Below are 57671 nucleotides of genomic sequence, written 5' to 3' on the forward strand. Positions count from 1 at the left end.
CGCCCGGTTACATTCCGAACCCGGAAGCTAAGCCTCACAGCGCCGATGGTACTGCAGGGGGGACCCTGTGGGAGAGTAGGACGCCGCCGAACAATTCTTCTAAAAAGGTCGGATCCTGAACTTCGGTTCGGGGTCCGACCTTTTTACGTTTTGCTTAACGTGTCGTTCACCCGGCCCGCCCAGCATCCAGCACATGGGTACTGCTGCAATGCTCAGGGCCGCCGGTGTCGGAGTCGGTGACGAGGTCGTCGTACCGGCCTTCGGGAACGTCGAGGTCGCCGAGGCCGTGACCCTGGCCGGTGCGCTCCCGGTGTTCGCCGACATAGACCCGGTGACCTACTGCCTCGACCCCGACGCTGTCGAGGCAGCCCTAACTCCCCGTACGGCAGCGGTCGTTGTCGTACACCGCTTCGGACGGTGGGCCGATCTCGGCCGGTTGCGCGCGCTCGGGCAGCGGCATGAGCTGCTGGTGCTGGAGCAGGGCGAGTCCGAGGCGCCGTACGACGAGATAGCGCAGCGCAGGGAGCGGGCCGCGTATCTCGACTCCAAGCTCAAGGGCGTGCGGACGCCGGACGGCGGGGACGGGCACACCTATCAGCAGTACGTCGTGCGGGTGCCGGGCAACGGCCGGCCCGACCGGGACGCCTTCGCGATGGCCTTGCGGGCCAAGGGAGTTGAGTGCCGGGTGCCGGTCAAGACGCCCGTGCACCGGCTGCCGGAGTACCGGCGGTGTGTGTCCCTGCCGGAGACCGAGGTCGCCGCCGACGAGACGCTGACGCTGCCCGTGGACGCCTCGCTCACCAAGCGGGAGATGCAGCGGATCGTCTCCGCGTGCAACGCGCTCGGAGGATTGCTGCAGCCCGCCTACTGAGCGGGCTCCGAACGAATTTGGGAACTCGGACCTGCTCGGGGTACAGTTCCTTTGTCGCCGCGAGGGAAACCTCGAAAACGACAGGCCCCTATAGCTCAGTCGGTAGAGCGTCTCCATGGTAAGGAGAAGGTCAACGGTTCGATTCCGTTTGGGGGCTCCAGCAAAAAGGCCTCACCCTTTCGGGTGAGGCCTTTCGCCTGTCTTACGCCTCCTTGTGGATTCCCGGGACGCGCATCGCCAGGATCGCCATGTCGTCCGACGGGGCGTCCGACGCGAAGCGTTCCACGGCGCGCATGATGCGCGCGGCGACCGCGCCCGCCGTCAGCCCCGTGCAGGTGGTGAGGACGTCGGCGAGGCCGTCGTCGCCCAGCATGCGCGAGCCCTCGCGGCGTTCGGTGACGCCGTCCGTGACGCACAGCAGCACGTCACCGGGGTCGAGGGTCACCGTCTCCTCGTGCAGTTCCAGGTCCTCGATCACGCCCAGCAGCGGCTGTGGTTCGGCGGCGGGCGTCACCGTGCCGTCCTGGCGCAGGCGCAGTGGGAGCGGATGGCCGGCGCAGACCACCTTCAGCTCGGCGCTGCCGTCCTCCTGTGGGCGCATCTCGCCGTAGAGGAGGGTCAGGAAGCGGCTGCGGTCGCCCTCGTCGAGGATCGCCGAGTTCAGGCGCTGCAGGACCGCCGGTCCGGACAGGCCCTCGCGGGCCAGCAGGCGCAGGGCGTGCCGGGCGAGGCCGGTGACCGCGGCCGCGTTGGGGCCCGTACCGCAGACGTCGCCGATGGCGAAGCCGTAGGCGCCGTTGCCGATGGGGAAGAGGTCGTAGAAGTCACCGCCGACCTCGTTGCCCTCGCCGGCCGCGCGGTAGATGACCTCGACCTCGACGCCGTCGATGTGTGGGGTGCCGGGCGGGAGCAGGCTGCGCTGGAGGGCCTGGCTGATGGCCGTGCGCTCCGAGTAGAGGCGGGCGTTGTCCAGGGCGAGGGCGGCCCGGCGGGACAGGTCCTCGGCCAGTTCCAGGATTTCCTGGCGGAAGTGTTCGTCGGTGGGCTTGCCGAGGACGAGCATGCCGATGACGCGGTTGCGGGCGACGAGCGGCAGGACGACCGTCTCGCCGCCGACCGCGGAGGCCGTGGCGAGGGTCGGGCCGATGCTCGAGCTGACCCGGTGCGTGGGGCCGCCGGAGAGGCCGAGGCTGCGCATGGAGGTGCGCAGGGCGGCCTGGTGTGCGACCTCGCCGGGGACGGTCCACACGCGGGCGCCGGGGGTCGGTACCGGGTCCGGCGGGGCGATCTTCGACAGCAGTGACTTGATGCCGTCGATGAGTTCCTCGTCCTCGTGCAGGACGTACGACAGATACGGCTCCGAGGCCTGGTCGGCGATGGTGTAGACGGCGCACCAGGTCGCCAGGGTGGGGACCGTCATCTGGGCCATCAGAGCCAGTGTCTGGTCCCGGTCCAGGGTGCCGGCCAGCAGGTCGGAGGCCTCGACCAGGAAGCTCAGGGAGCCGCGGCGCAGCCGCTCCAGCTCGCCCAGGCGGGCCGACTCGACGGCGAGCGCGATGCGGTCGGCGGCGAACTGGAGGCGCAGCGCCTCCTCGTTGGAGTACCGGCAGGGTGCCTCGGCCGCGACGCCCAGGGAGCCGGTGAGCCGGCCCTCGACCTTCAGCGGGACCGTGACGACCGAGCGCATACCGGTGCCGGACAGCAGCGGTACGGCTCCGGGTACGGCGGTGAGGTCGTCGTGGACGGCGGGCATGCGTGCGGAGCCGTAGCGGCCGGGGCCCGCCTCGACGGGCACGCGCGCGAAGCGCTGGCGGGCCGAGGGCAGGCCGGTGGAGGCACGGACCTCCAGCTCGGTCTCGTCGTCGGTGGCCAGCAGCAGGAACGCGGAGTCGCCGTCGAGCATGTCGCGGGCGCGCTCGACCGTGCGCTGCAGCAGTCCGTCGAGGTCGTCCGGGGCGGGGGAGCCGATGAAGACCTCGAAGGGGTCGGTGCTCTGCCCGTCGGCGGGCTGGGGCTGGTCACCGGCCGGGACGCGCGGCGGTGTCTGCAGGACGGCGCGCTCGTGCTCGCGGACCAGGAGGCAGACGGTGGAGGGTTCGCCGCCGGTGTCGCGGACTCTGAGGTGGGAGGCGTAGACCGGGGCGACCCGGCCGTCGGCGCCGCGGATGCCGTAGCTGCCCTCCCAGCGGGAGAGCTGGAGGGCCTCGGCGACGCCGGTGCTGGTGCCCGGGGTGTGCGGCCAGGCCGCCAGTTCGGTGAGGGGCCGGCCGACGACCTCGCCGGTCGCGTAGCCGAAGAGTTCCTCGGCGTCCTCGTTCCAGGAGGTGATGGCGCCCTTCCGGTCGACCTGCAGCACCGCGACGCGGACCCGGCCGTCGGCCAGCGGGAGCAGGTCGGCGGGGAGGGACGGGCCGGCTGTGCGAGTGCCGACCGGGCGTTCGGGGAGGTTGAGCTGGAACCAGACGTTCTTGTGGGTGGGGGTGTAGTCCACGCCCCAGCGGCCGGCCAGTGCCGCGCACAGCTGCAGGCCGCGGCCGCCCTCGCGGTCGGGGCTGCCCATCGTGGCCGTCGCGTTCTGGAGGGGGACCTCGCGCTCGGGGTAGCGGTCGGCGACCTCGATACGCACTCCGTCCTCGGTGCGCAGGCACAGTACGTCCGCGTGCGTGCCCGCGTGGACGACCGCGTTGGTCACCAGTTCGCTGGTGAGGACGACGGCGTCGTCGACGATGTCGGCGAAGCCCCACCCCTGGAGGGTGTCGCGGACGAAGGACCGGGCGGTCGCGACCGACCGCCCCACGGGCTCGAAGGTGGCGGCCGCGCGCGCGGTGATCACAGAACTCCTCGGCCGGTTGTCGACGTGCAGGGCTGCATGGCCGGCCGGCTCGCTGCGCTGCTGCGGCATCAGCTCGCCCGTCGGCTGTGGCTCCGGGGGCTGTCCCCCGGGGATGACTCCGGTGGTCATGGTCTGCGGCCGCCCCTCCGATGCCCGCTCGTTCTCGTGCCACCGCCCAGGCCGGTCGGACCGGTGCGGCTGGACAGCCGCATGCAAGGTTACTTACCTTCGCCGTCCGAGCGGATGCCGGTCGCCGGTGTTTACCCCCGAGGGTGTGCGGACGATGTGCGAAGCTGCCGAACTGTTATGGCCTGGTTCGGGCAGGGTGAAACACTGGGCAAGCTTCTGATGAAGGTCGGGTCGGGCTGCGTGTGTTCCGTGTACGGCGGGCAGCAGCCCCTGGTGTGGCCGGATCTCGTCTGGCAGAAATACGCAGCAGTAACGGGTACGCGGAAGTATCCGGTATGCCGATGACGGGCAGGCCGGGTCGAAGCGGCCGAGCACAGCAGTAACGGTCTACCCCTCCGGGAGGGACACAGTGGAGTCTGGCGCGGCGACGCGTGGCACGAAGACGCGCGCGAAAGGCGGACCGTCCCTGGGCAGGCGCGGCAGTACGACTGCCGTGGACACGGCCGCCCTGAACCGGCTGCTGGCGGCTCTTGTCGCGATGCGTGACGGGAACTTCCGCAAGCGGCTGACGGTCTCCGGGGACGGAGTGATGTCCGAGATCGCGGCCGTCTTCAACGAGGTGGCCGACCGGAATCTCCATCTGACCGGTGAGCTGTCCCGGGTGCGTCGCATGGTGGGGCGTGAGGGAAAGCTCACGGAACGGCTGGAGGCGGGGGCCTGCGAGGGTTCCTGGGCGTCCGCGATCGACGCCTCCAACGCGCTTGTCGACGATCTCGTCTGGCCGGTCTCGGAGGTCGGCCGGGTACTTACGGCGGTCGCGGAGGGTGATCTGTCGCCGCGCATGGAGCTGCGCACGCAGGCGCCGGACGACGGCACCGGGCATCCGCTGCGGGGTGAGTTCCTGAAGGTCGGCCGTACCGTCAACAACCTGGTCGACCAGCTGTCGACGTTCACGGACGAGGTCACGCGCGTGGCCAGCGAGGTCGGCACCGAGGGCAAGCTCGGCGGGCAGGCCCAGGTGCGCGGTATGTCGGGTTCGTGGAAGGACCTGACCGAGTCCGTCAACACGATGGCGAACCGGCTGACCGCGCAGGTGCGCGACATCGCGCTGGTGACGACGGCGGTCGCGCGCGGTGATCTGTCACGCAAGGTGACCGTGCATGTGGCCGGCGAGATGCTGGAGCTGAAGAACACCGTCAACACGATGGTGGAGCAGTTGTCGTCCTTCTCCGTCGAGGTGACGCGGGTCGCCCGTGAGGTGGGCACCGAGGGCATTCTGGGCGGCCAGGCGCAGGTGCCGGGCGTGGCCGGTGTGTGGAAGGAGCTGACCGACTCCGTCAACACGATGGCGGGCAACCTGACCGCACAGGTGCGGGGGATCTCGCAGGTCACGACGGCTGTCGCCAATGGTGACCTGTCGCAGAAGGTGACGGTTCCGGCGCGCGGCGAGGTGGCGCAGCTGGCCGAGACGATCAACCAGATGACCGAGACGCTGCGGATCTTCGCGGACGAGGTCACGCGCGTCGCGAACGAGGTCGGCGCGGAGGGGCGGCTCGGCGGTCAGGCGAACGTGCCGGGCGCCGCCGGTACGTGGAAGGACCTGACGGACTCCGTCAACACGGTCTTCCGGAACCTGACCACTCAGGTGCGCGACATCGCCACCGTGACGACGGCCGTGGCCAGCGGTGATCTGTCGCAGAAGGTCACGGTGGACGTGGCGGGCGAGATGCTGGAGCTGAAGAACACCGTCAACGGGATGGTGGACCAGCTGTCCGCGTTCGGTGCCGAGGTGACGCGGGTCGCGCGGGAGATCGGTGTCGAGGGTGAGCTTGGCGGTCAGGCGCAGGTGCCGGGGGCGGCCGGTGCCTGGAAGGACCTGACCGACTCCGTCAACACGGCGTTCCGCAATCTCACCGGTCAGGTGCGCAACATCGCCCAGGTGACGACGGCGGTGGCCAACGGCGACCTCTCCCAGAAGGTCACCGTGGACGTCTCCGGCGAGATGCTCCAGTTGAAGAACACCGTGAACACGATGGTGGACCAGCTGTCGAGCTTCGCCGACCAGGTCACGCGGATGGCCAGGGACGTGGGTACGGAGGGCCGGCTGGGCGGTCAGGCCCGGGTGGACGGCGTGTCGGGCACCTGGAAGGAGTTGACGGACTCCGTCAACTTCATGGCCGGCAACCTGACGTCCCAGGTGCGGCAGATCGCCCAGGTGACGACGGCCGTGGCGCGCGGTGACCTGTCGCAGAAGATCGACGTCGACGCCCGCGGCGAGATTCTTGAGCTGAAGAACACGATCAACACGATGGTTGATCAGCTGTCCGCTTTCGCCGACCAGGTGACCCGGGTCGCGCGTGACGTGGGTACGGAAGGCCGGCTCGGCGGTCAGGCGCAGGTGCCCGGTGTGGCCGGTGTGTGGCGCGATCTGACCGACTCCGTGAACGGCATGGCCGGCAACCTCACGGCCCAGGTGCGCAACATCGCGCAGGTCGCGACCGCGGTGGCGCGCGGTGACCTCTCCCAGAAGATCACCGTGGACGCGCGCGGCGAGATCCTGGAGCTGAAGAACACGCTGAACACGATGGTGGACCAGCTGTCGTCGTTCGCCCAGGAGGTCACGCGCGTGGCCCGTGAGGTGGGTACGGAGGGCATCCTCGGCGGTCAGGCCGAGGTGCAGGGTGTCTCCGGCACCTGGAAGGACCTCACGCAGTCCGTGAACTTCATGGCGAACAACCTGACCATCCAGGTGCGCAACATCGCCGAGGTCACGACGGCGGTCGCCAAGGGCGATCTGTCGAAGAAGATCACTGTTGACGCCAAGGGCGAGATTCTTGAGCTGGTCACGACGGTCAACACCATGGTTGATCAACTGTCCAGCTTCGCCGAGCAGGTGACCCGGGTGGCCCGTGAGGTGGGCACCGAGGGCATCCTGGGCGGCCAGGCGCACGTACCGGGCGTCACCGGTATCTGGAAGGACCTCAGCAACAACGTCAACCTGATGGCCAACAACCTGACCATGCAGGTGCGGAACATCTCCCAGGTGGCCTCGGCGGTCGCCAACGGTGACCTGACGCGTCAGGTGACGATCGAGGCGCGCGGTGAGGTCGCGCAGCTCGCCGACACCATCAACATCATGGTGAAGACGCTGAGTTCGTTCGCCGACCAGGTCACCAAGGTGGCCCGTGAGGTGGGCACGGACGGCATCCTGGGCGGTCAGGCGCACGTGCCGGGTGTGGCCGGCACCTGGAAGGACCTCACCGAGTCCGTGAACCAGATGGCGTCCAACCTGACCGGTCAGGTGCGCAACATCGCCATGGTCACCACGGCCATCGCCAAGGGTGACCTGACGAAGAAGATCGACATTGACGCGCGCGGCGAGATTCTTGAGCTGAAGACGACGATCAACACGATGGTTGATCAGCTGTCCAGCTTCGCCGAGGAGGTCACGCGCGTGGCCCGCGAAGTGGGCACGGAGGGACAGCTCGGCGGGCAGGCACGCGTGCGTGACGTCGACGGCACCTGGCGGGACCTCACCGAGTCCGTGAACGAGATGGCCGGGAACCTCACCCGGCAGGTGCGCGCCATCGCGCGCGTGGCGACCGCGGTGACCCGTGGCGACCTGAACCTGAAGATCGACGTCGACGCGTCCGGCGAGATCCAGGAACTGCAGGACTACATCAACAAGATGATCGCCAACCTGCGCGACACCACGATCGCCAACAAGGAGCAGGACTGGCTCAAGGGCAATCTGGCCCGCATCTCCGCCCTCATGCAGGGCCGCCGCGACCTGGAGGACGTGGCCTCGCTGATCATGAGCGAGCTGACGCCGGTGGTGTCCGCGCAGCACGGCGCGTTCTTCCTGGCGCTGCCGCTCATGGAGGGCAAGGACGCCGGTGACGGCGAGGACAACTACGAGCTGCGGATGCTGGGTTCGTACGGCTACTCGATGGGCTCCATGCCGACGTCGTTCCGGCCCGGTGAGGCGCTGGTCGGCACGGCCGCCGAGGAGAAGCGCACGATCCTGGTGGAGAACGCGCCCAGCGGCTATCTGAAGATCTCCTCGGGGCTCGGCGAGGCCCCGCCGGCGCAGGTGATCGTGCTGCCGGTGTTGTTCGAGGGCAATGTGCTCGGTGTGATCGAGCTGGCCTCGTTCACTCCGTTCACGCAGATCCAGAAGGACTTCCTCAACCAGATCGCCGAGATGATCGCGACCAGCGTCAACACCATCTCGGTCAATACCAAGACCGAGCAGCTGCTGAAGCAGTCGCAGGAGCTGACCGAACAACTCCGTGAGCGCTCGGCGGAGTTGGAGAACCGCCAGAAGGCGCTGCAGGCCTCCAACGCCGAGCTGGAGGAGAAGGCCGAGCTGCTGGCCCGGCAGAACCGCGACATCGAGGTGAAGAACACCGAGATCGAGGAGGCCCGGCAGGTCCTGGAGGAGCGCGCCGAGCAGCTGGCGGTGTCGATGCGCTACAAGAGCGAGTTCCTCGCCAACATGTCGCACGAGCTGCGTACGCCGCTCAACTCGCTGCTGATCCTGGCGAAGTTGCTCGCCGACAACGCCGAGGGCAATCTCTCGCCGAAGCAGGTGGAGTTCGCCGAGACCATCCACGGCGCCGGTTCCGATCTGCTGCAGCTGATCAACGACATCCTCGACCTGTCGAAGGTCGAGGCGGGCAAGATGGACGTCTCGCCGACGCGTATCGCGCTCGTGCAGCTCGTGGACTATGTGGAGGCCACCTTCCGGCCGCTGACCGCGGAGAAGGGCCTGGATCTGTCCGTACGGGTCTCTCCGGAGCTGCCCGCGACCCTGCACACCGACGAGCAGCGGCTGCTGCAGGTGCTGCGCAACCTGCTGTCGAACGCGGTGAAGTTCACCGACTCCGGGTCGGTGGAGCTGGTGATCAGGCCGGCCGGCGCGGACGTGCCGGTGGGCATCCGGGAGCAGTTGCTGGAGGCCGGCTCGCTGACCGATCCGGGCGGGCCGCTGATCGCGTTCTCGGTGACGGACACCGGCATCGGTATCGCGGCCAGCAAGATGCGGGTGATCTTCGAGGCGTTCAAGCAGGCGGACGGCACGACCAGCCGCAAGTACGGCGGCACCGGTCTCGGTCTGTCGATCTCCCGGGAGATCGCGCAGCTGCTCGGCGGTGAGATCCACGCGCAGAGCGAACCGGGCCGCGGCTCGACGTTCACGCTGTACCTGCCGCAGCACCCGACCGAACTGCCGCCGCAGGGCTACCAGCAGTCGGTGCCCGCGCTGGAGGCCGGCGAGCTGCTGGCCTCGGAGGCGGAGGAGTCCTCGGAGCTGTCCGCCGTGGAGATCGAGACCCCGGCCGAGGTGAAGTCGTACCGGGAGACGCAGAACGGCCCCGCCGCGCTCTTCCGGCGCCGTCGGCGGGGTCTGCCCCAGGGCGAGCAGCGCTCCGAGCACTGGGCGTCGGTCCCCGAGCAGGACGGCGCGCCGCAGTCCGCGCGCGCGGTACGGTTCGGCGGCGAGAAGGTGCTGATCGTCGACGACGACATCCGTAACGTGTTCGCGCTGACCAGCGTTCTGGAGCAGCACGGTCTCTCGGTGCTGTACGCCGAGAACGGCCGCGAGGGCATCGAGGTGCTGGAGCAGCACGACGACGTGGCGGTCGTGCTGATGGACATCATGATGCCGGAGATGGACGGGTACGCGACGACCACGGCGATCCGCAGGATGCCGCAGTTCGCCGGGCTGCCGATCATCGCGCTGACCGCGAAGGCGATGAAGGGCGACCGGGAGAAGGCGATCGAGTCCGGTGCCTCCGACTACGTGACCAAGCCGGTCGACCCGGATCATCTGCTGGCCGTGATGCAGCAGTGGATGGGCGGGAAGTGACGAGATCGGCGCGGTGCGATGTGAACACCGGGGGAACCCTCGGCGTGTGTCGGGAGTTGCCCACTTGAGGTGAGTGCGAACGTACGGCTTAAGGTGGCTGCGCACGTATGGGAATGCGAGATTCCGGGAACCATTCCGGCCTCCGCCGCGTTTCCGGTACGTGCACAGTGACATCGCGGTGACAGGGTGTGGCGACAGGCGGGGTGCGGCTACGATGACCGGCACAAGGACGGGCGGCGAAAGGGAGTCGTCCCCTGGGGCGGCGCCCGGTGTACCGCCGGGGCGAGGAGGGCGGGCCATGGTGCAGAAGGCCAAGATCCTCCTGGTCGATGACCGGCCGGAGAATCTGCTGGCGCTGGAGGCGATCCTCTCTGCGCTCGATCAGACGCTGGTGCGGGCATCGTCCGGGGAGGAAGCACTCAAGGCACTGCTCACGGACGATTTCGCGGTCATTCTGCTGGATGTCCAGATGCCGGGCATGGACGGCTTCGAGACCGCCGCGCACATCAAGCGGCGCGAGCGGACCCGGGACATCCCGATCATCTTCCTGACGGCGATCAACCACGGCCCGCACCACACCTTCCGGGGCTACGCGGCGGGCGCGGTCGACTACATCTCCAAGCCGTTCGACCCGTGGGTGCTGCGCGCGAAGGTCTCGGTCTTCGTCGAGCTGTACATGAAGAACTGCCAGCTGCGGGAGCAGGCGGCGCTGCTGCGGCTGCAGTTGGAGGGCGGCGGCAAGGGCGGGGTCGGCGGCAAGGAGTCGGCCGGGCTGCTCGCCGAGCTGTCCGCGCGGCTCGCGGCCGTCGAGGAGCAGGCCGAGGCGCTGTCCAAGCAGCTGGACGACGATTCGGCGGACGCGGCCGCGGTGGCCACGGCGGCCCATCTGGAGCGCAAACTCACCGGGTTGCGGCGCGCGCTGGACGCCCTGGAGCCGGGCTCCGGCCCCGGCGGCGCATCCGTGCCGGCACAGAACTGACGTATGTCCAGGCGGCGGTTGCCCATGAGCGTGCGTCAGCTCCGGTCCCCGGCAAGGGCGACACGAACGGGTGAAGCTGTGGGCACACGTGTCCGCTGTCGTCTCCCCCGGTAACCTCACACCCATGGCCTCACGTCCCTCCGCAGCCAAGAAGCAGCCCGCGAAGAAGGCGGCCGCTCCCGCGAAGGCTCCGGCGAAGAAGGCCGCAGCGAAGAAGGCGGCGGCCAAGAAGGCACCCGCCAAGAAGGCACCCGCCAAGAAGGCTCCGGCCAAGAAGGCCGCGCCGAAGCCGGCGCCCAGCCCCACCGGGGGCGTGTACCGGCTCGTGCGCGCCCTCTGGCTCGGCCTCGCGCACGCCGTCGGCGCCGTCTTCCGCGGCATAGGGCAGGGCGCGAAGAACCTCGACCCGGCCCACCGCAAGGACGGCATCGCGCTGCTGCTGTTCGGCATCGCGCTGATCGTCGCCGCCGGTACCTGGGCCGACCTGAAGGGCCCTGTCGGCGACCTCGTGGAGATCCTCGTCACCGGAGCCTTCGGCCGGCTCGACCTCCTGGTCCCGATACTGCTCGCGGTGATCGCCGTACGGTTCATCCGGCACCCGGAGAGGCCGGAGGCCAACGGCCGGATCGTGATCGGCCTGTCCGCGCTCGTCGTCGGCGTGCTCGGGCAGGTCCACATCGCCTGCGGCTCGCCCGCACGCAGCGACGGCATGCAGGCGATAAGGGACGCCGGCGGCCTCATCGGCTGGGCGGCGGCCAGCCCGCTGACGTACACCATGACCGAAGTGCTCGCGGTACCTCTGCTGGTGCTGCTGACGATCTTCGGTCTGCTCGTGGTGACCGCCACTCCGGTCAACGCCATTCCGCAGCGGCTGCGCGCGCTCGGCGTACGCCTGGGCGTGCTGCACGACCACGAGGCGGAGGAGTTCACCGAGGACGACGCGCGCTACGACGAGCAGTGGCGCGAGGCGCTGCCCGCGCGCCCCCGTAAGCGCTCGTCCGCCCCCCGGGCGTACGACCCCGACGGAGCCGAGGAGGAGGCCCTCTCGCAGCGCCGCGGGCGCCCGAGGCGCTCCGCGGTGCCCCAGCCGGATCCGCAGCGCCACATGGACGCCGTGGACGTCGCGGCGGCCGCCGCCGCGGCGCTCGACGGCGCGGTGCTGCACGGCATGCCGCCCTCCCCGCTGGTCGCCGACCTCACCCAGGGCGTCAGCATCGGCGACCGCGAGGAGACGACCCCGGTACCGGGCCCGGCGCCCGGGCCGGTGCCCGCGCCCTCCGCGGTCCCGGCCGCGCGCCCCCAGCAGGAGAAACTCAAGGCCGGAGTCGTCCCCGACCTGACCAAGAAGGCCCCCGACGAGCCCCGCGACCTGCCCCCGCGCGCGGAGCAGCTCCAGCTCTCCGGGGACATCACCTACTCACTGCCCTCGCTGGACCTCCTCACCCGCGGCGGCCCCGGCAAGGCGCGCAGCGAGGCCAACGACGTGGTCGTCGCCTCGCTCACCCAGGTCTTCACCGAGTTCAAGGTCGACGCCGCCGTCACCGGCTTCACGCGCGGCCCGACGGTCACCCGCTACGAGGTCGAACTCGGCCCCGCCGTCAAGGTCGAGCGGATCACCGCGCTGACCAAGAACATCGCGTACGCCGTCGCCAGCCCGGACGTGCGGATCATCAGCCCCATCCCCGGCAAGTCCGCGGTCGGCATCGAGATCCCGAACACCGACCGGGAGATGGTCAACCTCGGCGACGTGCTGCGGCTCGCGGAGTCCGCCGAGGACGACGACCCGATGCTGGTCGCCTTCGGCAAGGACGTCGAGGGCGGGTATGTGATGCACTCGCTGGCGAAGATGCCGCACATGCTGGTGGCCGGTGCGACCGGTTCGGGCAAGTCGTCCTGCATCAACTGCCTGATCACCTCGGTCATGATGCGGGCGACCCCGGAGGACGTCCGGTTGATCCTGGTCGACCCCAAGCGCGTCGAACTGACCGCGTACGAGGGCATCCCGCATCTGATCACGCCGATCATCACCAACCCCAAGCGGGCCGCCGAGGCGCTGCAGTGGGTCGTCCGCGAGATGGACCTGCGCTACGACGACCTCGCGGCCTACGGCTACCGGCACATCGACGACTTCAACCAGGCCGTGCGCGAAGGCAAGGTCAAGCCGCCGGAGGGCAGCGGGCGGGAACTGCAGCCGTACCCGTATCTGCTGGTGATCGTCGACGAGCTGGCCGACCTGATGATGGTCGCGCCGCGCGACGTCGAGGACTCGATCGTGCGCATCACCCAGCTCGCGCGCGCGGCCGGCATCCACCTGGTGCTCGCCACCCAGCGCCCCTCGGTCGACGTGGTCACCGGCCTGATCAAGGCCAACGTGCCCTCCCGGCTGGCCTTCGCCACCTCCTCGCTCGCCGACTCCCGGGTCATCCTCGACCAGCCGGGCGCCGAGAAGCTGATCGGCAAGGGCGACGGCCTGTTCCTGCCGATGGGCGCGAACAAGCCCACCCGTATGCAGGGCGCGTTCGTCACCGAGGCCGAGGTCGCGGCCGTCGTACAGCACTGCAAGGACCAGATGGCGCCGGTCTTCCGGGACGACGTCACGGTCGGCACCAAGCAGAAGAAGGAGATCGACGAGGACATCGGCGACGACCTGGACCTGCTGTGCCAGGCGGCCGAGCTGGTCGTCTCCACCCAGTTCGGGTCGACCTCCATGCTGCAGCGCAAGCTGCGTGTCGGCTTCGCCAAGGCCGGGCGGCTCATGGACCTCATGGAGTCCCGCGGCATCGTGGGACCGAGCGAGGGCTCCAAAGCACGTGACGTTCTTGTGAAACCTGATGAGCTGGACGGCGTGCTCGCCCTGATTCGCGGGGAGTCTGAGGAGTAGGGCGACGAGCCGTCCGGCGGATGCCGGTTACGCCGGGTGGCGTCATCGTCGTGATCCACTCGTTAGAGATCGGCGGGCAACCGTTTCCCTTTCCCGTACGTCAAGTTGAGCGAGAGGACAGACAGGCATCTCATCCTGAGGTACCTCCTGTCCAGCCCTCGGCATGCCCGGCCATTCCGATGGCGTACAAAGTCCCACCGCCCGGTTGCCCCACCCTTTCGTACCACCCCTAGACTGAGCATTCAGCACAGGTGGCTACACGCTCGAAAGGCGCCCCCGTGTCCATCGGCAACTCCCCTGAAGACGAGCGTCCGTTCGAAGACGAGTCCCAGGAAGCCCGCGTCCCCGTGGGCCGCGCCCTGCGGCAGGCGCGGATCGCGGCCGGGCTCACCGTGGACGAGGTCAGCAGTGCCACTCGTGTCCGCATCGCCATCGTGCACGCCATCGAGGCGGACGACTTCGCTCCGTGCGGCGGCGACGTGTACGCCCGCGGGCACATCCGTACGCTGGCCAAGGTAGTCCACCTGGATCCCGCACCCCTGATCGCCCAGTTCGACGAGGAGCACGGCGGCCGTCCCGCCCCCACCCCCGCGGCACCGCTGTTCGAGGCCGAGCGGATCCGGCCCGAGCGCCGCGGGCCGAACTGGACCGCGGCCATGGTCGCCGCCATCGTCGTCGTGATCGGTTTCGTCGGGTTCACCATGGTGAAGGGCGGCGACTCCGGAAGCGACGCGAAGTCGCAGGTCGCCGAGGGCAGCACACCCGCCGCGAGCAAGTCCGCCCCAGCCACGCCGAAGAAGGACAAGCCGGCCCCGCCGAGCACCGAGCCCTCCGACAGCGCCATCGCGGCCGCGCCCCAGGACAAGGTGACCGTCCAGGTCAGCGCGCCGAACGGACGCAGCTGGATCTCGGCCAAGGACCACAACGGCCGGATGCTCTTCGACGGGCTGCTGAAGAAGGGCGAGTCCAAGACCTTCCAGGACAGCTCCAAGATCAACCTGATTCTCGGCGACGCCGGCGCGATCGAGCTGTACGTCAACGGCAAGAAGATCGACGACAACTTCCAGCCGGGCGCGGTGGAGCGCCTGACGTACACCAAGGGCGACCCGGTGGCGGGCTGACCGGGCGCCTGCTGCGGGACGGGGTCGGCCGTGATCGGCGGGCGGCCCTGACCCCGTCGACGTGGGCTGTCAGTGAGACGAAGTAGTCTTGAGCCCATGCCTGAACGCCGTACCGTCGCACTCGTCACTCTCGGCTGCGCCCGCAACGAGGTGGACTCGGAGGAGCTCGCAGGCCGTTTGGAGGCGGACGGCTGGCAGCTCGTCGAGGACGCCGCGGACGCCGACGTCGCCGTGGTCAACACCTGTGGCTTCGTGGAGGCCGCGAAGAAGGACTCCGTCGACGCCCTCCTCGAGGCCAATGATCTCAAGGACCACGGGAGAACCCAGGCCGTCGTGGCGGTGGGCTGCATGGCCGAGCGGTACGGCAAGGAGCTGGCCGAGGCGCTGCCCGAGGCCGACGGCGTGCTCGGCTTCGACGACTACGCGGACATCTCCGACCGCCTCCAGACCATCCTGTCCGGCGGCATCCACGCCGCCCACACCCCGCGCGACCGGCGCAAGCTGCTCCCGATCAGCCCGGCCGAGCGGCAGGAGTCCGCCGCGTCCGTCGCCCTGCCCGGACACGGCCCGGCCGACCTCCCGGAGGGCGTGGCGCCCGTCTCCGGCCCGCGCGCGCCGCTGCGCCGCCGCCTGGACGGCGCCCCGGTCGCCTCGGTCAAGCTGGCCTCGGGGTGCGACCGGCGCTGCTCCTTCTGCGCCATCCCGTCCTTCCGCGGCTCCTTCATCTCCCGCCGCCCCAGCGATGTGCTGAACGAGACCCGCTGGCTGGCCGAGCAGGGTGTGAAGGAGATCATGCTCGTCTCCGAGAACAACACCTCCTACGGCAAGGACCTGGGCGACATCCGCCTGCTGGAGTCCCTGCTGCCGGAGCTGGCCGAGGTCGACGGCATCGAGCGGGTGCGGGTGAGCTACCTGCAGCCGGCCGAGATGCGCCCGGGGCTCATCGACGTACTGACCTCGACCCCCAAGGTCGTCCCGTACTTCGACCTGTCCTTCCAGCACTCCGCGCCCGACGTGCTGCGCTCCATGCGCCGCTTCGGGGACACCGACCGGTTCCTGGAGCTGCTCGACACGATCCGCTCCAAGGCCCCCGAGGCCGGCGTGCGCTCCAACTTCATCGTCGGCTTCCCCGGCGAGAGCGAGGCGGACCTGGCCGAGCTGGAGCGCTTCCTGACCGGCGCCCGGCTGGACGCCATCGGTGTCTTCGGCTACTCCGACGAGGAGGGCACGGAGGCCGCGACGTACGAGAACAAGCTGGACGAGGACGTCGTGGCCGAGCGTCTCGCGCGGGTGTCCCGGCTGGCCGAGGAACTCGTCTCGCAGCGCGCCGAGGAGCGCGTCGGCGAAACCGTCCATGTGCTGGTCGAGTCCGTCGACGAGGAAGAGGGCGTGTACGGCCGCGCCGCGCACCAGGCGCCCGAGACCGACGGACAGGTGCTGCTCACGAGCGGCGCGGGCCTCGGCGTCGGACGTATGGTCGAGGCAAAGGTGGTCGGTACGGAAGGTGTCGACCTGGTGGCCGAGCCGCTGACCGGCTCGCTCGGGTGTAGTGAGGAGGCGGGCAGATGACCGGAGTCCCGGCATCCGCCGCGGGTGGCTCCTCCGGCGCGCACGGCGCGCGGGGTTCCGGCGCCGCTGCCGGCGGCGCTGCGTCCGAGGTCTCCGGTTCTGCTTCAGGCCCCGACAACGGCGGCAAGCCCGCACGCGGCGGGAAGATCGCGGCCGCGGCCGTCAACCAGGCGAGTGTCTGGAACGTGGCCAATCTGCTGACGATGCTGCGACTGGTCCTGGTGCCAGGCTTCGTGGCGCTGATGCTGGCGAACGGCGGCTATGACCCGGCCTGGCGCTCGCTGGCCTGGGCGGCTTTCGCCATCGCCATGATCACCGACCTGTTCGACGGCCATCTGGCGCGGACGTACAACCTGGTCACGGACTTCGGGAAGATCGCCGACCCCATCGCCGACAAGGCCATCATGGGGGCGGCGCTCATCTGTCTGTCGGCCCTGGGCGATCTGCCGTGGTGGGTGACGGCCGTGATCCTCGGCCGGGAACTCGGCATCACGCTGCTGCGTTTTCTGGTCATTCGCTACGGCGTGATCCCGGCCAGCCGCGGAGGCAAGCTGAAGACCCTCACCCAGGGCGTCGCGGTCGGGATGTATGTCCTGGCGCTGACGGGGTGGCTGGCCACTCTGAGGTTCTGGGTGATGGCCGTGGCGGTCGTCCTCACCGTGGTCACCGGCCTCGACTACGTAAGACAAGCCATTGTGCTGCGCCGGCAGGGAATCGCCGAGCGCGCGGCGGCGTTGGAGGAGAAGGAAGCGTGAGTTCGCACGCCACCGAACTGGTGCGACTACTGACAGTGAGGGGCGAGACCCTCGCCGTCGCCGAGTCGCTCACCGGTGGTCTGGTGGCGGCGGAGATCACCTCGGTCCCCGGAGCGTCCAAGGTGTTCCGGGGCTCGGTCACCGCCTACGCCACCGAGCTGAAGCATCAGCTGCTGGGTGTGGACCGCACCCTGCTGGCGCGGCGAGGAGCGGTGGATCCGCAGGTCGCGGGCCAGATGGCAGCCGGAGTGCGGAAGGCTCTGGGCGCCGACTGGGGCATCGCGACCACCGGAGTCGCCGGCCCCGAACCGCAGGACGGCCAGCCCGTAGGGACGGTGTTCGTGGCCGTCGACGGGCCGCTCACCGACCGCGCCGGTTCTGCCGGTGGCGGAAAAGTGGAAGCCCTGCGGTTGAACGGCAGCCGTGCGGAAATTCGTATGGAGAGTGTACGGAGCGTACTCGCAAGTCTCCTGGAGCAGCTTGCGGGCGAACAGACCGGGAATGAGCGGGCACAGGATACGGAACGGAACGGGGGGTTTTGATGTTTGCAGCCCTGAGTGAACACGACATCGCTCCCCGCACGGCCGCGGCGCGAGGCGGTACGGTGGGGCGAGAAGGATGCGGCTACGCGGTCCGAGGAGGGAGCCACCGATGATTCTGCTCCGTCGCCTGCTGGGTGACGTGCTGCGTCGGCAGCGCCAACGCCAGGGCCGTACTCTGCGCGAAGTCTCCTCGTCCGCCCGAGTCTCACTCGGCTATCTCTCCGAGGTGGAGCGGGGGCAGAAGGAGGCTTCCTCCGAGCTGCTCGCCGCCATCTGCGACGCGCTGGACGTACGGATGTCGGAACTCATGCGAGAAGTGAGCGACGAGCTGGCGCTCGCCGAACTGGCCCAGTCCGCCGCGGCCACCGAGCCCGTGCGTACGCCGGTCCGTCCGATGCTGGGGTCGGTGTCGGTGGCCGGTGTGCCGCCGGAACGGGTGACCATCAAGGCGCCCGCGGAAGCGGTGGACGTGGTAGCCGCGTGAACCTCTGCGCGGCCTAGCGTTCCGAGACGAGTGAAGCCCCGGCCGGCTGTTCCAGGGAGACCTGGAGAGCCGGCCGGGGCTTGTCTTTGTGTGCGTTTGCCGGGCTTGGGCGGTGCGGTCATGGTGGAGGGACGTGACGGCGCCGAAGCACCGGAGGAAGCGGATGTACGTCGTGAAGAGCCCGTTGGCCGACGCGGACCTGAAGACCGTGACCGAGGCGCTGCAGGGCGCACTCGTGGACCTGGTGGACCTCTCCCTGGTCGCCAAGCAGATCCACTGGAACGTCGTCGGGCCCCGCTTCCGCTCCATCCACCTCCAGCTCGACGAGGTCGTCGCCTCCGCGCGGGCCCACTCCGACACCGTGGCCGAGCGGGCCTCGGCCCTGGGTGTCCCGCCCGACGGACGTGCCCCCACGGTGGCTTCCGGCAGCGGCATCAAGGCGACTCCGGCGGGCTGGATCAAGGACACGGACGCCGTGCGGACCATGGTGGACGCGCTCGGCGCGGTGATCACCCGGATGCGGGAGCGGGTGGACGCGACGGGGGAGCCGGACGCGGTGTCCCAGGACATCTTCATCTCGATCACGGCGGATCTGGAGAAGCACCACTGGATGTTCCAGGCGGAGAACGCGTGAGTGCTTCGGCCGGGGTCGGTGCCCTGTGCCTCGTCGGTGCCTGTGCTGTGCGTGCCGCCCGGGGGCTGCGCCCCCGAGGAGCTGTGTGGGTGCTGCACCTGTGAGCCCTCGGTGCGCCTACCGCGCTGTGCAAGCGGCGGTCTAGCGTCCCGCAGGAGGTGGTGGCGGGCATGGAGGCGCGGATAGTGCGCTGGGTGGTCGGGCTGGGGCTCGGAGCCGTGTGGTGGTGGGCTGTGCTGCGCATCGCCCTCGGACAGGGCACGGGCGTGCTGGAAGGCGCGGTCGCGGCCGGAGGGTGGGGGCTGAGCCTGCTGCCGGTGCACTGCGTGCCCAAGGGGCAGGCGGCCGGGGCGTTGCCGACGGGGCGCTGGGGGGCCGCCTGGCGTGCGGGGGACGTCACCAGGGCATCGCCACACCCCCGTTCGGGCGAAGAATCTGACCCGTCGTGAACGCCGACGCGTCCGACGCCAGGTACAGCACCGCATGAGCGACGTCGTCGGCCTCGCCGACCCGGCCCAGGGGCGCCATCCGGGACATCATGCCCTCGGTGTGCGCCTGTGCTTCCTGATCGTGGCGTTCGGTCATCGGGGTGCGGATCCAGCCAGGCGCGATCGCGTTGACCCGGATGCCGTGCCGCCCGACCTCGGTGGCCAGTGTCCTGGTCAGCTGGACCACGGCCGCCTTCGCCGCGCCGTAGCAGAGCAGGCCGGGGGCGCCGGTGTCCACCGCGCCGGACGCCATCGTGACGATGCTGCCCCGGGTGTCACGGGCCAGCATCAGACGTGCCGCCTCCTGGCAGGCGTGGAGCACGCCCTTGAAATTGACGTTCAGCACCCGGTCGAGATCCTCGTCACGGGTCTCCAGCACGGGGCTGCTGTGCATGATCCCGGCGATCGCCGCCATGACGTCCAGGTGCTCGCAGGACCGGACCGCCTCGGCCAGCGCCGCCCGGTCGGTGACGTCCAGGACATGCGTACGGGCCGCGCCGCCGCGTTTCTCGATCAGCTCCGCCGTGCCGCGCAGACCGTCCGGGTCCCGGTCGGCGCAGTGCACGCGCGCGCCCGCCTCGGCGAGCAGAACGGCGGAGGCCCGGCCGATGCCGCCGGCGGCTCCGGTGACGAATGCGGTGCGTCCGGTGAGGTCGTACGCCGTGAGGGGCATGTAGCGACGGTACGAGCATTTCTGACGGGCCGTCAATTAGCGGGAAGCGGCCATTGGCTCGCGCCGTCAGACTGCGCGGCGGGGGTGGCGGGCTCGCCGGCTCTGCGGTGAGCCGGGGGCGGGGCCCGTCTGGCAGGTGGGGCACCAGTAGGTGGGGCGCTCCCGTGAGCCGTCGCCCTGGTCGGCCGCACGGACGGGGGTGTGGCAACGCAGACAGGGGCGGGGTGCGCGGCCGTAGACGAACAGGTCGTGCCGGTGCAGGCCCGTGGTCTGGCGGACCGGGCGGTCGCGGTTCGCCTCCAGGAGCTTCCTGGCGAGCACGGGCAGCTGCTCGGCGCGGTCCGCGGGCAGCGCACCGGCCGGCAGCCACGGGGTGACACCGAGCAGGAAGCACAGCTCGCTCTTGTAGATGTTGCCGATGCCGGCCAGATTGCGCTGGTCGAGCAGGGCCTCGCCGAGCGGGCGGGCGGGGTCGGCGAGGACGTTGGCGAGGGCACGCTCGGGGTCCCAGTCCGGGCCGAGCAGATCCGGGCCCAGGTGGCCGACGACCCGCTCTTCCTCGCTCGTACGCAACAGCTCCAGGACCTGGAGGCGATAGCCCACGGCCGTACGGTCGGCGGTGGAGAGGACCGCACGGATCTGGTGCGCCGGGCCGCCGCGCCAGCGCTCGTCCGTGCCGTACACCTTCCAGGCCCCCTCCATCCGCAGATGCGTGTGCAGGGTCAGGCCGCCCTGGAACCGGGTGAGCAGGTGCTTGCCGCGCGGGATCGTGCTGAGCACCGTACGACCCGTGAGGTCGACCGTCGCGTACTTCGGCACCCTGAAGTCGCTGCGGGTCAGCGCCGTGCCCGCGAGGGCCTCGTGCAGCCGCCTTGCGGCCTGCCAGACCGTGTCACCTTCGGGCATGCGTCCAGGGTGCCACGCTCGGGTGAGGCGGGCGCACGACGGCGGTGCCCGGACGCTCGGCGGCGGTCACGCTCTCAGCCGCAGGCCGCGCGGCGTGGCCACGAAACCCGCGGCTTCCAGAAGGGTGCCCATGGGGGAGGTCAGGGCCTGGGCGCCGTTGATCCGCTCGACCGTGACCGTGCCGAGGGTACCCGCGCGGGCCGCCGCGGCCAGGGCCTCGGCCGCCGTACGCAGACGGGGATCGTCCGGGGCCTCGGTGTCCGGCGCGGTGGGCCAGGCCAGCAGGGTCTTGCCGCCGCGCTCCATGTACAGCGTCAGCTCCCCCTCCACCAGCACGACCAGCGAGCCCGCCTTGCGGCCCGGCTTGTGTCCGGCACCGGTCGGCGGCTCGGGCCAGGAGAGGGCCGCGCCGTAGGCATTGGCGGGGTCGGCCGCGGCGAGGACCACGGCACGGGGGTCGGGCCCGGCCGTGCCCATACGCCCGCTGCCGTACGCCCGGTAGGGCGGTGAGCCGTAGCCGCCCGCTCCGCCTCCTCGGGAGCCGCCGTAGCCGGGGGAGGCGAAGGGGTCGGCGAGGTCGCGGGGGGAGACATGGTCGCCGGGGGAGGGCGAGGGGTCCGCCGGGGGCCAGGTGAAGTCACCGTCGAGGCCCGGGTGCGCGAATCCGCCGTCGCTTCCGTCGAAGGCGCCGGGGAGTGCGTGGTCGTGCGGGGTGCCGTCCGTCGCGCCGAAGGTGTTCGGGAAGGCCGCATCGGTGAAGCCGGCCGGGAGGCCCGGGGCGGGGAAGCCGTCCTGGCGGGCCGGGGAGGTCAGGCTCTCACCGCGCTCGTGGGCGCTGGCCACCGCACGGAGCCGGTCCACCGCACCGTCCATGGCGAACTGGGCCGCTCCCAGGCCCTCGACCACATAGCCGCGCCGCGCCTGACCGCTGTCCTCGAACGCGGACAGCACGCGGTACACCGCCGAGAAGCCGCCCTCGATCCCCTCCGCGGCAACCGCCCCGCGGGTGACCACGCCGTGCCGGTCCAGGAGGGTGCGTGCCAGCGCGTGGGCGCGCACGGTGGCGTCGGGTTCGGCCGCGGGGAGCAGCGACCAGCGGCCGGCGACGGTCGGCGGGCCCGAACGGGAGGCGGTGCGCGCGGCGGCCGTCAGGGAGCCGTAACGCCCGCGCGGGACGGCGCGCTTGGCGCGATGGGCCGTGGAGCCCGCCGTACGACCGGATCCCAGGAGCGAGCGCATCGGGGCCAGGGTGTCGTTGGTGAGCCGGCCCGACCAGGCCAGGTCCCAGAGCGCGTCGGCCAGTTGGGGGTCGGTGACGTCGGGGTGGGTGGTGGCACGGACCTGGTCGGTGATCTGGCGGAAGAACAGGCCGTAGCCGCCGGAGAGCGCGTCCAGGACGGACTGGTGGAGCGCGGTCAGCTCCAGGGGGTGGGGCGGCGGGAGCAACAGCGGGGCCGCGTCCGCCAGATAGAGGGAGACCCAGCCGTCCTTGCCGGGCAGGGCGCCCGCGCCCGCCCACACCACTTCGCCGGCGGCCGTCAGCTCGTCGAGCATCGAGGGTGTGTAGGTCGCCACGCGGGAGGGCAGGACCAGCTTCTCCAGCGCGGAGGCGGGCACGGAAGCACCCTGCAACTGCTCGATGGCGCGCACCAGTCCGTCGATGCCGCGCAGACCGTGCCCCTTGCCGATGTGCTGCCACTGCGGCAGGAACTGGGCGAGCGCGGCCGGCGGCACAGGCTCCAGCTCATGGCGCAGGGCCGCCAGGGAGCGGCGGCGCAGCCGGCGCAGTACGGTCGCGTCGCACCACTCCTGGCCGATGCCCGCCGGATGGAACTCGCCCTGGACGACCCGGCCGCTCGCGGCAAGCCGCTGCAGGGCGCCCTCGGTGACCGCCACGCCCAGGCCGAAGCGGGCCGCGGCCGTGGCCGACGTGAACGGGCCGCGTGTGCGCGCGTACCGGGCGAGGAGATCGCCCAGGGGGTCCTTGACCGGCTCGGTGAAGGCCTCGGGCACACCGACCGGCAGGGCCGTGCCGAGCGCGTCACGCAGCCGGCCCGCGTCCTCGACCGCAGCCCAGTGGTCGGCTCCGGCGATCCGGACCCTGATGGCCCGGCGGGCTCCGGCCAGCTCATGCGCCCACTGCGGATCCGCGCCCCGCGCGACCAGCTCGGCGTCGGTCAGCGGGCCGAGCAACCGGAGCACGTCGGCCACGCCCTCCACGTCCTTCACCCGGCGGTCCTCGGTGAGCCACTGCAGCTCGCGCTCCAGCTCGGTCAGCACCTCGGCGTCGAGCAGCTCGCGCAGCTCCGCCTGGCCCAGCAGCTCGGCCAGCAGCCGGGAGTCCAGGGACAGCGCGGCGGCACGACGCTCGGCCAGCGGCGAGTCGCCCTCGTACAGGAACTGGGCGACGTACCCGAACAGGAGCGAGCGGGCGAACGGGGACGGCTCCGGGGTGGTGACCTCGACCAGGCGCACCTTGCGGGACTCGACGTCGCCCATCAGCTCGACGAGCCCGGGGACGTCGAAGACGTCCTGGAGACATTCGCGCACGGCCTCCAGCACGATCGGGAACGAGCCGAACTCGCTCGCCACCTGGAGCAGTTGGGCCGCGCGCTGGCGCTGCTGCCACAGCGGGGTGCGCTTGCCGGGGTTGCGGCGCGGCAGCAGCAGCGCGCGGGCGGCGCACTCGCGGAACCGGGAGGCGAACAGGGCGGAGCCGCCGACCTGGTCGGTGACGATCTGGTCGACCTCGCCCTTGTCGAAGGAGACGTCTCCCGCGCCGATGGGCGCCTGCTCGCTGTCGTACTCCGTGCCGGCCTTCATCGGTGCCTGGTCGAGCAGGTCCAGGCCCATCAGGTCGGCGTCGGGCAGGCGCAGCACGATGCCGTCGTCGGCGTGCATGACCTGCGCGTCCATGCCGTACCGCTCGGACAGCCGGGCGCCGAGGGCGAGGGCCCAGGGGGCGTGCACCTGGGCGCCGAAGGGGGAGTGGACGACGACCCGCCAGTCACCCAGCTCGTCCCGGAAGCGCTCCACGACGATCGTGCGGTCGTCCGGGACATGGCCGCAGGCCTCGCGCTGCTCGTCCAGGTACGACAGCACGTTGTCCGCCGCCCAGGCGTCCAGGCCCGCCGCCAGCAGCCGCAGCCGTGCGTCGTCCTTGGGCAGCGAGCCGACCTCGCGCAGGAACGCGCCCACCGCGCGGCCCAGTTCGAGCGGGCGGCCCAGCTGGTCGCCCTTCCAGAAGGGCAGCCTGCCCGGCACGCCGGGCGCGGGGGAGACCAGGACCCGGTCGCGGGTGATGTCCTCGATCCGCCAGGAACTCGTGCCCAGCGTGAAGACGTCGCCCACCCGGGACTCGTAGACCATCTCCTCGTCCAGCTCGCCGACCCGGCCGCCGCCCTTCTTGGGGTCGGAACCGGCGAGGAAGACCCCGAACAGGCCGCGGTCGGGGATCGTGCCGCCCGAGGTGACGGCGAGGCGCTGGGCGCCCGGGCGGCCGGTGATCGTGCCGGCCACGCGGTCCCACACCACGCGCGGGCGCAGCTCCGCGAACGCGTCGGACGGATAACGGCCCGCGAGCATGTCGAGGACCGCCGTGAACGCCGACTCGGGCAGCGACGCGAAGGGGGCCGCCCGCCGGACCATGGCGAGCAGGTCGTCGAACTGCCAGGTGTCCAGCGCCGTCATGGCGACCAGCTGCTGCGCAAGCACGTCCAGCGGGTTCGCGGGCACCTTCAGGGACTCGATCGAGCCCGTGCGCATCCGCTCGGTGACCACGGCCGCCTGGACGAGGTCACCGCGGTACTTCGGGAAGACGACACCGGTGGAGACGGCACCCACCTGGTGTCCCGCTCGGCCGACGCGCTGGAGCCCGGAGGCGACCGAGGGCGGGGACTCGACCTGCACGACCAGGTCGACGGCGCCCATGTCGATGCCCAGCTCCAGGCTGGACGTGGCGACCACAGCGGGCAGCCGGCCCGCCTTCAGGTCCTCCTCGACGAGGGCGCGCTGCTCCTTGGAGACCGAGCCGTGATGCGCGCGGGCGATCACCGGGGGCGCGCCCTGGGCCGCGCCCGAGCCGCCCATCAGCTGGGCCGGGGAGTGATGCTCCTCCAGCGTCTCGCCGGTCGCCCGCTCGTACGCGATCTCGTTGAGCCGGTTGCACAGCCGCTCGGCCAGGCGGCGGGAGTTGGCGAACACGATAATGGAGCGGTGGGACTGGACCAGGTCGGCGATTCGCTCCTCCACATGCGGCCAGATCGACGGCCGCTCGGCGCCGTCGCCCGCGTCGGCCGCCGGGGAGCCGCTCAGCTCGCCCATGTCCTCGACCGGGACGACCACGGACAGGTCGAACTCCTTGCCGGACTCCGGCTGGACGATCTCCACCTTGCGGCGCGGCGAGAGATACCGGGCCACCTCGTCCACCGGGCGGACGGTGGCCGAGAGACCGATCCGCCGGGCCGGCCTCGGCAGCAGCTCGTCGAGCCGCTCCAGGGAGAGCGCAAGATGGGCGCCGCGCTTGGTGCCCGCGACCGCGTGCACCTCGTCCAGGATCACTGTCTCCACGCCCGTCAGAGCATCGCGCGTGGCCGAGGTCAGCATCAGGAACAGCGACTCGGGGGTGGTGATCAGGATGTCCGGCGGACGCGTGGACAGCGCGCGCCGCTCGGCGGCCGGGGTGTCACCGGAGCGGATGCCGACCCTGGCCTCGGGCTCGGGCAGGCCCAGGCGCACGGACTCCTGGCGGATGCCGGTCAGCGGGCTGCGCAGATTGCGCTCGACGTCGACCGCGAGGGCCTTCAGCGGGGACACGTACAGAACCCGGCAGCGTTTCTTCGGGTCGGCCGGGGGCGGGGTGGAGGCGAGCTGGTCCAGGGCGGCGAGGAACGCGGCCAGCGTCTTGCCCGAGCCGGTCGGGGCCACCACCAGCACGTCCGAGCCCGCGCCGATGGCCTGCCACGCGCCCGCCTGGGCCGCGGTGGGCGCGGAGAACGCCCCCGTGAACCAGCCGCGGGTCGCGGGTGAGAAGCCGTCGAGGGCTCGGTGTGCGGAGCTGACCATGCGTCCATCCTGCACCCGGCCACTGACAATCGTGCTGACCTGGGAAAACGTCCTGCGGTGAGGAGCAGGCGCGGCCCGGTCGCCGCCGGTGGGGCGGGGCACGGGTGGGGCGGGGAACGGACGGGTGGGGAAAGGGGTGGGCGTCGGCCGGCGAAGCGCGCACACCCACCACCACGGCACCGACGTGATCGCGGGCGCGAATGGTCAACCCGGACCGATGCTGCTCTCGCCGTTCCTGATGGTCGTCGCAGCGGCCGTGGTGGTGACGGCGGGCGTACGGGCGTCGGTGGGTGATGCCGGACCGACCGACGTCGATGCCGGACGGCTCAGCCCACGAAGCGGCCGTACGCCCGAAGGATGCGCAGTGCCTCGATCGTCACCAGGGCACGTGACTCCAGCGCGGGGGCCGGCGCCCATGGGCGCCGGGGGTACCACCCGCGGTTCGGACAGTGGGGAAGGGCCGGCCAGCCGCCGTCGTCCTGTTGCTCGGCGGCCAGGTGGTCCAGGGAGCGTGCCATCTCGTCGTCCGTGAACCACGCGCGCGCGAGTGACTCCGGACTCCTGGCGAAGTCGTGCGGGAAGTGGTGCTCGCCGGGGGCATAGCCGGAGGCCACCGGATACGCGTCGAGCCGGTCCGGGTCCAGGGCCGCGAGCCGTTGCTCCCGCACCATGCGGCCGAGCCGGTCCGCGGCGGCCTCCGCACGCGAGCGGTCGGGAGCGGAGTCCAGGAAGGCCACGGCGGCCTCCACCTCGTACGGATGGGACTTGTCCAGGGACTCCACGGCCCGCCAGCAGAAGTCGGTGGCCCGGAACAGCCAGGCGTGCCACACCTCGTTGCGGTGCAGCACCCCGACCACCGGTCCGGTGGCGAGCAGCTCGCTGGGAGGGTCGTCGACGACCGGGACGAACGGTGCCGTCGGATAGCCGCGCTGACGGGGATGGACCGCCGGCAGGGCGCCGTCCGCGGTGGAGACCGACGTCAGATAGCGGCAGACCCGCTCGACCCGCTGCCCGCCGCAGCGCCCGATGGCGTCCAGGACGCCCAGCGCGTGCGCGGTGTGCAGGGGCTGGCTCACGGGGCCGCGCAGATCGGGCTCCAGCCCGTGCCCGTACCCGCCGTCCTCGTTGCGGTATGCGTCCAGTGCCGTTTCCACCGCGTCCGGGGTGCCGTGCAGGAAGTGGTGCGCGAAGAGGCGCTGCTCCAGCACGCGCGCGGTGAGCCACACGAACTGCTCGGCGCGGAAGAGCGGGGACCGCGCCGGGGCCGTGGAGGGGAGTGGGGAAGCTCCTGTTTCGGACATGCGTCAGACCGTAGGACGGAAAGCGGTCTCGGCAAGGGCTCCCTGCCGGGGCCCACCCCCAGGGGCGGGATACTGGAGTCATGCGGTTGACGGTCTTCTGGCAGCGGATGGCGGAACACTTCGGTCCGGGGTACGCCGACACCTTCGCGCGCGATCACGTCATGTCGGAGTTGGACGGGCACACGGTGAACGAGGCGCTGGACGCCGGCTGGGCCGCGAAGGACGTGTGGCGCGTGGTCTGCACGGTCATGGACGTGCCGGGTGAGCGGCACTGAAGCGCCCAGGCTCCCACGTGCTGCCCGTCGCATGGGGGCGTATGCGAAGCGGTACGTCGTCACGGACGAGCTGAGAGTGCACGGGCGACGCGGCCGGGGGCCGGGCGGCTCCGGGGTACTGGCGCGCATACGCGGCCCGCGGGCCCCACAGCCGGAACCGCAGGAGTCGTCGTAGGCCGGCGCCGCTTCGGTTCTGCCTTGCCTGTCTTCAGTACGTCAGCACCGCCCACACCCCCGCGCCGACGACGGCCGCCGCGTAACAGCCGACGGCCGCGGCCACGATCCGTCGGCGGGTCCGTTCGCTCCAGGGTGAGCGCGAGAGCAGCCAGGCCAGCGCGGGCAGGACGAGCACGGCGTGCAGGCTCACGCCGTGCAGGGGCTTGAGCGGGGCCGTCGAGTGGTAGGCGGCCTCCTGGTGGCCGGTCCTCGTCAGCACGACCCCGCGCGCGATCATCGCCGCCCCGGAGGCCAGCGCCACCAGCAGGATCGCGAACCCGGAGCGGATCGCGAGCGGCATGCCGGCAGGGCCCGCCGGTCGGTGCCGGAAGGACACCACGGCGAAGACCGTGAGCAGGGCGACGAGGACACCGCCGCCCACCGCGAGCGTCATGGACACCGCCGTGTCGAAGGGGGTCTCCATGTTCAGGTGCGAGGGCACCCGGCGCCACGCCTGGAGAGTGATCCCGCCGACCTCCACCACGCAGTCGGCGGCGAAGACGAGCAGCAGCACCGAGCGCAGCCGCGGGCTGAGGCGCAGGTACGACGTGACCCAGGTGAGCGCGATCAGCGTCAACCCGAAGGAGAGCCCGAAGGTGACGGGCTTGCGCCAGAAGACGGGGCCGTCCCAGGGGCCGCCGTCGACCGCGAACACCACCAGGTGCACGAGACCGGACAGCACGAGCAGCAGCCCTGTCGTTTGACAGAGGCGGTCGACGACGCGCGGATTCTCCATGGGCCAAGGCTCCCGGGGAGCGGCTCCGCGGTCGTCGTCCGGCCGAAGGCACCCGCGGTACGACTCGGGGAGTAGCGGCGCCGTTGCCGGACCGGGGACACCGAGAGCCACTGTGCCAACGGCGCCTGCTCAACCGCTTCGGCGACCGGCAAGGCGTCCCAGCGCGGCCCGGGCGGGTGGGCCCCAGCTGGGCTCGCCGCCCGGGCGGCCGTGGACGCCGGCCTCTCCGATGAGCATGCCGCTGAGGGCTGCGGCACCGCCCAGCCCCGGCGCGGCGCGGGACCGCGGGGTCCGGGGCGGGCCGGTAGACGCCGTGGAAGCGCTCGGCGGCGCCGTCCGGCAGGAGTGTCCAAGCGGCGGCGAGGTCGCAGGCCCGGATCGCCCGTACAGAGGTCGCCGAAGTCGATCACGCCGCAGAAAGAGCCGTCCGCGGTGGGGACGTTGGCCGGATGCAGGTCGCCGTGGAGCCACAGGGCCGGACCCGTCCAGGCGGGCGCGGCGACGGCGTCCTCCCAGACCGCGCGTACGGCGCCGGGGTCGGGGATCAGCCCCAGCTCGGTGGCCGAGGCGAGGCGCTCGGCGAACTGCACGGCGCGCTCGGCCAGCGGCCCGCCCCGGCCCCGCCCGGCACCCATGTGGTGACGATCCAGGGGCGCGGAAAGCGCTCGGAGGGCTCGCCGAGGCGCTGCGGGACGGGGGCCGGCAGGGGAAGGCGTGGGGCGAGGGCGGGCAGCCAGGCGTACTCCTTGCGCAGCAGTACGTCCGCGGACCGCGTCGCCCAGGGCAGCCGGACGGCCAGGTCGTCGCCGAGCCGCCACAGCTGGTTGTCCCAGCCGCGCGCGCCGAGCCGCAACGGGCGATCGGCCGGATCGGGGTGCTGGTCGCGCAGCAGATCCCGAACGATCCCTGCGGTGATCCCGGTCTCGGCCCGCTGAACCTTGGCCTCCGTGCTCCGTGATGCGCTTGACACAAAAATCGAACATCCATTCTCATGGGGCGCAGGCGAAGCTCTCGGCAGTGGCTTTCATCCCGTTTTGCAGGGAGAAGCCCCTCGGTTATCCACAGGCTGGGCCTGCGTCGGGGCGCATTGTCAGTGGCAGGCGTTAGCGTCTTTGACGTGAAGCGATCGACTCAAGCAAACCGGGTGGAACCCATGGCAGGAACCGACCGCGAGAAGGCGCTCGACGCCGCGCTCGCGCAGATTGAACGGCAATTCGGCAAGGGCGCGGTCATGCGCATGGGCGAGCGGTCCAAGGAGCCCATCGAGGTCATCCCGACCGGGTCGACCGCACTCGACGTCGCCCTCGGCGTCGGTGGCCTGCCGCGCGGCCGTGTCGTGGAGATCTACGGACCGGAGTCCTCCGGTAAGACGACCCTGACCCTGCACGCCGTGGCCAACGCCCAGAAGGCCGGCGGCCAGGTGGCGTTCGTGGACGCGGAGCACGCCCTCGACCCCGAGTACGCGCGCAAGCTCGGCGTCGACATCGACAACCTGATCCTCTCCCAGCCGGACAACGGCGAGCAGGCCCTGGAGATCGTGGACATGCTGGTCCGCTCCGGCGCCCTCGACCTCATCGTCATCGACTCCGTCGCCGCGCTCGTCCCGCGCGCGGAGATCGAGGGCGAGATGGGCGACAGCCACGTGGGTCTGCAGGCCCGCCTGATGAGCCAGGCGCTCCGGAAGATCACCAGCGCGCTCAACCAGTCCAAGACCACCGCGATCTTCATCAACCAGCTCCGCGAGAAGATCGGCGTGATGTTCGGCTCCCCGGAGACCACGACCGGTGGCCGCGCACTGAAGTTCTACGCCTCGGTGCGTATCGACATCCGCCGCATCGAGACCCTGAAGGACGGCACCGAGGCGGTCGGCAACCGCACCCGCTGCAAGGTCGTCAAGAACAAGGTCGCGCCGCCCTTCAAGCAGGCCGAGTTCGACATCCTCTACGGCCAGGGCATCAGCCGCGAGGGCGGTCTGATCGACATGGGCGTGGAGCACGGCTTCGTCCGCAAGGCCGGCGCCTGGTACACGTACGAGGGCGACCAGCTCGGCCAGGGCAAGGAGAACGCGCGCAACTTCCTCAAGGACAACCCCGACCTGGCCAACGAGATCGAGAAGAAGATCAAGGAGAAGCTGGGCGTCGGTGTCCGGCCGGAGGAGCCCGCCGTCGAGCCCGGCGCGGACGCCGCGGTCACCACCGCGGCCGCCGACGACACCAAGACGGTGTCCACCCCGGCCGCCGCCAAGACCGCCAAGCCCAAGGCCGCCGCAGCCAAGAGCTGACCCGTGACACGACGAACCGACTGGGCCGAGTACGAGTACGCCACCCCCGGTGCCCCACGGGGGAGGGGCGCCGGGGGCTACCCGGACCCCGCCCCGGGCGGTGACGACGGATACCGGGACGACGGACACAGGGACGACGGCTACGCGGGTTTCGACGCTGACGACGGGCGCGGCGACCACCGTGGAAGCGGGGGATACGGGGAAGACGCCGGCGCTGCCCACCCGGGCGACCCGGGCGAGGGGCCGTACGGGGGCGGCTCGTCCGGCCGCGGCTCAGGTCGTGGCTCCGGCAATGGCGTCGGCCCGCGGGGCGGCCGGGGGCGGGGCCGACGGCGGCGCGGCTTCGGGGACGCGCCCGGTGAGGACGAAGGCCCCCCTTCCTCGTCGAGGGCCGAGCGGGGGGAGTCTTCAGGGGACCTGGCTGAGCGGGCACGGGCGATCTGCCTGCGCCTGCTCACCGGGACCCCGCGCACCCGCAAGCAACTCGCGGACGCCCTGCGCAAGCGGGAGATCCCCGAGGATGTGGCCGAGGAGGTGCTGTCGCGGTTCGAGGAGGTCGGGCTGATCAACGACAGCGCGTTCGCGGACGCCTGGGTGGAGTCCCGGCACCATGGCCGGGGACTCGCGCGGCGGGCGCTCGCCCGGGAACTGCGCACCAAGGGCGTCGACTCGGCGCTCATCGACGAGGCCGTCTCCCAGCTCGACTCCGAGCAGGAGGAAGCGACGGCCCGCGAGCTGGTGGACCGGAAGCTGAGCGCCACCCGTGGCCTCGACCGCGACAAGCGGCTCCGCCGCCTTGCCGGCATGCTCGCCCGCAAGGGCTATCCCGAGGGCATGGCTCTCCGCGTCGTGCGCCGGGCTCTGGAGGAAGAGGGCGAGGACACGGAGTTCCTCGGAGAAGGCGACTTCTGAGTCCTCGGGCCGGGGGGCTTGGCGGATGGGGCGAGGGCTCCGGTCTCTGAACTCCAAGGAGCCGCAAGGGGGTTAACCCCAGCCGAAGACACCAGGGCACCGCAGTGACCCCCGGGCGCGGGCGGGGCGAGTCTGTACGCACGCTCCGGACCACGGCACGCACACCCGCCCGAGGGCCGGCCGTGTACGACCCAGCCGACGCGTACAACAGAAGAGAGCCCGCCCGATGATGCTGCGATACGCCCTCAGGACAGTCCGCGCCCGGAAGGCGGGATTTCTCGGCGCCTTTCTCGCGCTGATGTGCGCGGCCGCTCTGATCACCGCCTGCGGCACCCTCCTCGACACCGGCCTGCGCGGCACCATCCGCACCGAGCGTTACGCCGCCGCACCCGTCGTGGTCTCCGGCGACCAGTACGTGCACCAGACCACCGTCAAGCACAAGAAGGGCAAGACCAAGGTCAAGCACAAGGCGAAGCCCATCGCCGAGCGCGCCTGGCTCTCCGAGCGGCTGCGGACCAGACTCGCCCACGTCCCCGGCGTGGCCCAGGTCGTGCCCGAACTCAACTTCCTCGCCCAGCCGTTGTCCCCGGCCAGCACCGGCGGCCGTACCGCCTACGGGCACGCCTGGGACTCCGCCGCACTGACGCCGTACCGGCTGATCACCGGCAGCGCGCCCAGGTCCGGCGCCGACCTGGTCATCGACAGCGACCTCGCCGCACGGGCCCGGCTGCGGCCCGGTGACGGGCTCACCCTGCAGTCGACGCAGACCCCGCGCAGCTATCGCATCACCGGTATCGCCGCCCCGGCCACCGCCGTACGCCACCAGACGTCTCTCTTCTTCTCCGCCGCCGAGGCCCGCCGGCTGGCCGCGCACCCGGGGCAGGTCAGCGCCTTCGGGGTGCTGCCCGTGCAGGGGGCCGACCCCGAGCGGGTGCGCGACGCCGTGGCGCGGGCGCTGCACGGCACCACCGCCCAGGTCAGCGCGGGAGCGGCCCGGGGCCCCGTCGAGTTCCTGGACGCGGCTGCCGCCCGCACCCGGCTGGTCAGCATGGGCGGCGCCATGGGCGGAACCTCGCTGCTGGTGGCGGTGCTCGTGGTCGTCGGCACCTTCGCACTCACCGTGCAGCAGCGCCACCGTGAACTCGCACTGCTCCGCGCCATCGCCGCCACGCCCGGACAGATCCGCAAGCTGCTCGGCAGGGAGGCGCTGATCGTCGGAGCGGCGGCGGGCACGGCGGGCGCGCTGCTCGGGCTGCCGCTCGGTGGCTGGCTGCACTCCAGGTTCGTCGCCCTTGGCGCCGTACCCGCCACACTCGAGCACACCGTCAGTGTCTTCCCGCCGCTCGCCGCCCTCGCTGCCACCCTGCTCGGCGCCTGGGCCGCCGCCCGGATCGCCTCCCGCAGGATCGCCCGGATCCGCCCGGCCGAGGCTCTGGCCGAAGCCAGGACCGAACGGAGTCGTCCTGCCTGGGGCCGGATCGTCGCCGGACTGCTGCTTCTCGCCGGTGGAGTCGTCCTCGTCGCCGTCCTCACCTCCCTGCGCACCGAACCCGCCTCGACTCCCGTGACCTTCCTCGCCGTCGTCGTCCTGTCCACCTCCGTCGCGCTGCTCGGTCCCCTGCTGGTCAAGGCGGCCGCGCTGCTGCTCGCCGGCCCGCTCCGGCTCACCGGTCACGGCGGCCGCCTCGCCACCGCCAATCTGCGCGGCAACGCCGCCCGTATGGCCTCCGTCGTCACCCCCCTCACCTTGCTCGTCGGCATGACCTGCACCGTCCTGTTCGTCCAGTCCACCCTCGCCGACGCTGCCCGCAGCCAGGTCTGGGACGGTGTCCGAGCCGACTGGGTCGTCGCCGCGCAGGGGCCCGGCGTCCCCGGCGAGGCGGCGCAGAGGCTGCGTGCCGGGCACGACACCGCCACCGAAGTCGTCCGTACGACCGTCCGCGTCGGCCTCGACAAGTACCCCGCGCAAGGCCTCACCCCGGCAGGCCTGACCCGCACCTGGGATCCGCAGGTCACGGCCGGCTCCCTCGACCGGCTCGGCCGGCACACGGTCGCGGTCAGCCAACTGGCGGCGGGACAGCATCACTTGAAGCCCGGAAGTGCCCTGAAACTCACCCTCGGCGACGGGACGCCCGCCACGCTCACCGTCGCCGCCGTCTATGCCCGGGGTCTCGGCTTCGGCGACTTCACCTTCGACCACGACCTCATCGCCCGCCACGTCGACAACCCGCTCGCCTCCTCCGTCCTCGTCAGCACGACCCGTACACAGACACAACTCGCGACTACGCTCCGTGAGTTCCCGGGTCTGCGGATTCTTTCGCCGGCCGATGCCGACACCCTGCAGGCCGACCGTCAGCAGGCGAACGCCGAGGTCAACTATCTCGCCATGGGGCTCGTGCTGGCGTTCGCCGCCATCGCCGTCGTCAACACGCTGGCCATGTCGGTCGCAGAGCGTGTCCGGGAGTTCGCCCTGCTCCGCCTCGCCGGCGCGACCCGCCGTCAGGTGCTGCGCATGCTGCGCACCGAGGCGCTGTCCGTACTGCTCCTCGCCACCTCGCTCGGCAGCGGTATCGCTCTCGCCGTACTCACCGCGTTCAGCGTGGGGATGACGGGCCGGGCGGCGCCCTCGGCCACGCCCCTGCTCTACGTCACCGTCGTCGGCGTCGCCGGTCTTCTCGCACTCGTGGCCAGTGCGGTTCCCGGGCGGGCGGCGCTTCGGGTGCGGGCGGTGACGGTGGCCACGGCGAAGGAGTAGGAGGAGGGCAGCCGTACGGAACCCTCGCGCCGGGCAAGGGGGTTCCGTACGGCTGCCGGTGTCGTCACCGTTTGCCGGGTTCCCCGGGCCGGCGCCGGCTCAGGACGCCGCCGGCTCCACCGGGAGTCCCTCCGTCCGCCATGCCTGGAAGCCGCCCACCAGGTCCGTCGCCCGGTGCAGGCCCAGTTGGTGGAGGGAGGCGGCGGCGAGGCTGGAGGCGTAGCCCTCGTTGCAGACCACGACGACGCGCAGGTCGTGGCCGGTGGCCTCGGGGACGCGGTGGCTGCCCTGGGGGTCGAGGCGCCACTCCAGTTCGTTGCGCTCGACGACGAGCGCACCGGGAATCAGCCCGTCCCGCTCGCGCAGGGCCGCGTACCGGATGTCGACCAGCAGCGCCTCGCCCTTCCGAGCCGCCTCGTGCGCCTCCCGAGCCCCGATGCGCCGGTAGCCCGCCCGTACCTGGTCCAGCAACCCGTCTATGCCGACCGGCCGTTCTTCACCTCGGCCGGCCGCCCTTCCGGTGTTGCCGGCCTGCACCACGGCACCTGCCCGTGCCGTCTCCGCCGTGCCGCTCACTGCCAGTCCTCCGGGCGTTCGACCTGCTCGAGGCGGAGTACATGACCGGCGCGGCTGTAGCGGCGGATGCGTGGCAGGGGCGGGTAGTAGGCGTGCACGGAGATCGCGTGCGCGTCGCGGGAGTCGTTGAGGACCTCGTGGACATGGTGGTGGCCGAAGGCGCGGCCCTCGCCGGCGGGCAGCCGGCGTTCGCGGTCCACGCCCTCGGTGAGTTCCAGGGTCTTCCAGCCGTCGGTCGGCAGCCGGGTCGCGAGTGAGTTCTCCTTGAGCGCGCCGGAGGCCGTGAGGAAGGCGCCGACCGAGTCGGCGTGGTCGTGCCAGCCGGTGCCGGCGCCGGGCGGCCAGCCGATCAGCCATGCCTCGCTGCCACCCGGACCCTCCAGCCGCACCCAGGTGCGGCCCTCCGGGTCGAGCGGCAGGGAGGCGATCAGCTCGGCGTCGGCGGCCGTGCGCCGTACGAAATCGAGGAGGTCCGCCTGGGTGGGCGCCGAGCCGACGGCAGGGGACACGGGAACAGGGGAGACAGACACGTACACCGTCCTGAGATGCGTTCGCGGAACGGGCGCACGACGGCGCCGGGAAGGAAGAGGGATGCGAATTCAGCAGGACGGGCGACACACGCAGCCCGCGTAGCGGACGAGGTCCATGTGGACCCTCCGCCACAGGCGCACACAGGTGTCGGTCATGGTCCGGAGTACAGCATGAGCGTGCCCTTCGGTCAACTCACCGTCACCATGTGGACAGAGGGTGACGGCCCCCGGCTCAGCGCGCGCCGGAGGCCGCCTGTGCCGCCTCCTTCGCCGGGCTGCCCACCGCTGCCTCCGCCGCCGCGTACAGCACCGCCGGACGGACCCCGCTCAGCACGGTGACCAAGTGGCCGTCGGGGCGCACGAGCAGCACACTGTGCGCCGGCGCACCCGGGTAGCTCTCGGCGACCAGCAGCTCGGCGGGGTGGGGCAGCGCCGTCACGGCCGCAGCGAGCCGGGGCATGATCCCGGCGGACGCCCAGTGCTTGCGGTCCCACACGCCCGTACCTGGCGCGATCAGGACGACGAGCAGGGCGCCGCGGCTGAACCGGTCGCGCAGGTGCACGAAGGAACCGTCCTCCGCGGTGACCCGTACATCGGTGACCAGTGCGCCGCGCGGGGTGTCGACCGGGATCTCGCCCTCCAGCTGCCCGGGCGCGAGCGGGGAGTCCGCGTACACCCCCGGCGCACCCAGCGACCCGCGCCCCAGATGACCGTCCGTGAGCAGCGCGTCGTGGCCCCGCGCCGCGCCGGGGACGATCTGGCGCAGCCCGCCGGAGCCGCGCAGCACCGGCAGCACCTGGTCGGCGGCGCGCAGTCGTGCGGTGACCACCGCGCGCCGCTCGGCCTGGTAGCTGTCCAGCAGGGCCTCGTGCGGGCCGTGGTGCCAGGCCGCGGCCAGCTTCCAGGCGAGGTTGTCGGCGTCCCTGAGGCCTTCGTCCAGCCCCTGGGCGCCGAGCGCGCCGAGCAGATGGGCCGCGTCCCCGGCGAGGAAGACCCGGCCCGCGCGCCAGCGGCGGGCGAGCCGGTGGTGCACCGTGTGGACACCGGTGTCGAGCAGGTCGTACGCCGGTGTGGAGCCCTCCGTCCAGCCCGCGAGCGTCTCGCGGATCCGGGCCACCAGGGTCTCGGGCGTGACCAGGTCCTTGCCCGGTGGCAGCAGCCAGTCCAGGCGCCACACGCTGTCCGGGAGGGGGCGGGCGGTCACCTCCCCGGCCGAGGGCCCGGACTGCCGCCACGGCGGCATCCGATGGAGCAACGTCTGGCCCTCCCACGGAAGTTCCGCGCGCAGCGCGGCGACCGCGTGCCGTTCCACCGCCGTACGCCCCGGGAAGCGGATGTCCTGGAGTTTGCGCACGGTGGAGCGCGGTCCGTCGCAGCCGACCAGGTAACTGCCGCGCCACCAGGTGCCGTTTGCGCCGCGGGTGTGCGCGGTGACGCCGGAACGGTCCTGCTCGATCGCGTCCAGGCGATGGTCCACGGCCGTCTTCACCAGCGGCTGGTCGGCGAGGGCCGCGCGCAGGGCGCCCGTGAGGACATGCTGGGCGATGTGCAGCGGGGCGGCGGGGTCCGACTCGGCGAAGGTGATCTCGCTCATCACCTGCCTGCGCCGCAGGGAGCGCCATCCGGCCCAGCGCACGCCCTGCTCGCCGAGCGCCATTCCGGTCAGCCGCTCCATCAGCGCGGCCGTGTCCTCGCGCAGCACGACGGTGCGCGCCGGGCGGGGCTCGTCCTTGCCGGGGCCCTCGTCCAGGACGACGGTCGGCACTTCCTGACGGGCCAGCGCCAGGGCGAGCGTGAGCCCGACGGGCCCCGCTCCGACGATGATCACCGGGTCCACGGCGTGGTGCCCCCTGCCCGCGGCGATGCCTTGACGGATGGCGGTTCACAAGAAGGTGAAGCGGGGTGCACGATCACAGAACGTATGCAACCCATTGGCAGAGTTTGCGTCAAGTGACCGGGGGCAGTGGCGATCATGCCGCTGCCCCCGGGAGCCGTATGGGTCAATGACGAGCCGTCAGACCGCGCTTCCGGTCCCGAAGGCGCCGCCCACCGCCGCCGGGTTCAGCTCCTCCATGTCCTCCGCGCCGAGCACCGCGCCCGTGCTGCGCTTGCTGCGCCGCAGCCTGCGCTCCAGCCAGCTCGCGAAGGACGTCAGGGCGAAGTTGAGCACGATGTAGATGACCGCCACGACGGTGAAGCTGGCGATGACGTTGGCGTAGTTGGCCGCGAGCGTGCCGCGCTCGCTCAGCAGTTCGGCGTAGCCGAGCATCACACCGCCCAGCGCCGTGTCCTTCACGATGACCACGAGCTGGCTGACGATGGCCGGCAGCATGGCGGTGACCGCCTGCGGGAGCAGGATGCCGGTCATCGTCTGCCCCTTGCGCAGGCCGATGGCGTACGCCGCCTCCGTCTGGCCCTTGGGCAGGGCCAGGATGCCGGCCCGCACGACCTCGGCGAGCACCGAGGCGTTGTAGAGCACCAGGCCGGTGACCACCGCGTACAGGGGCCGGTCGTCGCTGTTGACCTGCGTGTAGCGGTTGTAGAACTCGTTGGCGAACAGCATCAGCAGCAGGACCGGGATGGCCCGGAAGAACTCGACCACCACACTCGCCACGATGCGCACCCAGCGGTGGTCCGACAGCCGGGCGATACCGAAGACGGCGCCGAGCGGAAGGGCGATCACCATGGACAGCGCCGCCGCCTTGAGGGTGTTGACGAGTCCTGGCAGGAGGTACGTCGTCCAGGCCTCGGATGTGGTGAACGGCTGCCACAGGTCCCAGCGCAGCTGCTGCTTGTCGTCCATCGTCTTCCAGACCCACCAGACCAGCGCGGCGAGCAGGACGAGGAAGACGACGGACAGGAGGGCGTTGCGCCGCTTGGCGCGGGGGCCGGGAGTGTCGTAGAGGACGGAGCTCATCGCTTCACCGCCAGTCGCTTGCCGAGCCAGCCCAGGATCAGGCCGACGGGCAGGGTCAGGATCACGAACCCGAGGGCGAAGACGGCGCCGATGGCCAGGGTCTGTGCCTCGTTCTCGATCATGGTCTTCATGAGGGTCGCGGCCTCGGCGACGCCGATGGCGGCCGCGACGGTGGTGTTCTTCGTCAGGGCGATCAGGACGTTGGCCAGCGGGCCGATGACCGCGCGGAACGCCTGGGGCAGCACGATCAGGCGCAGGGTCTGGCTGAAGTTGAGCCCGATCGCACGGGCGGCTTCGGCCTGGCCGACCGGCACGGTGTTGATGCCGGAGCGGATCGCCTCGCACACGAAGGCGGCGGTGTAGGCGATGAGCCCGAGGATGGCCAGGCGAAAGCCCTGGACCTTGAAGTCGGAGGCGCCCAGCGTCACGCGGAAGATGTCGGCGAGACCGAGCGAGGTGAACAGGATGATGATCGTCAGCGGGATGTTGCGGACGATGTTCACATAGAGGGTGCCGAACCCGCGCATCATCGGGACCGGACTGACCCGCATCGCGGCCAGCAGGGTGCCCCAGACCAGGGAGCCGACCGCGGAGAGGACGGTGAGTTTCACCGTCATCCAGAACGCCCCTAGGACGTCGTAACCATGAAGAAAGTCGAACACGATCTCCCGCGCTTCCGGGTGTGTGGCGTACGTGGAGGGCGGGGCGCGCCGCCGGGAAAGCGGCGGCGGCGCGCCTTCAGGACCCTGCGTCACCCGCCGGAGCGAGCGCCGGCGGAGTTCCGCGTTACTTGACGATCTGGCCGATCTTCGGCGCGGGCTCGTTCTTGTAGCTCGCCGGGCCGAAGTTCTTCTCCACGGCGGCCTTCCAGGAGCCGTCGCTGACCATCTTCTCCAGCGCCTTGTTGATCTTGTCGAGGGTCGCGGAGTCGCCCTTCTTGACGCCGATGCCGTAGTTCTCGTTGCTGAGCTTCAGACCGGCGAGCTTGAACTGGCCCTTGTACTTGTCCTGCGCGGCGTAGCCCGCGAGGATCGAGTCATCGGTGGTCACCGCGTCCACCGCGCCGCTCTGGAGGCTCGCGATGCACTCCGAGTAGGAGCTGAGTTCCTTCAGGTTGGAGTGCGGGGCGATCGTGTCGTGGATGTTCTGTGCCGAGGTGGAGCCGGTCACGGAGCACAGGTTCTTGCCGTTGAGGTCCGTGCCCTTGGCGATCTTCGAGTCCTTCTTGAGCAGCAGGTCCTGGTGGGCCAGCAGATACGGACCGGCGAAGTCGACCTTGGCCTTGCGCTTGTCGGTGATCGAGTAGGTGGCGGCGATGAACTTCACGTCACCGCGCTGCAGCGCGTTCTCACGGTCGGCGCTCTTGGTCTCCACCCACTGGATGTCGCTCGCCTTGTAGCCGAGCTGCTTGGCGACGTAGGTGGCCACGTCCACGTCGAAGCCCGAGTAGCTGCCGTCGGGCTGCTTCAGGCCCAGGCCCGGCTGGTCGAACTTGATACCGATCTTGATCTTGCCGCTGCCGCCACCCGAGCCGCTGTTCGAGTTGTTGCCGCCGCACGCGGTGGCGGTCACGGCGAGGGCGAGGGCGACGGCCGAGGCGGCGGTGACCTTGCGGAGCTTCATGCTGAACATCCTTTGAGTGGTGAGAAACGAGGTCCGTTGGAAAAGGCGACCCAGGGCGTCGAGGGCCCGGCGCGCACCGTCAGTGGTGCAGGATCTTGGACAGGAAGTCCTTGGCCCGGTCACTGCGCGGGTTGCTGAAGAACTGGTCGGGCGCAGCCTCTTCGACGATCCGGCCGTCGGCCATGAAGACGACCCGGTTGGCAGCCGATCGTGCGAAACCCATCTCGTGCGTGACGACGACCATCGTCATGCCCTCGCGGGCGAGCTGCTGCATGACCTCGAGGACCTCGTTGATCATCTCGGGGTCGAGAGCGGAGGTCGGCTCGTCGAAGAGCATGACCTTCGGGCCCATCGCCAGCGCCCGCGCGATGGCGACGCGCTGCTGCTGGCCGCCGGAGAGCTGGGCGGGGTACTTGTCGGCCTGGGTGCCCACGCCGACCCGGTCGAGCAGCGACCTGGCCTTCTCCTCGGCCTGCTTCTTCTCCGTCTTGCGGACCTTGAGCTGCCCCAGCATCACGTTCTCGAGCACGGTCTTGTGCGCGAACAGGTTGAAGGACTGGAAGACCATCCCGACGTCCGCCCGCAGCCGGGCCAGCTCCTTGCCCTCCTGGGGCAGCGGCTTTCCGTCGATCGCGATGGTGCCCGAGTCGATCGTCTCCAGGCGGTTGATGGTGCGGCACAGGGTCGACTTTCCGGACCCGGAGGGCCCGATGACCACGACGACCTCGCCGCGGGCGATCGTCAGGTCGATGTCCTGGAGTACGTGCAACGCGCCGAAGTGCTTGTTGACGCTCTTCAGGACGACCAGTTCGTCGGATGCGGCCCGGTCTTCCTTGGCCACCGATACATTGGTCATCGCTCTCAGGCTCCGTCCTCCTCGGTTTCGGAGGACAGTAGTGAGCGGCTGTGACCTGCGTCATCACATCTGAGGGAGATCTGAGCATCACGATCCGATAGCAATCGGACACGTGTTGTAGCACTTGTCGCCCGTGTGCGTATCGGCCGGATAACGGAAGCGACGGGCAACCGGAACGCTCTTGACGCCGTCCTTGTCCATCGGCGTCACTGCCATGGTGCACGCGCGCGTGCGGACTACACGGCGCACGCGAACCCAGACCGTACGACCGCTTAACCGGAGGGGGCCGGGATGAGACTGCTGCTCGTCGAGGACGACAACCATGTCGCCGCGGCTCTGTCGGCCGTACTCGCACGACACGGCTTCGACGTCACTCACGCGCGCAGCGGCGAGGAGGCCCTCCAGGCGCTCGTCCCCGAGGGCAACGGTTTCGGCGTGGTCCTGCTCGACCTCGGCCTGCCCGACCAGGACGGCTACGAGGTCTGCGGCAAGATCCGCAAACGCACCAGCACCCCGGTGATCATGGTCACCGCCCGCTCCGACGTCCGCTCCCGCATCCACGGCCTCAACCTCGGCGCCGACGACTACGTGGTGAAGCCGTACGACACTGGGGAACTGCTCGCCCGTATCCACGCCGTCAGCCGGCGCACCGTCCACGAGGACACGGGCCCCGGCGGCGACGACTCCCTGCTGCTCGGTCCCGTGCGTATCGAACTGCCCACCCGGCAGGTCACGGTGGACGGTTCGAACATCCAACTGACCCGCAAGGAGTTCGACCTGCTCGCCCTGCTCGCGCAGCGCCCCGGCGTCGTCTTCCGGCGGGAACAGATCATCAGCGAGGTCTGGCGCACCAGCTGGGAGGGCACCGGCCGCACCCTGGAGGTGCACGTCGCCTCCCTGCGCGCCAAACTGCGCATGCCCGCGCTGATCGAGACCGTACGCGGCGTCGGCTACCGGCTCGTCGCCCCGGCCGCCTAGCGGGGACGGGTGCGCACACGGCTCCTGCCGCTGCTCATCGTCCTGATGGCGGCCGTACTCCTCGCCCTCGGCCTCCCGCTGGCCATCAGCCTGGCCGCCGCCCAGCAGCAGAAGGTCGTCGTCGACCGCATCGACGACACGGCCCGCTTCGCGGCGCTCGCCCAGTTCGTCACCGACGGACCCAGCGGGTCCCGCCGCACCAGCACCGACGAGCGCCTGGAGGCCCTGCGCAGCGAACTGGACAGCTACTACGGCGTCTACGGCATCAGGGCGGGCGTCTTCTACCGCAACGGTTCGGCGATGGCCAATGCGCCCGGCGACTGGTTCGTACCGCGGACGGGGGAGGTGCTGAACGCCTTCGACGAGGCGCTGCTCAGCCGGCGCAGCCACGACCCGAAGCAGGTGTGGCCCTGGCAGCGCAGCCGGCTGGTCGTCGCCTCTCCGGTGATCCGGGACGGGGACGTCGTGGCGGTCGTGGTCACCGACTCGCCCACCGGGCAGATGCGTTCGAGGATCCTGCGCGGCTGGCTGGTCATCGGGGCCGGGGAGAGCGCGGCGATGCTGCTGGCGGTCGGCGCGGCGCTGCGGCTGACCGGCTGGGTGCTCAGGCCCGTACGGATCCTGGACGCCACCACGCACGACATCGCCACCGGACGCCTGAAGTCACGGGTCGCGGCCGCCGGCGGGCCGCCGGAACTCAGACGGCTGGCCCGGTCGTTCAACGAGATGGCGGACAACGTCGAAGGCGTGCTGGAGCAGCAGCGCGCCTTCGTCGCGGACGCCTCGCACCAGCTGCGCAACCCGCTCTCGGCGCTGCTGCTGCGCATCGAACTGCTCGCTCTCGAACTCCCGGAGGACAACGAGGAGATCGCCTCGGTCCGCACCGAGGGAAAACGCCTCGCGCAGGTCCTGGACGACCTGCTCGACCTGGCGCTGGCCGAGCACGCCGGGGCGGACCTGAGGCTGACCGACATCGGCGCGCTCGCCGGGGAGCGGGTCGCCGCGTGGTCTCCGGCCGCCGAGGCCAAGGGTGTCAGGCTGACCGGGGACTGCCCGCCCACGACCGGCTGGGCGGACCCGATCACCTTGTCCAGCGCCCTGGACGCGGTGATCGACAACGCCGTGAAGTTCACCCCCGAGGGCGGCACGGTCGAGATCACCGTCGACTCGAACGGCGACATGTCCACGGTCGTCGTCACCGACACCGGCCCCGGCCTCACCGACGAGGAACTCACGCGTGTGGGCGACCGGTTCTGGCGCAGCGGCCGGCACCAGAACATCAAGGGCTCCGGCCTCGGCCTGTCCATCACCCGCGCCCTTCTCACGGCTGGCGGCGGCTCGATCACCTACGCCCACCACGAGCCGCGCGGGCTGCGGGTGACGGTGACGGTGCCCAGGCACGGGGAATCCTGACGACGAGGAGCCGGGGAGCCGGGAATCCCGACGACGGGGATCCGAGGATCCGGGGAGTCGGGGCTGTGGGAATCCGGGGACGGCCGGGTGTCGGCTGCGCTGGGGCCCGGGGCGATCGGGCTACGGCTTCACCGAGCGGTAGTAGCGGCGGGCGCCTTCCTGGAGAGGCAGGGGGTCGGTGTAGATGGCGGTGCGCAGGTCCACCAGTTGGGCGGAGTGGACGTGGGCGCCGATGCCGTCGCGGCTCTTGATGACCGTGCGGGTCACCCACTCGGTCAGCCGGGGATCGACGTCCGTGCGGGTCATCAGGAGGTTGGACACGGCGATCGTCGGGACCTGGCTGCCCTGCTGTACGTCCGGGTAGGCCGACTCGGGGATGTTGGTGGCCCGGTAATAGCGCGCCTGCTGGCCCTCGTCGTGCAGCTCGGTGACGAGGTCGCCCTCGATCGGTATGAACCTGAAGGCGGACTTCTTCGCCAGCGTGACAAGTCCCCTGGTGGGCAGACCGCCCGACCAGAAGAAGGCGTCGATCTTGTGCTGTTCCAGCCGGTCGGGCCCGGTGTCGATGCCGTCTCCGACCGGCGTGATGTCCTTGCGCGGGTCGATGCCCGCGGCCTTGAGCACCCGGTCGGCGATCAGCCGTACCCCGGAGTGGGGCAGGCCCGTCGCCACCCGCTTGTGCCGCAGGTCCGCGATACTGCGGATGTCCGAGTCGTCGGGCACGATGAGATGCACGTAGTCGTCGTAGAGCCGGGCCACCCCGCGCAGCCGGTCGGCGCCGCGGCCGTGCGCCAGTTCGTACGCCTCCACCGCGTCGGCCGCCGCGATGGTGAAGTCGGCCTTGCCGGTCGCCACGCGCTCCACGTTCTCCTGCGAACCGGCGCTGTTGAGCAGCTTCACCTTCAGGTCGGGCATGTCCTTGGCGAACTCGGCGCGCAGCCGCTCGCCGTACTCCTGGTACACGCCTCGCGGCGTGCCCGTGCTGAAGACGATCGTCCCGCTCGGCGGCTCCTCGCCCAGCGGTAGCAGCCACCACAACAGCAGCCCGAGCACCACGGCACCGGCGGCCGTGGCCGACAGCGCCCGGCGTCTGCTGATCCGGGGGAACACCTTGGACATGCGGCGATCCTGCCAGGCCGGGGGCGGCACTGACCAGGGCCGAGATCACTCCGGGACCGGGAGGAGGACACCGGGCGCTGTCAGTGGTGGCCGTTAGAGTCGGCGCATGAGCACTTCACCCGCCGACCTCGTCCAAGAGTTCCACCGCGCCTTCGGCCTCGACGCCCGCAGCACGCCGACGGAGGTGGACCCCGAACTGGCCGCGCACCGTGGGGAGCTGCTCGCCGAGGAGGCCGCGGAGGTCGCCGAGGTCGCGGTCGACGGCCCGCTGGACAAGCTCGCGCACGAACTGGCCGACGTGGTCTACGTGGCGTACGGCACGGCGCTCGTCCACGGCATCGACCTCGATCAGGTGATCGCCGAGATCCATCGGGCCAACATGAGCAAGCTCGGCCCGGACGGACAGGTCGCCCGCCGGGCCGACGGCAAGGTCCTCAAGGGGGAGTACTACCGGGCACCGGACGTGTCGTCCGTACTGCGCCACCAGGGCTGGATACCGGCCACGTCCTGACCCACCCGAGAGGCACTCAGAGAGTGCCGCCCGCCAGCTTCCACTCGCGGTTCAGGGTGCCCAGCGGGATGCTCCGCTGGACGATCGGTGTTCCGAAGACGGACAGCTGCAGCCGCAGGGCCCCGGACAGGTCGACCCCGCCGTACACACCCCATGCTCCCGCGCTCTTCGCCCCGGCGCCGTCGGAGGAGGCGGTGACCGTGCCGGAGGCCTCGCCGCGCAGATACGGTGCCAGGTCGGCGGTGACGCCGACGGTGCCGTACAGGCCGACCGAGGCCTCGGCGCCCAGCGCCGTCTTCATGCTCCCGGCCGTGGTGACGGACGCGCGCACCGGAGTGCTCGTCATGTCCGAGGAGCTGACCGGCGTCCAGCCCTTGGTCAGGCCGAAGGTGCCGCCCGCCTTGAAATCGCCCTTGAGGTTCTGCTCGACATCGACGGTGACCTGCCCGTCACCGCTGATCTGGAGGTAGCAGGTCAGATCCAGGTTGACGACGACGGGGACGGGCCCGACCTGGAGGACGGGGTCGGCGTGCAGCTTGGCGAATGGAATCCGCAGCGGGGTGCCGGTGGTCACGGCGGCCCGGCCCTTGACCGCCCAGCCGGAGGTCCAGTCGCCGGACACGCCCAGGTAGGCGGAGCCGGGCGGCACTTCGGTGCCGCTGCCGCCGTAGGCGAAGTCGACCCGCGGGGCGAGCTGGACGAAGCCGTGCACCGAGGCGGCGGCCGAGGCCGGGGTGCCCTGGGCCGCCGGTATGCCGGCGCTCATGTCGAGCCGCAGGCTGCCGAGCGGCACTGTCGCACCCTTCGGTCCGACGCGTACGTCACCGGCCTTCGCCCAGGACACCTTCACATCGGGCAGCAGCTTGTCGACGGCGAAGGACGACGGGTCGACCGGCACCGCGCCCTTCGCCGTCTCGTCGCCGAGCAGCGAGTTGAGCGTGGCGGGTTCCGTCTGCACCTCGGTGCCGCCGTCCGTCTCGCCGATCACCTTGGTGACCTTGGCGAGCAACCCGTGCGGCGCCCCGGGCGCGGGTGCACTGGCGATCACATCGCCGACGGCGGTCTGATGCGCGGCGCCGGTGGGGGTGGCGGAGGGAGAGGGGGAAGCGGAGTGTGAGGGAGAGACGGAGGGGGAGGGGGAGGCCGTCGGGGAGCCGGATGAACTCCCTTGACGGGTGGGCCTGTTGGGCTTGCTGGAAAGGACGGCCCGCCGGGTGTGGCTGTCGTAGGCGCTGATGGCGAGCGCTGTTCTGTGGGCCCGCTGCCCGGACCCGGCCGGTCCCGCCGTGGCGGTAGGGGCGGTGGCGGGAGCCGCGGCGACGGCGAGCGAGTGGTCGGTGCCGTCGGCGGGTTGGTCGGCGACCTCGACGTGCCGGCCGTGCCCGGCGGCCGCCGACGGCTCGGCATGCGGTGCGGGCGAGGAGCAGGCCGCGGCGAGGAAGAGGGCGGTCACGGCGAAGGCGGGCAGCAGGGCACGTCTGTGCCGCATGCGTCTGTGCATGGTCGGTCCTGTGTGGAGTGGGGGGGTGGCGGAGAGGCACCGGGCGAGCGGGCTACCTGGAGGTAGTACCGGCTGGTAACTCGTGGTGAGCCACGAGCATGCCATGCCCTTGTCCATGGGTCCCTCACAAATCGGCCACACCTCAACGTGAGCTGTGCCACGGCGAGTTCGAGTCAGGCGAGACCGAAACCCCCAGGTTCGGGGGCTGATTGAGGACCGGCCGCCGCCTCGATGCGGACGGCGGCGACCGGTGCGGTAGACGGGATAGCGGGGGTGGAGACGGTAATGAGGACAGAGAGGGAGTGAGGGCAGAGAGGGTATTGAGCGCAGAGAGGAGTGGGCGCAGCCCCCGCTCGAGACTCAGCGGCCGCTCAGGCCGGTGCCGCCGAGGCGGGTGAGCAGGGTCGAGAGCAGCCCGATGTCCTCGGCGCTCCACGCCGGTGCGGCGAAGTGCTCGGCAGCGGTCTCCTCGGCCGTGGCGAGCATCTCCGTCAGCCGCCGCCTGCCCGTCGCGGTCAGTGACGCGTAGGCCACGCGCGCGTCCCGGGCATCCGCTTCGCGGGTCACCAGCCCGATCCGCTCCAGCGGAGCCAGCCCGCGCGTGACCCCGGAGGCCGTCAGGCCCAGTGCCTCGGCGAGGTCCACCCGGCGCATACGGCCGCCGGGTGCCTGTCCCAGGCGGAGCAGCAGGGTGAAGTCGGCGAGGCTGACGCCGTGCAGGCCGCTCAGCCGGGAGTCGAAGCGACGCACGAGCGCCGCCTGGGCCCGTACCAGCCGCAGTGCCGCGTCCAGGGTGTCACTCATCGCCGCCGCTCACCGCCCTGTCCCGCGCGTTCTTCCCCGCTCATTGCTGCCTCCTTGAGTACTCAAGTTTATGGGCTGCCGGAACGCGTCGATCTATGCGCCCCCGGTACGCGCCGCGCGGCGCTGCCGCTTGCCCATCGGAGCCTGGGAGAGGTCCTCGGCGGTGGAGCGGAGGTTCTTGAAGCCGTAGCCGCGTTCGGCGAGCCAGGCCTTCGCCGTCGTCTCGGCCCGCTCGGTCGCCTCCAGGATGTCCTCCTCTTCCTCCCCGGTGTCGGAGAAACGGAAGACGAAGGCCGGCCGTGCGGCGATGTCGTAGGTGAGGCTGCCCTCGGGCGTGAACGCGGCGCGCAGCACGTCGTGTGCGGCAGCGTCGGCCAGCAGCGCGGCGCGCTGTGCATCGGTGAGACCGTCGAAGACACCGCGAACGGTGATCCGGAAAGTGCGACTACTACTCATTGCGCGACCATAGGCACGCCGGGCCCGGCGTCTCCACCGGGTTTCCGCAGGCCGACGAGATCCGTGACGCCCCTCCTCGTCACCCCGCGGACGCCCGCAGCGCGCGCTTCCAGGCACGCAGGTGCCGGGGACGGGGCCTGTGAGGCACGGCGACAGGGGCTCTCCCGGGACCGCCTACCCTTGACACATGACCAGCAGCAGCGACCGGAGCCCCGCAGTGGACGTTCAAGCATCCAAGAGTTACGAGATCCGCACCTATGGGTGCCAGATGAACGTCCACGATTCCGAGCGCCTGGCCGGGCTGCTCGAAGAGGCCGGATACGTGCGGGCGCCCGAGGGGGCGGACGGGGACGCCGACGTGGTCGTGTTCAACACCTGCGCGGTGCGGGAGAACGCCGACAACCGGCTGTACGGCAACCTCGGCCGCCTCGCGCCGAGGAAGGCCTCGCGGCCCGGCATGCAGATCGCGGTCGGCGGCTGCCTCGCGCAGAAGGACCGCGACACCATCGTGAAGAAGGCGCCCTGGGTGGACGTCGTCTTCGGCACGCACAACATCGGCCAGCTGCCCGTCCTGCTGGAGCGCGCCCGCGTGCAGGAGGAGGCGCAGGTCGAGATCGCCGAGTCGCTGGAGGCCTTCCCGTCCACCCTGCCGACCCGGCGTGAGAGCGCCTACGCGGCCTGGGTGTCGATCTCCGTCGGCTGTAACAACACCTGCACCTTCTGTATCGTCCCGGCCCTGCGCGGCAAGGAGAAGGACCGCCGACCCGGCGACATCCTCGCCGAGGTCGAGGCGCTGGTGGCGGAAGGCGTCAGCGAGATCACGCTGCTCGGGCAGAACGTCAACGCCTACGGTTCCGACATCGGCGACCGCGAGGCCTTCAGCAAGCTGCTGCGCGCCTGCGGGACCATCGAGGGCCTGGAGCGGGTGCGGTTCACATCCCCGCACCCCCGTGACTTCACCGACGACGTCATCGCCGCCATGGCCGAGACCCCGAACGTGATGCCGCAGCTGCACATGCCGATGCAGTCCGGCTCGGACGCCGTGCTGAAGGCGATGCGCCGGTCCTACCGGCAGGAGCGTTACCTCGGGATCATCGAGAAGGTCCGGGCCGCCATCCCGCACGCCGCGATCACCACCGACATCATCGTCGGCTTCCCCGGCGAGACCGAGGAGGACTTCGAGCAGACCCTGCACGCGGTCCGTGAGGCGCGCTTCGCGCAAGCCTTCACCTTCCAGTACTCCAAGCGCCCGGGCACCCCGGCCGCGACCATGGAGAACCAGATCCCCAAGGAGGTCGTCCAGGCGCGCTACGAGCGGCTCGTCGCCCTCCAGGAGGAGATCTCCTGGGAGGAGAACAAGAAGCAGGTCGGCCGCACGCTGGAGCTGATGGTCGCCGAGGGCGAGGGCCGCAAGGACGGCGCCACGCACCGGCTCTCCGGCCGCGCCGCGGACAACCGGCTCGTCCACTTCACCAAGCCGGAGCAGGAGGTCCGCCCCGGCGACGTGGTCACCGTCGAGGTGACCTACGCCGCCCCGCACCACCTCCTCGCCGAGGGCCCCGTCCTCGCCGTGCGCCGCACGCGCGCGGGGGACGCCTGGGAGAAGCGCACCGCCGCCGAGTCCGCCAAGCCGGCCGGCGTGATGCTGGGCCTGCCGAAGATCGGCGTCCCGGAGCCGCTGCCCGTGGCGGCGAGTGGCTGCGGTTGCGACTGACGGCACACCTTTGACGGCACAGCTTTGACGGCACACCTCGTTCCCGGGTGATCGACCCGGCCGACGTGCTCATGGAGGCCTGATCCGGGCTCGTGCGGCGTTACCCTGCCGATCATGCTTGTCGCCGCCGCTGTCTGTCTCTGCCCTCCGCTGCTCGTGCCCGAGGTCGCCGCGGGTGCCGCACCCGAAATGGACGCCGCGCGCGCGGCCTGCTCCGACGCGCTCGGTGTGCTCGCCGCTGCCCGTCCGGACCTCCTGGTCGTGGTCGGGCCCGCCGAGGAGAGCGGACGCGGATCGTTTCCGCAGGGCGCCCGGGGATCGTTCCGGGGGTTCGGGGTCGACCTCGACGCACGCCTCGGACCGGCGACGGACAGCGCCGGCGAGCGCGAGCTGCCGCCGTCGCTCGCCGTCGGGGCGTGGCTGCTGGAGCGGACCGGCTGGGCGGATGCCCCGATCGAGGGACTCGGGGTCGGTGAACCGTTCACGCCCGAGCGGTGTATCGAGATCGGAAGGCAGATCGGCGCCCGGGCCGGGCGCGTTGCGCTGCTGGTGATGGGAGACGCCAGCGCGTGCCGCACGGTCAAGGCGCCGGGCTACCTGGACGAGCGGGCGGAACCTTTCGACGCGGAGGCCGCGCGGGCGCTGGGCGCGGCGGACGTGGCTGCCGTCCAGGCCCTGGACCCCAAGCTGGCCCACGAGCTGAAGGCCTCCGGCCGAGCCCCTTGGCAGGTCCTGTCCGGCGCTGCCGAGTACGCGAACCTCACCGGCTCACTGCTGTACGAGGCCGCACCGTACGGCGTGGGGTATGTGGTGGCCACCTGGTCGTAGCAGGGGGTGTGGTTGCCGACCACGCCCAGGCGGCAGAGGGGGCATGGACGGGGGGCGCGTCGGCGTACGCGTACGCGGGGTGCGTACACGGCGCTCGGAAACGGCGGACGGAAACGGCGGACGGCCGGGGAGCTGGTGTGCTCCGCGGCCGTCCGCCGATCCACATGCGGTTGTGGAGACTCAGGAAGCCGGTGGCGGGCCCTCCGGCGGGGTGGGGGCCGTTGGACCGCCGGTGGCCGACTCCGGGCCGGGAGCGTCCTTGTGGGCGAGGCGGTCCATCGCCTCCTTGGCCTTGCCGGTGCCCGCCTGGATCTTGTCGCTGTACTTGCCCTTGGTCCGCTCGTCCACGACATGCGCGGCCTTGTCCAGGCCGTGCTGGACCTTCTCCCCGTGCTGCCGCGCGAGGTCCGACACCTTGTCCCTGGCCGGGCCGAGCTTGGCCTTCATGTTGTCCAACAGACCCATGGTCCACCTTCCCTCACGGGGCAGTTACCTGCGGGCGCCCTCGCCGGCCTCGTTGTCGGCGGCCGCCTCGGCGGACTGCTGCTTGGGGATGCCGGAGCCCTCGGACGCGTCATCCGTGCCGGCGTCCGACCCCGCCGCCACTTCCTCGCCCTCGTCCCCGGCCGTGCCCTTCGCCTCCGCCGGCCCGGTCGCCTCCGCCGTCGCCTCCGCCGACTCCGCTTCCTCGGTCTCGGCGGCTTCCGGCTCCGCGTCGGCCTGTGCCTCGGCGGCCGCCGGCTCCGAAGTCGCCTTCGACTTGCGAAGGAGTCGTGCAAAAACGCCCATATCCACTCCATACGGTACTCGTGCGGGCGAATTCCCGCGTTACCCGGTGCGTACAGTTGCGCCGCCCGGGTCACCGCCTCCGGCGTGCCGGACGGCGGCATCTCGCCACGGGCAACGACCCGGAGCCCTACCCGTCACGTAACTCGTTCGAGGCACGGCCTGGAGGTTTGCGAGACTGGTGCGGTGAGCAGCGCACCCTCCACCCCCCGCGTCATCGCCGTCGTCGGACCCACCGCGGCCGGAAAGTCCGATCTCGGCGTATTCCTTGCCCAGCAGCTCGGTGGGGAGGTCGTCAACGCCGACTCCATGCAGCTGTATCGAGGGATGGACATCGGCACCGCGAAGCTGACGCCGCAAGAGCGGGGCGGCATCCCGCACCACCTGCTCGACGTCTGGGACGTGACGGTCACCGCCTCCGTCGCCGAGTACCAGAAGCTGGCCCGCGCCCGGATCGACGCCCTGCTCGCCGAGGGCCGCTGGCCGATCCTGGTCGGCGGCTCCGGCCTGTACGTCCGTGGGGCCGTCGACAACCTGGAGTTTCCCGGCACCGACCCCGAGGTCAGGGCCCGTCTGGAGGAGGAACTGGCGTTGCGCGGCTCGGGCGCGCTGCACGCCCGGCTGGCCGCCGCCGACCCCGACGCCGCCCGCGCGATCCTGCCGAGCAACGGCCGCCGTATCGTCCGGGCGCTCGAAGTGATCGAGATCACCGGCCGGCCCTTCACCGCGAACCTGCCAGGGCATGACTCCGTCTACGACACCGTCCAGATCGGAGTCGACGTGGCGCGCCCGGAACTGGACGAACGCATCGCGCTCCGGGTCGACCGGATGTGGGAGGCGGGCCTCGTGGACGAGGTGCGCGCACTGGAGGCGCAGGGGTTGCGCGAGGGGCGCACGGCGTCGCGTGCGCTGGGTTACCAGCAGGTGCTCGCGGCGCTCGCCGGGGAGTGCACCGAAGCGGAAGCGCGGGCCGAGACCGTGCGTGCCACCAAGCGCTTCGCGCGCCGTCAGGATTCATGGTTCAGGCGCGATCCCCGGGTGCACTGGTTGAGTGGGGCGGTGGCGGACCGGGGGGAACTTCCGCACCAGGCCCTGGCGTTGGTCGAACGACCGGTCACAGCCTGATCACGTCATGGCATCGGGATGCGCCGCCGGTCATCTCGGCCTTCGGCGCCGTGCCATCATCGAGCTTCGATCGACCAAGTGGAGCCTAGTTGGGAGGGCGCGTGGCGATGGAGGCCGGCCCTCGCGACACCGCACAAAGCATCGAACCCGTCACCACTGACGGTGACGAACCGGAGGCGGGCCAGGACCGTCTGGCCAAGGACCGACTGACCAAGGACTGCCCGGGCGGGAGCGGCCTCACCGACGGCCGTTCCACGGAGGGCCGGCTGGTCCAGGACCGTCTGGCCGAAGGCCGGGTGATCGAGCAGCGGCTGCCCGAAGGCTCCCCTGTGGAAGCGGAAGCCGGGCCGGTTGCGGAAGGCGGTCCGACCGAGGATCCGCTCACCGAAGCCCGGCTGATCGAGGATCCGCTCACCGAAGCCCGGCTGATCGAGGATCCGCTCACCGAAGCCCGGCTGACCGAAGACCCGCTCACCGAAGCCCGGTCGATCGAGGACCCGCTCGCGGAAGCCCAGCCGATCGAGAACGCCCTCATCGAGGTCCGGCTGACCGACGACGGCCCCGACGAGACGCCCGACGGTGTGACCGACGACGGGCCGGAGCCGGAGGAGATGTACCCGGGCGGTCCGGAGGTCGAGGTCGAGCTGCGCCCGCAGCGCCGGCTGCGTATCTGGCAGCTCGCCCCGATCGTGGCACTGTCCGCCGTCGGCTCCCTGATGTTCGCCTTCCCGCTCGCCTTCGACTTCGGTGACAGCGGCGCCGTCATCGCCATGCTGGGCCTGCTGATCTGCTCCTGCGCGGCCGGCTGGGGCATGATGGCCGCCCGCCGGGTGGGCTACACCTGGCCCGGCCTGCCGGCGCGGGGTTCGGACCGCCGCCCGGACTGGAGGGTCGTACTCGGGTACGTCCTGCTGGTGACCGTGGTCGCGGTTCTCGCGGTCTGGCGGGTGGCAAGGCTCCGCTGAAGGGTGTCTCCCTTCAGGAGCGCTCCTTCAGGGGCGCTCCTTCAGGGCGCGGGGCTGTGTCAGATGTGCGGCTGCCGCCGCGTGGGCGTGACCGGCCACAGACGACCCGCACGGTCCCACCGGCCCGGACCCCCGCCGTCCACCGGCCCTCCTTGCAGAGCGCTCCCGTACGATCGAGGAATGAGCACACGGATCGCCTTCCTCAAGGGTCACGGCACCGAGAACGACTTCGTGATCGTCCCGGACCCGGAGAACGCCCTCGACCTGATGCCGGCCACCGTCGCTGCCCTGTGCGACCGCCGGGCCGGAATCGGCGGGGACGGCGTGCTCCACGTGGTGCGCTCCGCCGCTCATCCGGAGGCCCGGTCGATGGCGCCCGAGGCCGAGTGGTTCATGGACTACCGCAACGGCGACGGCTCGGTCGCCGAGATGTGCGGCAATGGAGTCCGTGTGTTCGCGCGCTACCTCCAGCACGCCGGACATGTGGGCGAAGGTGACCTCGCCATCGCCACGCGCGCGGGCGTGAAGACCGTCCACATCGCGAAGGACGGTGACATCACCGTCGGCATGGGCCGTGCCCGGCTGCCGGAGGGTGAGGTCACGGTGAGCGTCGGCGAGCACAACTGGCCCGCCCGTAACGTCAACATGGGCAACCCGCACGCGGTCGCCTTCGTCGACGACCTCGCGTACGCCGGAAATCTGTACACCGCGCCGCCGGTCAGCCCGGCGAACGCCTACCCGGACGGGGTGAACGTCGAGTTCGTCGTCGACCGCGGCCCCCGCCACGTCGCGATGCGCGTGCACGAGCGCGGCTCGGGCGAGACCCGCTCGTGCGGCACGGGCGCGTGCGCCGTCGCCGTGGCCACCGCCCGGCGCGACGGCGCCGACCCTGCCGTCACCGGCGCCCCGGCCACGTACACCGTCGACCTCCCCGGCGGCCGTCTCGTCATCACCGAGCGGCCCGACGGCGAGATCGAGATGACCGGACCCGCCGTGATCGTCGCCGAGGGCGAGATCGACGGCGAATGGCTGGAAAACGCGCTTCGCTGACACGGCGACACCACGAGGACGACGGCAACCGGCGCCCGGATCAGGGGTTTCCGGCAACAGGGGCTGTTCGAAACCGCGGACGACCTCAGGCCACGTGGCGCAAATCCTAAACCTCTTTTCCGTCGCTCGATTGGGTGATCCGTTTCACGCTCGGCGAGAGGCGGTCGGTCGCACGTGGTGGGCTCGATAGCATCAAGCACCGGCACGGACGGGGGAACGTCGCCATCCCTGAGCCGCGTACGCCCTGGGGCCCCCGTCCGCCGGTCCACGAGCCGGAGGTGCCCATGAGTGCGGAGGCCACGAACCCTGCGACCCCTGGCCCGGTAGCGCCCACGCCGTCCGCGGCGGCCACTGCCCCCGCGGTGCCCAGGGCGGACCGCAGGAAATCCCGGCCCCGGATCGACCTGCGCAGGCTCGGCCGGGCCGCGCTGCTCGGCCCCGCCGTCCGCGGCAAGCTGCCCGACGCGATCGGCCATGTCGCGGAGGCGCACCGCGCCCACCACCCCGACGCGGACCTCGATCCGCTGCGGCGCGCCTATGTCCTCGCGGAGTCCTCGCACCGCGGCCAGATGCGCAAGAGCGGCGAACCGTACATCACCCACCCGCTCGCCGTGACCCTGATCCTCGCCGAACTCGGCGCCGAGACCACCACATTGACGGCCTCTCTGCTGCACGACACCGTCGAGGACACCGATGTGACGCTCGATCAGGTGCGGGAACAGTTCGGCGAGGAGGTTCGTTATCTCGTCGACGGGGTGACGAAACTGGAGAAGGTCGACTACGGAGCCGCCGCCGAGCCGGAGACCTTCCGCAAGATGCTCGTCGCCACCGGCAGCGACGTGCGCGTGATGTCGATCAAACTCGCCGACCGTCTGCACAACATGCGCACCCTTGGTGTGATGCGCCCGGAGAAGCAGGCGCGGATCGCCAAGGTCACCCGCGACGTCCTCATCCCGCTCGCCGAGCGCCTCGGCGTGCAGGCCCTGAAGACCGAGATGGAGGACCTGGTCTTCGCCATCCTCCACCGCGAGGAGTACGAGCACACCCGCGGACTCATCGCCGAGAACGCCGCCCGCCCCGACGACCCGCTCGCCGAGGTCTCCGACGAGATGCGCGGGGTGCTGCGCGAGGCCGGCATCCAGGCCGAAGTCCTCATCCGCCCCCGGCACTTCGTCTCCGTCCACCGCGTGGCCCGCAAACGCGGACGGCTGCGCGGCACCGACTTCGGCCGTCTGCTCGTGCTGGTGAACGAGGACGCCGACTGTTACGGCGTCCTCGGCGAACTGCACACCTGTATGACGCCCGTCGTCTCGGAGTTCAAGGACTTCATCGCCGTACCGAAGTTCAACCTGTACCAGTCGCTGCACACCGCCGTCGCCCGCCCCGACGGCCAGGTGGTGGAAGTCCTCATCCGCACCCACCAGATGCACAAGGTCGCCGAGGCCGGCGTCGTCGCGCTCGGCAACCCGTACGCCCCCGCGTCCGACGCACCCACGCCCGACACCGCCGTGTCCGGCGCCGCCGTATCCGACGCCGAGGCCACCGACACCCCAGCCTCCGAGGCCCCCGCCGACGGCGAGCGCGCCGACCCCACCCGCCCCGGCTGGCTCTCCCGCCTCCTCGACTGGCAGCGGGCCGCGCCCGATCCGGACACCTTCTGGTCCACCCTGCGCGAGGACCTCGCGCAGGACCGCGAGATCACAGTCTTCCGCCCCGACGGCGGCAGGCTCGGCCTGCCGGAGGGCGCCACCTGCGTGGACGCCGCCTACGCCCAGTACGGCGAGGACGCGCACGCCTGCATCGGCGCCCGCGTCAACGGCCGGCTGGCCACCCTCAGCACCGTCCTGAAGGACGGCGACACCGTCCAGCTCCTCATGGGCCAGGACCCCGCCTCCGAGCCCTCCCGCGAATGGCTGGAGCACGCCCATACCCCGGCCGCACGCATCGCCATCCAGCGGTGGCTGGCAACGCATCCCGGCGGCGGCACCGGCACGGAGGACGGGGGCGGCACCCGCCGCGAACCCGCCGAGACCTCCGCCTCCGGGCGCTCCGCGGCCACCGCCTCCGCGCGCCCTCCCGGCGGCCCGCGCGCTGACGCCGCCGGGGGAACCGCCGAGGGTGCCCCCGTGGCCCGCCCCCGGGGTGCCGACGTCCTTGTGGACCCGCCCGGGGCCGCCGTACGGCTCGCCGGGTGCTGTACGCCCGTACCGCCGGACGAGATCACCGGCTTCGCGGTGCGTGGGGGAGTGGTGACCGTGCACCGCGTGGAGTGCGCCGCGGTGGCGCACATGAAGAGCCGGGGGCGCACGGAGGTCGGCGTGCGCTGGGGGGACACCACCGAGTGCCGGGTCACGCTGGTCGCTGAATCGTTCGGCCGCCCCCATCTGCTCGCGGACCTCACCGAAGCGATCTCCTCGACCGGCGTCGACATCGTCTCCGCCACCGTCGAACCGCCCAGCCAGCAGCGGGTCCGGCACACGTACACCCTCCAACTCCCCGACGCGGCCCGCCTCCCGGCCCTCATGCGCGCCATGCGGGACGTCCCGGGCGTATACGACGTCTCCCGCGCCCAACACCAACACCAGACCCCGCCCTCCTGAACGCCGCCCGCCACCACTAAGGGGCGCGCGGTGTGCCCGAGGGGGCCGGTACAGGACGGGATGGCCGGGCCACGACACGGACGTCGGGCCAGGACGGCGTGTCCGGACCCGTCGGCGAGGCCGGGCCAGGACGGGCTGGCCTGGTCACGAGGGGGATGCCGGGTCACTACCAGGCGCCCGAACGCCGTATCAGGACGCCGGTCCGGCAGCGCGTCCGTACCGCCTTCTCAGAAGGCCGCCCGGCCCCGCGCAGAAGGCCCCCCGGACCCAACCCGTTCGGGTGGGCCGGGCGCGCGTCGCCGTCGCGGCCCGGGAGCGCGCTGGTAGCCGTGATGCATGCTGCTCACCCCCCGCGTCACCCTCCGCACCCGGTCCCGGACCCGGCCCCGGCTCTCCCGGCACCGCAAGGCGGCCCTGCTCGCCTCAGCCGCCTCCCTCTGCCTCCTCGCCGCATCGGCCCAGGCCCAGCCCCTCGGCATCGGCGACCGGCTTTTCCCGTACCTGGGCAACCCGGGCTACGACGTGGTGTTGTACGACCTGTCCTTCACCTACCCCGGCAGTAACGAGAAGCCGCTCCAGGCCGTCACCACCATCTCCGCCCGGACCACCGCCGACCTGGACCGGATCAACCTCGACTTCGCGCACGGCACCGTCCAGTCGGTCGAGGTCGACGGGCATCCCGCGGACTTCACCAGCGCCGGCGAGGACCTGGTCGTCACCCCGGAACACCCCCTCGCCGAGGGCAGCTGGACGCGGATCACGGTGAAGCACACCAGCGATCCCGTCGCCGCCAAGGACCAGGACGGCGGCTGGGTGCGCACCACGGACGGCCTTGCCATGGCCAATCAGGCCGACGCCGCCCACCTGGTCTTCCCGTGCAACGACCACCCGTCCGACAAGGCGATGTTCACCTTCCACGTCACCGCCCCGAACGGCTACACCGTCGTGGCCAACGGCCTGCCCACCGGAGAGGAGCAGACCGGCGACACGACCACCTGGACCTACCGCACCCGGCACCCCATGGCCACCGAACTCGCCCAGGTCT

At 71.2% G+C, this 57671-nt stretch carries 45 protein-coding genes, 1 tRNA gene, 1 rRNA gene and 1 pseudogene (1 of these 48 running past the window's edge); 27 read left to right on the forward strand and 21 right to left on the reverse strand.

Annotation, left to right across the window (positions count from 1 at the left end; genetic code table 11):
* The 3 genes from rrf to AB0L75_RS37445 form a co-directional block, all read left to right on the forward strand.
* A 5S ribosomal RNA gene (gene rrf / locus AB0L75_RS37435) occupies positions 1 to 92 on the forward strand; the annotation flags it as partial.
* 116 nt (positions 93 to 208) lie between these two features.
* Positions 209 to 871, forward strand: a complete 663-nt coding sequence (locus tag AB0L75_RS37440) for a DegT/DnrJ/EryC1/StrS family aminotransferase (protein WP_365190549.1) — start codon at positions 209 to 211, stop codon at positions 869 to 871.
* A gap of 84 nt (positions 872 to 955) precedes the next feature.
* Positions 956 to 1031 (forward strand) — tRNA-Thr (locus AB0L75_RS37445).
* A gap of 42 nt (positions 1032 to 1073) precedes the next feature.
* Here the strand turns inward: AB0L75_RS37445 and AB0L75_RS37450 are convergent.
* The gene (locus AB0L75_RS37450) at positions 1074 to 3833 is read right to left on the reverse strand and encodes a SpoIIE family protein phosphatase (RefSeq protein WP_365190481.1); all 2760 of its coding nucleotides are present in this window, start codon (positions 3831 to 3833) and stop codon (positions 1074 to 1076) included.
* 409 nt (positions 3834 to 4242) lie between these two features.
* Here AB0L75_RS37450 and AB0L75_RS37455 point away from each other — a divergent pair, with 409 nt between their 5' ends.
* The 10 genes from AB0L75_RS37455 to AB0L75_RS37500 all read left to right on the forward strand — a co-directional run bounded on the left by AB0L75_RS37455 (position 4243) and on the right by AB0L75_RS37500 (position 19116).
* On the forward strand, positions 4243 to 9702 hold the full coding sequence (locus AB0L75_RS37455; protein ID WP_365190483.1) for a HAMP domain-containing protein: 5460 nt from the start codon (positions 4243 to 4245) through the stop codon (positions 9700 to 9702).
* A gap of 298 nt (positions 9703 to 10000) precedes the next feature.
* A complete protein-coding gene (locus AB0L75_RS37460; protein WP_365190484.1) occupies positions 10001 to 10681 on the forward strand; it encodes a response regulator in 681 nt (226 codons plus the stop codon).
* Positions 10682 to 10805: 124 nt separating this feature from the next.
* Positions 10806 to 13562: a DNA translocase FtsK gene (locus AB0L75_RS37465; RefSeq protein WP_365190485.1), complete on the forward strand. Its 2757-nt coding sequence runs from the start codon at positions 10806 to 10808 to the stop codon at positions 13560 to 13562.
* A gap of 278 nt (positions 13563 to 13840) precedes the next feature.
* Entirely contained in the window at positions 13841 to 14683 is an 843-nt protein-coding gene (locus AB0L75_RS37470) for a RodZ domain-containing protein (RefSeq protein WP_365190486.1), read from the forward strand.
* A gap of 96 nt (positions 14684 to 14779) precedes the next feature.
* A complete protein-coding gene (gene rimO, locus AB0L75_RS37475; protein ID WP_365190487.1) occupies positions 14780 to 16252 on the forward strand; it encodes a 30S ribosomal protein S12 methylthiotransferase RimO in 1473 nt (490 codons plus the stop codon).
* Positions 16249 to 17007 carry a CDP-diacylglycerol--glycerol-3-phosphate 3-phosphatidyltransferase gene (gene pgsA, locus AB0L75_RS37480; RefSeq protein ID WP_365190489.1) on the forward strand — a complete coding sequence of 253 codons (759 nt, stop codon included), beginning with the start codon at positions 16249 to 16251 and terminating at the stop codon, positions 17005 to 17007. Before rimO ends, pgsA begins: the two co-directional genes overlap by 4 nt.
* A complete protein-coding gene (locus AB0L75_RS37485) occupies positions 17004 to 17549 on the forward strand; it encodes a CinA family protein (RefSeq protein WP_365190490.1) in 546 nt (181 codons plus the stop codon). The genes pgsA and AB0L75_RS37485 overlap by 4 nt, the downstream gene beginning before the upstream one ends.
* Before the next feature lie 109 nt (positions 17550 to 17658).
* Complete coding sequence (locus AB0L75_RS37490; RefSeq protein ID WP_365190492.1) at positions 17659 to 18033, forward strand: helix-turn-helix transcriptional regulator; 375 nt, start codon at positions 17659 to 17661, stop codon at positions 18031 to 18033.
* 163 nt (positions 18034 to 18196) lie between these two features.
* On the forward strand, positions 18197 to 18667 hold the full coding sequence (locus AB0L75_RS37495; protein ID WP_365190550.1) for a DNA starvation/stationary phase protection protein: 471 nt from the start codon (positions 18197 to 18199) through the stop codon (positions 18665 to 18667).
* A 170-nt stretch (positions 18668 to 18837) separates the two neighbouring features.
* On the forward strand, positions 18838 to 19116 hold the full coding sequence (locus AB0L75_RS37500) for a hypothetical protein (protein WP_365190494.1): 279 nt from the start codon (positions 18838 to 18840) through the stop codon (positions 19114 to 19116).
* Here AB0L75_RS37500 and AB0L75_RS37505 read toward each other — a convergent pair.
* The 4 genes from AB0L75_RS37505 to AB0L75_RS37520 form a co-directional block, all read right to left on the reverse strand.
* The gene (locus tag AB0L75_RS37505) at positions 19064 to 19828 is read right to left on the reverse strand and encodes an SDR family NAD(P)-dependent oxidoreductase (RefSeq protein ID WP_365190495.1); all 765 of its coding nucleotides are present in this window, start codon (positions 19826 to 19828) and stop codon (positions 19064 to 19066) included. The two genes, AB0L75_RS37500 and AB0L75_RS37505, sit on opposite strands and share 53 nt — an antisense overlap.
* Before the next feature lie 66 nt (positions 19829 to 19894).
* Entirely contained in the window at positions 19895 to 20734 is an 840-nt protein-coding gene (locus AB0L75_RS37510) for a DNA-formamidopyrimidine glycosylase family protein (protein ID WP_365190496.1), read from the reverse strand.
* Positions 20735 to 20800: 66 nt separating this feature from the next.
* Entirely contained in the window at positions 20801 to 25798 is a 4998-nt protein-coding gene (locus AB0L75_RS37515; RefSeq protein WP_365190498.1) for an ATP-dependent helicase, read from the reverse strand.
* Between the two features lie 326 nt (positions 25799 to 26124).
* Positions 26125 to 27099, reverse strand: coding sequence for a hypothetical protein (locus tag AB0L75_RS37520; protein ID WP_365190500.1), 975 nt, complete (start codon positions 27097 to 27099; stop codon positions 26125 to 26127).
* Positions 27100 to 27179: 80 nt separating this feature from the next.
* Here AB0L75_RS37520 and AB0L75_RS37525 point away from each other — a divergent pair, with 80 nt between their 5' ends.
* Complete coding sequence (locus tag AB0L75_RS37525) at positions 27180 to 27374, forward strand: DUF3046 domain-containing protein (RefSeq protein WP_365190502.1); 195 nt, start codon at positions 27180 to 27182, stop codon at positions 27372 to 27374.
* Between the two features lie 208 nt (positions 27375 to 27582).
* Here the strand turns inward: AB0L75_RS37525 and AB0L75_RS37530 are convergent, their stop codons facing one another.
* Both AB0L75_RS37530 and AB0L75_RS37535 read right to left on the reverse strand, forming a co-directional pair.
* Entirely contained in the window at positions 27583 to 28326 is a 744-nt protein-coding gene (locus tag AB0L75_RS37530; protein ID WP_365190503.1) for a hypothetical protein, read from the reverse strand.
* Between the two features lie 129 nt (positions 28327 to 28455).
* Positions 28456 to 29242 (reverse strand): annotated as a pseudogene (locus tag AB0L75_RS37535) (phosphotransferase).
* Positions 29243 to 29479: 237 nt separating this feature from the next.
* Between AB0L75_RS37535 and recA the strand changes: the two are divergent.
* From recA to AB0L75_RS37550, 3 genes are all read left to right on the forward strand, one after another.
* Positions 29480 to 30607, forward strand: coding sequence for a recombinase RecA (gene recA, locus AB0L75_RS37540; RefSeq protein ID WP_365190504.1), 1128 nt, complete (start codon positions 29480 to 29482; stop codon positions 30605 to 30607).
* A gap of 3 nt (positions 30608 to 30610) precedes the next feature.
* Entirely contained in the window at positions 30611 to 31519 is a 909-nt protein-coding gene (gene recX / locus AB0L75_RS37545) for a recombination regulator RecX (RefSeq protein ID WP_365190506.1), read from the forward strand.
* Between the two features lie 226 nt (positions 31520 to 31745).
* On the forward strand, positions 31746 to 34274 hold the full coding sequence (locus tag AB0L75_RS37550; RefSeq protein ID WP_365190507.1) for an ABC transporter permease: 2529 nt from the start codon (positions 31746 to 31748) through the stop codon (positions 34272 to 34274).
* A gap of 99 nt (positions 34275 to 34373) precedes the next feature.
* On the opposite strand, the gene AB0L75_RS37555 is transcribed toward AB0L75_RS37550, so the two are convergent.
* The 8 genes from AB0L75_RS37555 to AB0L75_RS37590 form a co-directional block, all read right to left on the reverse strand.
* Positions 34374 to 34811 (reverse strand): rhodanese-like domain-containing protein, encoded by a 438-nt coding sequence (locus AB0L75_RS37555; protein ID WP_365190551.1) that lies wholly within the window; start codon positions 34809 to 34811, stop codon positions 34374 to 34376.
* 35 nt (positions 34812 to 34846) lie between these two features.
* The gene (locus AB0L75_RS37560) at positions 34847 to 35359 is read right to left on the reverse strand and encodes a cysteine dioxygenase (protein ID WP_365190509.1); all 513 of its coding nucleotides are present in this window, start codon (positions 35357 to 35359) and stop codon (positions 34847 to 34849) included.
* 90 nt (positions 35360 to 35449) lie between these two features.
* The gene (locus AB0L75_RS37565) at positions 35450 to 35536 is read right to left on the reverse strand and encodes a putative leader peptide (RefSeq protein ID WP_313960178.1); all 87 of its coding nucleotides are present in this window, start codon (positions 35534 to 35536) and stop codon (positions 35450 to 35452) included.
* Between the two features lie 76 nt (positions 35537 to 35612).
* On the reverse strand, positions 35613 to 37217 hold the full coding sequence (locus AB0L75_RS37570; protein WP_365190510.1) for an FAD-dependent monooxygenase: 1605 nt from the start codon (positions 37215 to 37217) through the stop codon (positions 35613 to 35615).
* A gap of 177 nt (positions 37218 to 37394) precedes the next feature.
* Positions 37395 to 38297 carry an amino acid ABC transporter permease gene (locus tag AB0L75_RS37575; RefSeq protein WP_365190512.1) on the reverse strand — a complete coding sequence of 301 codons (903 nt, stop codon included), beginning with the start codon at positions 38295 to 38297 and terminating at the stop codon, positions 37395 to 37397.
* Complete coding sequence (locus AB0L75_RS37580; RefSeq protein WP_365190513.1) at positions 38294 to 38959, reverse strand: amino acid ABC transporter permease; 666 nt, start codon at positions 38957 to 38959, stop codon at positions 38294 to 38296. Before AB0L75_RS37580 ends, AB0L75_RS37575 begins: the two co-directional genes overlap by 4 nt.
* A 124-nt stretch (positions 38960 to 39083) precedes the next feature.
* Positions 39084 to 39920 (reverse strand): glutamate ABC transporter substrate-binding protein, encoded by an 837-nt coding sequence (locus AB0L75_RS37585; RefSeq protein ID WP_365190514.1) that lies wholly within the window; start codon positions 39918 to 39920, stop codon positions 39084 to 39086.
* Positions 39921 to 39999: 79 nt separating this feature from the next.
* Positions 40000 to 40776 carry an amino acid ABC transporter ATP-binding protein gene (locus AB0L75_RS37590; RefSeq protein ID WP_365190516.1) on the reverse strand — a complete coding sequence of 259 codons (777 nt, stop codon included), beginning with the start codon at positions 40774 to 40776 and terminating at the stop codon, positions 40000 to 40002.
* 291 nt (positions 40777 to 41067) lie between these two features.
* Here AB0L75_RS37590 and AB0L75_RS37595 point away from each other — a divergent pair, with 291 nt between their 5' ends.
* Positions 41068 to 41754, forward strand: coding sequence for a response regulator transcription factor (locus tag AB0L75_RS37595; protein WP_365190517.1), 687 nt, complete (start codon positions 41068 to 41070; stop codon positions 41752 to 41754).
* A 9-nt stretch (positions 41755 to 41763) separates the two neighbouring features.
* Positions 41764 to 43167, forward strand: coding sequence for a HAMP domain-containing sensor histidine kinase (locus tag AB0L75_RS37600; protein ID WP_365190518.1), 1404 nt, complete (start codon positions 41764 to 41766; stop codon positions 43165 to 43167).
* 120 nt (positions 43168 to 43287) lie between these two features.
* Here AB0L75_RS37600 and AB0L75_RS37605 read toward each other — a convergent pair whose 3' ends face one another.
* Positions 43288 to 44286, reverse strand: coding sequence for a TAXI family TRAP transporter solute-binding subunit (locus AB0L75_RS37605; protein WP_365190520.1), 999 nt, complete (start codon positions 44284 to 44286; stop codon positions 43288 to 43290).
* A gap of 106 nt (positions 44287 to 44392) precedes the next feature.
* Between AB0L75_RS37605 and AB0L75_RS37610 the strand changes: the two genes are divergently transcribed.
* Positions 44393 to 44797 (forward strand): MazG nucleotide pyrophosphohydrolase domain-containing protein, encoded by a 405-nt coding sequence (locus AB0L75_RS37610; protein ID WP_365190521.1) that lies wholly within the window; start codon positions 44393 to 44395, stop codon positions 44795 to 44797.
* 16 nt (positions 44798 to 44813) lie between these two features.
* Here AB0L75_RS37610 and AB0L75_RS37615 read toward each other — a convergent pair whose 3' ends face one another.
* The 3 genes from AB0L75_RS37615 to AB0L75_RS37625 form a co-directional block, all read right to left on the reverse strand.
* On the reverse strand, positions 44814 to 46286 hold the full coding sequence (locus tag AB0L75_RS37615) for a hypothetical protein (protein WP_365190522.1): 1473 nt from the start codon (positions 46284 to 46286) through the stop codon (positions 44814 to 44816).
* Between the two features lie 372 nt (positions 46287 to 46658).
* Positions 46659 to 47102 carry a MarR family transcriptional regulator gene (locus tag AB0L75_RS37620; protein WP_365190523.1) on the reverse strand — a complete coding sequence of 148 codons (444 nt, stop codon included), beginning with the start codon at positions 47100 to 47102 and terminating at the stop codon, positions 46659 to 46661.
* 93 nt (positions 47103 to 47195) lie between these two features.
* On the reverse strand, positions 47196 to 47558 hold the full coding sequence (locus AB0L75_RS37625; RefSeq protein ID WP_365190525.1) for a DUF6204 family protein: 363 nt from the start codon (positions 47556 to 47558) through the stop codon (positions 47196 to 47198).
* Between the two features lie 187 nt (positions 47559 to 47745).
* Here AB0L75_RS37625 and miaB point away from each other — a divergent pair, with 187 nt between their 5' ends.
* The gene (gene miaB / locus AB0L75_RS37630; protein ID WP_365190526.1) at positions 47746 to 49272 is read left to right on the forward strand and encodes a tRNA (N6-isopentenyl adenosine(37)-C2)-methylthiotransferase MiaB; all 1527 of its coding nucleotides are present in this window, start codon (positions 47746 to 47748) and stop codon (positions 49270 to 49272) included.
* A 114-nt stretch (positions 49273 to 49386) separates the two neighbouring features.
* Positions 49387 to 50100, forward strand: coding sequence for a class III extradiol dioxygenase subunit B-like domain-containing protein (locus AB0L75_RS37635; protein WP_365190528.1), 714 nt, complete (start codon positions 49387 to 49389; stop codon positions 50098 to 50100).
* A gap of 180 nt (positions 50101 to 50280) precedes the next feature.
* Here AB0L75_RS37635 and AB0L75_RS37640 read toward each other — a convergent pair whose 3' ends face one another.
* Complete coding sequence (locus tag AB0L75_RS37640; protein WP_365190530.1) at positions 50281 to 50565, reverse strand: antitoxin; 285 nt, start codon at positions 50563 to 50565, stop codon at positions 50281 to 50283.
* 24 nt (positions 50566 to 50589) lie between these two features.
* Positions 50590 to 50889 carry a hypothetical protein gene (locus AB0L75_RS37645; RefSeq protein WP_365190532.1) on the reverse strand — a complete coding sequence of 100 codons (300 nt, stop codon included), beginning with the start codon at positions 50887 to 50889 and terminating at the stop codon, positions 50590 to 50592.
* A gap of 183 nt (positions 50890 to 51072) precedes the next feature.
* Here AB0L75_RS37645 and miaA point away from each other — a divergent pair, with 183 nt between their 5' ends.
* The 5 genes from miaA to AB0L75_RS37670 form a co-directional block, all read left to right on the forward strand.
* On the forward strand, positions 51073 to 52011 hold the full coding sequence (gene miaA, locus AB0L75_RS37650; RefSeq protein ID WP_365190533.1) for a tRNA (adenosine(37)-N6)-dimethylallyltransferase MiaA: 939 nt from the start codon (positions 51073 to 51075) through the stop codon (positions 52009 to 52011).
* Between the two features lie 518 nt (positions 52012 to 52529).
* On the forward strand, positions 52530 to 52976 hold the full coding sequence (locus AB0L75_RS37655) for a hypothetical protein (RefSeq protein WP_365190552.1): 447 nt from the start codon (positions 52530 to 52532) through the stop codon (positions 52974 to 52976).
* 180 nt (positions 52977 to 53156) lie between these two features.
* Complete coding sequence (dapF, locus tag AB0L75_RS37660; RefSeq protein ID WP_365190535.1) at positions 53157 to 54026, forward strand: diaminopimelate epimerase; 870 nt, start codon at positions 53157 to 53159, stop codon at positions 54024 to 54026.
* Positions 54027 to 54310: 284 nt separating this feature from the next.
* Positions 54311 to 56626: an HD domain-containing protein gene (locus AB0L75_RS37665; RefSeq protein ID WP_365190536.1), complete on the forward strand. Its 2316-nt coding sequence runs from the start codon at positions 54311 to 54313 to the stop codon at positions 56624 to 56626.
* Between the two features lie 336 nt (positions 56627 to 56962).
* Positions 56963 to 57671: the beginning of a M1 family metallopeptidase gene (locus AB0L75_RS37670; protein ID WP_365190538.1), read on the forward strand. Its footprint extends 821 nt past the window's final position; 709 of the gene's 1530 nt are visible here — the first part of the coding sequence; it begins with the start codon at positions 56963 to 56965; the stop codon falls past the right edge of the window.

Source organism: Streptomyces sp. NPDC052101, from assembly GCF_040680235.1.
GTDB lineage: Bacteria > Actinomycetota > Actinomycetes > Streptomycetales > Streptomycetaceae > Streptomyces.

Coding starts and splice junctions, on each gene's coding strand:
- AB0L75_RS37440 (WP_365190549.1), top strand. CDS start 209: ATGCTCAGGGCCGCCGGTGTCGGAGTCGGTGACGAGGTCGTCGTACCG.
- AB0L75_RS37450 (WP_365190481.1), bottom strand. CDS start 3,833: ATGACCACCGGAGTCATCCCCGGGGGACAGCCCCCGGAGCCACAGCCG.
- AB0L75_RS37460 (WP_365190484.1), top strand. CDS start 10,001: ATGGTGCAGAAGGCCAAGATCCTCCTGGTCGATGACCGGCCGGAGAAT.
- AB0L75_RS37465 (WP_365190485.1), top strand. CDS start 10,806: ATGGCCTCACGTCCCTCCGCAGCCAAGAAGCAGCCCGCGAAGAAGGCG.
- rimO (WP_365190487.1), top strand. CDS start 14,780: ATGCCTGAACGCCGTACCGTCGCACTCGTCACTCTCGGCTGCGCCCGC.
- pgsA (WP_365190489.1), top strand. CDS start 16,249: ATGACCGGAGTCCCGGCATCCGCCGCGGGTGGCTCCTCCGGCGCGCAC.
- AB0L75_RS37490 (WP_365190492.1), top strand. CDS start 17,659: ATGATTCTGCTCCGTCGCCTGCTGGGTGACGTGCTGCGTCGGCAGCGC.
- AB0L75_RS37495 (WP_365190550.1), top strand. CDS start 18,197: ATGTACGTCGTGAAGAGCCCGTTGGCCGACGCGGACCTGAAGACCGTG.
- AB0L75_RS37500 (WP_365190494.1), top strand. CDS start 18,838: ATGGAGGCGCGGATAGTGCGCTGGGTGGTCGGGCTGGGGCTCGGAGCC.
- AB0L75_RS37505 (WP_365190495.1), bottom strand. CDS start 19,828: ATGCCCCTCACGGCGTACGACCTCACCGGACGCACCGCATTCGTCACC.
- AB0L75_RS37510 (WP_365190496.1), bottom strand. CDS start 20,734: ATGCCCGAAGGTGACACGGTCTGGCAGGCCGCAAGGCGGCTGCACGAG.
- AB0L75_RS37515 (WP_365190498.1), bottom strand. CDS start 25,798: ATGGTCAGCTCCGCACACCGAGCCCTCGACGGCTTCTCACCCGCGACC.
- AB0L75_RS37520 (WP_365190500.1), bottom strand. CDS start 27,099: ATGTCCGAAACAGGAGCTTCCCCACTCCCCTCCACGGCCCCGGCGCGG.
- AB0L75_RS37525 (WP_365190502.1), top strand. CDS start 27,180: ATGCGGTTGACGGTCTTCTGGCAGCGGATGGCGGAACACTTCGGTCCG.
- AB0L75_RS37530 (WP_365190503.1), bottom strand. CDS start 28,326: ATGGAGAATCCGCGCGTCGTCGACCGCCTCTGTCAAACGACAGGGCTG.
- recA (WP_365190504.1), top strand. CDS start 29,480: ATGGCAGGAACCGACCGCGAGAAGGCGCTCGACGCCGCGCTCGCGCAG.
- AB0L75_RS37550 (WP_365190507.1), top strand. CDS start 31,746: ATGATGCTGCGATACGCCCTCAGGACAGTCCGCGCCCGGAAGGCGGGA.
- AB0L75_RS37565 (WP_313960178.1), bottom strand. CDS start 35,536: ATGACCGACACCTGTGTGCGCCTGTGGCGGAGGGTCCACATGGACCTC.
- AB0L75_RS37575 (WP_365190512.1), bottom strand. CDS start 38,297: ATGAGCTCCGTCCTCTACGACACTCCCGGCCCCCGCGCCAAGCGGCGC.
- AB0L75_RS37585 (WP_365190514.1), bottom strand. CDS start 39,920: ATGAAGCTCCGCAAGGTCACCGCCGCCTCGGCCGTCGCCCTCGCCCTC.
- AB0L75_RS37590 (WP_365190516.1), bottom strand. CDS start 40,776: ATGACCAATGTATCGGTGGCCAAGGAAGACCGGGCCGCATCCGACGAA.
- AB0L75_RS37595 (WP_365190517.1), top strand. CDS start 41,068: ATGAGACTGCTGCTCGTCGAGGACGACAACCATGTCGCCGCGGCTCTG.
- AB0L75_RS37605 (WP_365190520.1), bottom strand. CDS start 44,286: ATGTCCAAGGTGTTCCCCCGGATCAGCAGACGCCGGGCGCTGTCGGCC.
- AB0L75_RS37610 (WP_365190521.1), top strand. CDS start 44,393: ATGAGCACTTCACCCGCCGACCTCGTCCAAGAGTTCCACCGCGCCTTC.
- AB0L75_RS37615 (WP_365190522.1), bottom strand. CDS start 46,286: ATGCGGCACAGACGTGCCCTGCTGCCCGCCTTCGCCGTGACCGCCCTC.
- AB0L75_RS37620 (WP_365190523.1), bottom strand. CDS start 47,102: ATGAGTGACACCCTGGACGCGGCACTGCGGCTGGTACGGGCCCAGGCG.
- AB0L75_RS37625 (WP_365190525.1), bottom strand. CDS start 47,558: ATGAGTAGTAGTCGCACTTTCCGGATCACCGTTCGCGGTGTCTTCGAC.
- miaB (WP_365190526.1), top strand. CDS start 47,746: ATGACCAGCAGCAGCGACCGGAGCCCCGCAGTGGACGTTCAAGCATCC.
- AB0L75_RS37635 (WP_365190528.1), top strand. CDS start 49,387: ATGCTTGTCGCCGCCGCTGTCTGTCTCTGCCCTCCGCTGCTCGTGCCC.
- AB0L75_RS37640 (WP_365190530.1), bottom strand. CDS start 50,565: ATGGGTCTGTTGGACAACATGAAGGCCAAGCTCGGCCCGGCCAGGGAC.
- AB0L75_RS37645 (WP_365190532.1), bottom strand. CDS start 50,889: ATGGGCGTTTTTGCACGACTCCTTCGCAAGTCGAAGGCGACTTCGGAG.
- dapF (WP_365190535.1), top strand. CDS start 53,157: ATGAGCACACGGATCGCCTTCCTCAAGGGTCACGGCACCGAGAACGAC.
- AB0L75_RS37665 (WP_365190536.1), top strand. CDS start 54,311: ATGAGTGCGGAGGCCACGAACCCTGCGACCCCTGGCCCGGTAGCGCCC.